The organism is Gluconacetobacter tumulicola, from assembly GCF_014174215.1.
Taxonomy (GTDB): Bacteria; Pseudomonadota; Alphaproteobacteria; order Acetobacterales; family Acetobacteraceae; genus Gluconacetobacter; species Gluconacetobacter tumulicola.
In genome coordinates, this window is the sequence record NZ_JABEQL010000028.1 from 1 (window position 1) to 53,374 (window position 53,374).

49 protein-coding genes, 1 tRNA gene and 1 pseudogene are annotated in these 53,374 nt (G+C 65.4%); 28 read left to right on the plus strand and 23 right to left on the minus strand.

What is annotated here, in order from left to right; all coding sequences use genetic code 11:
• The coding region (locus HLH29_RS19475; protein WP_220791548.1) for a hypothetical protein at nucleotides 1-244 on the plus strand (244 nt) is incomplete at its 5' end.
• A gap of 46 nt (nucleotides 245-290) precedes the next feature.
• Here the strand turns inward: HLH29_RS19475 and HLH29_RS15825 are convergent.
• The gene (locus HLH29_RS15825) at nucleotides 291-503 is read right to left on the minus strand and encodes a hypothetical protein (protein ID WP_182968351.1); all 213 of its coding nucleotides are present in this window, start codon (nucleotides 501-503) and stop codon (nucleotides 291-293) included.
• Between the two features lie 170 nt (nucleotides 504-673).
• Here HLH29_RS15825 and HLH29_RS15830 point away from each other — a divergent pair, with 170 nt between their 5' ends.
• Entirely contained in the window at nucleotides 674-862 is a 189-nt protein-coding gene (locus HLH29_RS15830; RefSeq protein WP_182968352.1) for a hypothetical protein, read from the plus strand.
• On the opposite strand, the gene HLH29_RS15835 is transcribed toward HLH29_RS15830, so the two are convergent.
• Complete coding sequence (locus HLH29_RS15835; RefSeq protein WP_182968353.1) at nucleotides 863-1,804, minus strand: GlxA family transcriptional regulator; 942 nt, start codon at nucleotides 1,802-1,804, stop codon at nucleotides 863-865.
• Nucleotides 1,805-1,935: 131 nt separating this feature from the next.
• Between HLH29_RS15835 and HLH29_RS15840 the strand changes: the two genes are divergently transcribed.
• From HLH29_RS15840 to HLH29_RS15850, 3 genes are read left to right on the plus strand one after another with little or no spacing between them, the layout of a single operon-like run.
• The gene (locus HLH29_RS15840; protein WP_182968354.1) at nucleotides 1,936-2,826 is read left to right on the plus strand and encodes a BKACE family enzyme; all 891 of its coding nucleotides are present in this window, start codon (nucleotides 1,936-1,938) and stop codon (nucleotides 2,824-2,826) included.
• A gap of 4 nt (nucleotides 2,827-2,830) precedes the next feature.
• Nucleotides 2,831-4,330 (plus strand): carnitine 3-dehydrogenase, encoded by a 1,500-nt coding sequence (locus HLH29_RS15845; protein ID WP_182968355.1) that lies wholly within the window; start codon nucleotides 2,831-2,833, stop codon nucleotides 4,328-4,330.
• A complete protein-coding gene (locus HLH29_RS15850) occupies nucleotides 4,327-5,271 on the plus strand; it encodes an alpha/beta fold hydrolase (RefSeq protein WP_182968356.1) in 945 nt (314 codons plus the stop codon). The genes HLH29_RS15845 and HLH29_RS15850 overlap by 4 nt, the downstream gene beginning before the upstream one ends.
• A 56-nt stretch (nucleotides 5,272-5,327) precedes the next feature.
• Here the strand turns inward: HLH29_RS15850 and HLH29_RS15855 are convergent, their stop codons facing one another.
• From HLH29_RS15855 to HLH29_RS15890, 9 genes are all read right to left on the minus strand, one after another.
• On the minus strand, nucleotides 5,328-6,293 hold the full coding sequence (locus tag HLH29_RS15855; RefSeq protein ID WP_182968357.1) for a glycine betaine ABC transporter substrate-binding protein: 966 nt from the start codon (nucleotides 6,291-6,293) through the stop codon (nucleotides 5,328-5,330).
• Nucleotides 6,293-7,798 (minus strand): choline-sulfatase, encoded by a 1,506-nt coding sequence (betC, locus tag HLH29_RS15860; protein ID WP_182968358.1) that lies wholly within the window; start codon nucleotides 7,796-7,798, stop codon nucleotides 6,293-6,295. Before betC ends, HLH29_RS15855 begins: the two co-directional genes overlap by 1 nt.
• A 183-nt stretch (nucleotides 7,799-7,981) precedes the next feature.
• Nucleotides 7,982-10,078 carry a CocE/NonD family hydrolase gene (locus HLH29_RS15865; RefSeq protein WP_182968359.1) on the minus strand — a complete coding sequence of 699 codons (2,097 nt, stop codon included), beginning with the start codon at nucleotides 10,076-10,078 and terminating at the stop codon, nucleotides 7,982-7,984.
• Between the two features lie 60 nt (nucleotides 10,079-10,138).
• Nucleotides 10,139-10,999 (minus strand): TonB-dependent receptor domain-containing protein, encoded by an 861-nt coding sequence (locus HLH29_RS19730; protein WP_338030269.1) that lies wholly within the window; start codon nucleotides 10,997-10,999, stop codon nucleotides 10,139-10,141.
• Between the two features lie 39 nt (nucleotides 11,000-11,038).
• Complete coding sequence (locus HLH29_RS19735) at nucleotides 11,039-12,343, minus strand: TonB-dependent receptor (protein ID WP_338030267.1); 1,305 nt, start codon at nucleotides 12,341-12,343, stop codon at nucleotides 11,039-11,041.
• Between the two features lie 579 nt (nucleotides 12,344-12,922).
• Nucleotides 12,923-14,353: an MFS transporter gene (locus HLH29_RS15875; RefSeq protein WP_182968360.1), complete on the minus strand. Its 1,431-nt coding sequence runs from the start codon at nucleotides 14,351-14,353 to the stop codon at nucleotides 12,923-12,925.
• A 119-nt stretch (nucleotides 14,354-14,472) separates the two neighbouring features.
• Nucleotides 14,473-15,720, minus strand: a complete 1,248-nt coding sequence (locus HLH29_RS15880) for a TauD/TfdA family dioxygenase (RefSeq protein WP_220791549.1) — start codon at nucleotides 15,718-15,720, stop codon at nucleotides 14,473-14,475.
• On the minus strand, nucleotides 15,717-16,283 hold the full coding sequence (locus HLH29_RS15885; RefSeq protein WP_182968361.1) for an HD domain-containing protein: 567 nt from the start codon (nucleotides 16,281-16,283) through the stop codon (nucleotides 15,717-15,719). The genes HLH29_RS15880 and HLH29_RS15885 overlap by 4 nt, the downstream gene beginning before the upstream one ends.
• Before the next feature lie 146 nt (nucleotides 16,284-16,429).
• A complete protein-coding gene (locus HLH29_RS15890) occupies nucleotides 16,430-17,572 on the minus strand; it encodes a TauD/TfdA family dioxygenase (RefSeq protein ID WP_182968362.1) in 1,143 nt (380 codons plus the stop codon).
• 115 nt (nucleotides 17,573-17,687) lie between these two features.
• Here HLH29_RS15890 and HLH29_RS15895 point away from each other — a divergent pair, with 115 nt between their 5' ends.
• From HLH29_RS15895 to HLH29_RS19935, 3 genes and pseudogenes are all read left to right on the plus strand, one after another.
• A complete protein-coding gene (locus HLH29_RS15895) occupies nucleotides 17,688-18,692 on the plus strand; it encodes a GlxA family transcriptional regulator (protein WP_182968363.1) in 1,005 nt (334 codons plus the stop codon).
• Nucleotides 18,693-19,246: 554 nt separating this feature from the next.
• Nucleotides 19,247-20,394 (plus strand): IS3 family transposase gene (locus tag HLH29_RS15900; RefSeq protein WP_182968364.1). Its coding sequence is split into 2 segments (ribosomal slippage): nucleotides 19,247-19,508 and nucleotides 19,508-20,394, totalling 1,149 coding nucleotides; the frame shifts between segments, so codons are not numbered across the junction.
• A 4-nt stretch (nucleotides 20,395-20,398) separates the two neighbouring features.
• Nucleotides 20,399-20,587 (plus strand): annotated as a pseudogene (locus HLH29_RS19935) (tyrosine-type recombinase/integrase); the annotation flags it as partial.
• Nucleotides 20,588-20,719: 132 nt separating this feature from the next.
• Here HLH29_RS19935 and HLH29_RS15910 read toward each other — a convergent pair.
• Together HLH29_RS15910 and HLH29_RS15915 are read right to left on the minus strand one after the other, a co-directional pair.
• Nucleotides 20,720-20,796 (minus strand) — tRNA-Arg (locus tag HLH29_RS15910).
• Between the two features lie 52 nt (nucleotides 20,797-20,848).
• Entirely contained in the window at nucleotides 20,849-21,931 is a 1,083-nt protein-coding gene (locus HLH29_RS15915) for an alpha/beta fold hydrolase (RefSeq protein ID WP_182968365.1), read from the minus strand.
• A 58-nt stretch (nucleotides 21,932-21,989) separates the two neighbouring features.
• Here HLH29_RS15915 and HLH29_RS15920 point away from each other — a divergent pair, with 58 nt between their 5' ends.
• The 9 genes from HLH29_RS15920 to HLH29_RS15960 all read left to right on the plus strand — a co-directional run bounded on the left by HLH29_RS15920 (nucleotide 21,990) and on the right by HLH29_RS15960 (nucleotide 33,536).
• Nucleotides 21,990-22,220, plus strand: coding sequence for a zinc-finger domain-containing protein (locus HLH29_RS15920; protein WP_182968366.1), 231 nt, complete (start codon nucleotides 21,990-21,992; stop codon nucleotides 22,218-22,220).
• Nucleotides 22,221-22,231: 11 nt separating this feature from the next.
• On the plus strand, nucleotides 22,232-25,054 hold the full coding sequence (polA, locus tag HLH29_RS15925; RefSeq protein ID WP_182968367.1) for a DNA polymerase I: 2,823 nt from the start codon (nucleotides 22,232-22,234) through the stop codon (nucleotides 25,052-25,054).
• Nucleotides 25,054-25,665, plus strand: a complete 612-nt coding sequence (locus HLH29_RS15930) for an SCO family protein (RefSeq protein WP_182968368.1) — start codon at nucleotides 25,054-25,056, stop codon at nucleotides 25,663-25,665. Before polA ends, HLH29_RS15930 begins: the two co-directional genes overlap by 1 nt.
• Nucleotides 25,666-25,884: 219 nt before the next feature.
• On the plus strand, nucleotides 25,885-27,564 hold the full coding sequence (locus HLH29_RS15935; protein ID WP_408871984.1) for an ABC transporter substrate-binding protein: 1,680 nt from the start codon (nucleotides 25,885-25,887) through the stop codon (nucleotides 27,562-27,564).
• Nucleotides 27,561-29,255, plus strand: a complete 1,695-nt coding sequence (locus HLH29_RS15940; protein ID WP_182968370.1) for an ABC transporter substrate-binding protein — start codon at nucleotides 27,561-27,563, stop codon at nucleotides 29,253-29,255. Before HLH29_RS15935 ends, HLH29_RS15940 begins: the two co-directional genes overlap by 4 nt.
• Before the next feature lie 289 nt (nucleotides 29,256-29,544).
• Complete coding sequence (locus HLH29_RS15945; RefSeq protein ID WP_182968371.1) at nucleotides 29,545-30,570, plus strand: ABC transporter permease; 1,026 nt, start codon at nucleotides 29,545-29,547, stop codon at nucleotides 30,568-30,570.
• The gene (locus HLH29_RS15950) at nucleotides 30,570-31,544 is read left to right on the plus strand and encodes an ABC transporter permease (protein WP_182968372.1); all 975 of its coding nucleotides are present in this window, start codon (nucleotides 30,570-30,572) and stop codon (nucleotides 31,542-31,544) included. Before HLH29_RS15945 ends, HLH29_RS15950 begins: the two co-directional genes overlap by 1 nt.
• Nucleotides 31,534-32,544, plus strand: a complete 1,011-nt coding sequence (locus HLH29_RS15955; protein ID WP_182968373.1) for an ABC transporter ATP-binding protein — start codon at nucleotides 31,534-31,536, stop codon at nucleotides 32,542-32,544. The genes HLH29_RS15950 and HLH29_RS15955 overlap by 11 nt, the downstream gene beginning before the upstream one ends.
• Nucleotides 32,541-33,536 (plus strand): ABC transporter ATP-binding protein, encoded by a 996-nt coding sequence (locus tag HLH29_RS15960; protein ID WP_182968374.1) that lies wholly within the window; start codon nucleotides 32,541-32,543, stop codon nucleotides 33,534-33,536. Before HLH29_RS15955 ends, HLH29_RS15960 begins: the two co-directional genes overlap by 4 nt.
• 17 nt (nucleotides 33,537-33,553) lie before the next feature.
• Here HLH29_RS15960 and HLH29_RS15965 read toward each other — a convergent pair whose 3' ends face one another.
• The gene (locus HLH29_RS15965) at nucleotides 33,554-34,339 is read right to left on the minus strand and encodes a LytTR family DNA-binding domain-containing protein (RefSeq protein ID WP_182968375.1); all 786 of its coding nucleotides are present in this window, start codon (nucleotides 34,337-34,339) and stop codon (nucleotides 33,554-33,556) included.
• Nucleotides 34,340-34,589: 250 nt separating this feature from the next.
• Between HLH29_RS15965 and HLH29_RS15970 the strand changes: the two genes are divergently transcribed.
• Nucleotides 34,590-35,456 carry an alpha/beta hydrolase family protein gene (locus tag HLH29_RS15970; RefSeq protein WP_220791550.1) on the plus strand — a complete coding sequence of 289 codons (867 nt, stop codon included), beginning with the start codon at nucleotides 34,590-34,592 and terminating at the stop codon, nucleotides 35,454-35,456.
• Nucleotides 35,457-35,484: 28 nt separating this feature from the next.
• On the opposite strand, the gene HLH29_RS15975 is transcribed toward HLH29_RS15970, so the two are convergent.
• A complete protein-coding gene (locus HLH29_RS15975) occupies nucleotides 35,485-35,880 on the minus strand; it encodes a DUF5367 family protein (RefSeq protein WP_246374317.1) in 396 nt (131 codons plus the stop codon).
• Between the two features lie 90 nt (nucleotides 35,881-35,970).
• On the opposite strand from HLH29_RS15975, the gene HLH29_RS15980 reads away from it, so the two are divergent.
• Nucleotides 35,971-36,552: a TetR/AcrR family transcriptional regulator gene (locus tag HLH29_RS15980; protein ID WP_182968377.1), complete on the plus strand. Its 582-nt coding sequence runs from the start codon at nucleotides 35,971-35,973 to the stop codon at nucleotides 36,550-36,552.
• A gap of 19 nt (nucleotides 36,553-36,571) precedes the next feature.
• On the opposite strand, the gene HLH29_RS15985 is transcribed toward HLH29_RS15980, so the two are convergent.
• Nucleotides 36,572-39,484 (minus strand): ligand-binding sensor domain-containing diguanylate cyclase, encoded by a 2,913-nt coding sequence (locus tag HLH29_RS15985; RefSeq protein WP_182968378.1) that lies wholly within the window; start codon nucleotides 39,482-39,484, stop codon nucleotides 36,572-36,574.
• Nucleotides 39,485-39,646: 162 nt separating this feature from the next.
• Here HLH29_RS15985 and HLH29_RS15990 point away from each other — a divergent pair, with 162 nt between their 5' ends.
• From HLH29_RS15990 to HLH29_RS16000, 3 genes are all read left to right on the plus strand, one after another.
• Nucleotides 39,647-40,714: an alpha/beta hydrolase gene (locus HLH29_RS15990; protein ID WP_182968379.1), complete on the plus strand. Its 1,068-nt coding sequence runs from the start codon at nucleotides 39,647-39,649 to the stop codon at nucleotides 40,712-40,714.
• Nucleotides 40,715-41,090: 376 nt separating this feature from the next.
• Nucleotides 41,091-42,197, plus strand: coding sequence for a DNA polymerase IV (gene dinB, locus HLH29_RS15995; protein WP_182968380.1), 1,107 nt, complete (start codon nucleotides 41,091-41,093; stop codon nucleotides 42,195-42,197).
• Between the two features lie 100 nt (nucleotides 42,198-42,297).
• Complete coding sequence (locus HLH29_RS16000; protein WP_182968381.1) at nucleotides 42,298-43,224, plus strand: 2-hydroxyacid dehydrogenase; 927 nt, start codon at nucleotides 42,298-42,300, stop codon at nucleotides 43,222-43,224.
• A 21-nt stretch (nucleotides 43,225-43,245) separates the two neighbouring features.
• Here HLH29_RS16000 and HLH29_RS16005 read toward each other — a convergent pair whose 3' ends face one another.
• Together HLH29_RS16005 and HLH29_RS16010 are read right to left on the minus strand one after the other, a co-directional pair.
• Nucleotides 43,246-43,659, minus strand: coding sequence for a hypothetical protein (locus HLH29_RS16005; RefSeq protein WP_182968382.1), 414 nt, complete (start codon nucleotides 43,657-43,659; stop codon nucleotides 43,246-43,248).
• 224 nt (nucleotides 43,660-43,883) lie between these two features.
• A complete protein-coding gene (locus tag HLH29_RS16010; protein WP_182968383.1) occupies nucleotides 43,884-44,036 on the minus strand; it encodes a hypothetical protein in 153 nt (50 codons plus the stop codon).
• Between the two features lie 323 nt (nucleotides 44,037-44,359).
• Between HLH29_RS16010 and HLH29_RS16015 the strand changes: the two genes are divergently transcribed.
• Nucleotides 44,360-45,286, plus strand: coding sequence for a lysophospholipid acyltransferase family protein (locus HLH29_RS16015; protein ID WP_246374318.1), 927 nt, complete (start codon nucleotides 44,360-44,362; stop codon nucleotides 45,284-45,286).
• A gap of 70 nt (nucleotides 45,287-45,356) precedes the next feature.
• Here the strand turns inward: HLH29_RS16015 and HLH29_RS16020 are convergent, their stop codons facing one another.
• Complete coding sequence (locus HLH29_RS16020; protein WP_182968385.1) at nucleotides 45,357-45,584, minus strand: hypothetical protein; 228 nt, start codon at nucleotides 45,582-45,584, stop codon at nucleotides 45,357-45,359.
• Nucleotides 45,585-45,901: 317 nt separating this feature from the next.
• Here HLH29_RS16020 and HLH29_RS19940 point away from each other — a divergent pair, with 317 nt between their 5' ends.
• Nucleotides 45,902-46,036 carry a hypothetical protein gene (locus HLH29_RS19940; RefSeq protein ID WP_275943759.1) on the plus strand — a complete coding sequence of 45 codons (135 nt, stop codon included), beginning with the start codon at nucleotides 45,902-45,904 and terminating at the stop codon, nucleotides 46,034-46,036.
• 93 nt (nucleotides 46,037-46,129) lie between these two features.
• Entirely contained in the window at nucleotides 46,130-46,555 is a 426-nt protein-coding gene (locus HLH29_RS16025) for a CHRD domain-containing protein (RefSeq protein WP_182968386.1), read from the plus strand.
• Between the two features lie 27 nt (nucleotides 46,556-46,582).
• Here HLH29_RS16025 and HLH29_RS16030 read toward each other — a convergent pair whose 3' ends face one another.
• The 4 genes from HLH29_RS16030 to cobT form a co-directional block, all read right to left on the minus strand.
• Complete coding sequence (locus HLH29_RS16030; protein WP_182968387.1) at nucleotides 46,583-46,915, minus strand: SMR family transporter; 333 nt, start codon at nucleotides 46,913-46,915, stop codon at nucleotides 46,583-46,585.
• 110 nt (nucleotides 46,916-47,025) lie between these two features.
• Entirely contained in the window at nucleotides 47,026-47,175 is a 150-nt protein-coding gene (locus HLH29_RS16035) for a hypothetical protein (protein ID WP_182968388.1), read from the minus strand.
• Nucleotides 47,176-47,369: 194 nt separating this feature from the next.
• Nucleotides 47,370-48,134 carry an adenosylcobinamide-GDP ribazoletransferase gene (gene cobS, locus HLH29_RS16040; protein WP_182968389.1) on the minus strand — a complete coding sequence of 255 codons (765 nt, stop codon included), beginning with the start codon at nucleotides 48,132-48,134 and terminating at the stop codon, nucleotides 47,370-47,372.
• Nucleotides 48,131-49,129, minus strand: a complete 999-nt coding sequence (gene cobT, locus HLH29_RS16045) for a nicotinate-nucleotide--dimethylbenzimidazole phosphoribosyltransferase (protein ID WP_246374319.1) — start codon at nucleotides 49,127-49,129, stop codon at nucleotides 48,131-48,133. The genes cobS and cobT overlap by 4 nt, the downstream gene beginning before the upstream one ends.
• Nucleotides 49,130-49,224: 95 nt before the next feature.
• Here cobT and cobU point away from each other — a divergent pair, with 95 nt between their 5' ends.
• The 3 genes from cobU to fumC all read left to right on the plus strand — a co-directional run bounded on the left by cobU (nucleotide 49,225) and on the right by fumC (nucleotide 53,245).
• Complete coding sequence (gene cobU, locus HLH29_RS16050; RefSeq protein ID WP_246374320.1) at nucleotides 49,225-49,758, plus strand: bifunctional adenosylcobinamide kinase/adenosylcobinamide-phosphate guanylyltransferase; 534 nt, start codon at nucleotides 49,225-49,227, stop codon at nucleotides 49,756-49,758.
• A gap of 765 nt (nucleotides 49,759-50,523) precedes the next feature.
• Nucleotides 50,524-51,465 (plus strand): hypothetical protein, encoded by a 942-nt coding sequence (locus HLH29_RS16055; RefSeq protein ID WP_182968392.1) that lies wholly within the window; start codon nucleotides 50,524-50,526, stop codon nucleotides 51,463-51,465.
• A gap of 331 nt (nucleotides 51,466-51,796) precedes the next feature.
• Nucleotides 51,797-53,245, plus strand: coding sequence for a class II fumarate hydratase (fumC, locus tag HLH29_RS16060; protein ID WP_182968393.1), 1,449 nt, complete (start codon nucleotides 51,797-51,799; stop codon nucleotides 53,243-53,245).
• Nucleotides 53,246-53,374: the final 129 nt, after the last annotated feature.

The following is a 53,374-nucleotide window of genomic DNA, read 5'->3' on the forward strand; positions in this document are numbered from 1 at the left end:
CGACAGAGCTTTCGACATGACCGCCGGCCTCCCATCCGGCCATCATGTTGAATCACAAATACGCCCGCTTGGGTACCCCAAAAAATTCACTCAGGTCGAATTCCGCTCTAAATCGACCTTTGGAACCCGTCACGAATCGGGGCATTTTTGCGACGATTGTCAAACCTTTTGGGCGAGAGAAACGGGCGAAAAAGGGCCTAAGCCGGATTCAGCAGATCTGGCCCATTGTTCGCCGGCCGGTTGACCTCCCGCCCGATAGGCCAGCAGCGCAAGACGCCCTCCGGTGTCGGCTAGAGCCGGGCGTCCAGGCCGGAAAGCGCGTCCTGCCCAGCAATGATCGCGGCTTGCTCGAACGGGTCGCCGCGCTCGGCCGCGTCCATCAGCGGTATGATCTGGTCGCGGGCGTGCTGGAACGCTGTCTTGAGATCGGCCACCACTTTGGGGTGGGCTTCCTGGCTGTGCTTGTCAGCTGCGTATTGCGCGTCGTCGGTGCTCAAAAACACGCGCCAGACGTTCCTCCAGCAGCCGGTGATACGGGCCAGTCGGCTCGAACACCAACCGCGCGACGACCTTCATGTCGCCGATTCAGCGCAGGAGCGCGGTCTGGCCTTTGCGGGTGTTGGCCACGCGCACGGTCTCTCCACCGGGGTAACGGGCCGCGTCGAGATGATCCTTGGAGACGTCGATCCCGTTCGTGATCGACGCGGGCTATGGTTCGGGCTTGGAAGCCGTGGCCGGATGCGTCATCTTTTCCATGCCGCAGCGTATCCGCCTCTTCCTCGATTTTATGGTGTCACGGTTGCAGGCCTTTCTGCAGGACGCGACAGAAGGGTGCCAGACTGCTTCCGGCCTGGCTTCGTAGTCACGGTTCCACCCTGTCTCCCGCAGGCGACACGCCGAAAACCTCGCGATAGGCACGGGAAAAGCTCGACCGGCTTTCGAAGCCGGTCGCGGCGGCGATTTCGGTCACCATCAGATCGGTCTCGCGTAGCATGGTGCGTGCCTTGGCCAGGCGGAGCGTACGGTGATGCGCTGCTATGCCCCAGCCGAAAGCATGGTGGAACATCCGCTCCAGATGCCGTTCGGAACAGCAGGCGATCGCGGCCAGTTCTCCGGCGCCCAGACGGCGATCGGTGGTCCGTTCCATCAATGCCACCACACGCGCCAGTCGCCGATGATGCGCCACCGAGCGTGCGGGAAGCGGGACTTTCTGCGCTGCACCGGGGCTGCGGATCGTCGTATGGATGAATTGTTCCGATACCCGTCGCGCGAAGCCGGCGCCACGCAGGCCGGCAATGCGCGCCAGCATCAGGTCGATCGAGGCCGTGCCGCCCGCGCCGGTGAAAATGGCGCCGTGATCCTCGAACAATTCCTCCGATGCGGTCCAGTCGGGAAAGGCCTCGACAAAGGCGGGGCGGGCTTCCCAATGCATCGTCATCGGCACATCGCGGCCCAGTCCCGCCCGTGCCAGCAGAAAAGCCCCCGTATCAATTCCCCCCATCTGCGCGCCGCGCCGCGCCAGGGCGCGCAGCGTCCGGTCGTGCGTGCACGCCAGTCCCGCCAGCGGGGAGAAACCGGCGCAGATCACAAGCCAGTCCAGCGGCGGCGCGTCGGCCAGCCTTCCGGCCGTTTCCAACCGCATCGCATTGGACGCCTCGACCGGTCCGCCATCCAGCGAGAACACGTCCCAGCGATACAACGCCTGCCCTGCAAGACGGTTGGCCACACGCAGCGGCTCCGCCGCGCAGAGGAAACCTAGGGCTGAAAAGCGGGGTACGAGCAGGAAGCCGATGCGGCATGTCATGGGGCCGACGATATCGTGGCGGAAAATGCAACGCAAAGGGCAGAAATGGTCACGCACGCTCCCTGCGCCCCGCGCGACACTCGGTGCGAGGCAGTAACGAGACCTGTCGGCCGACACGAGGGCGAATCCGCATGAAAACCAGTCTGTTCATTACCTGCGCGGTCACGGGAGCCGGCGATACGGCGGCCAACCATCCCGATCTTCCCATCACGCCCCGGCAGATCGCCGAGGCGGCGATCGACGCGGCCAAGGCCGGCGCTGCTGTGGCGCATATTCATGTGCGCGATCCCGAAACGGGCAAGGCGGCACGCGACGTCGCGCTTTATCGCGAGGTCGTGGAGCGCATCCGCGATGCGGATACCGACGTGATCATCAACCTGACGGCCGGAATGGGCGGGGATCTGGTGCTGGGCAGTGGCGAAACCCCGTTGCCGCCCAACGCCGCGCAGACGGACATGATCGGCCCGACCGAACGCCTGGCCCATGTGGCAGAATTGCTGCCCGAGATCTGCACGCTGGATTGCGGGACGATGAATTTCTCGCTGGGCGACTATATCATGGTCAACACGCCGTCGATCCTGCGTGAGATGGCGCGGCAGGTGCAGGCGCTGGGCGTGCGGCCGGAACTGGAAGTGTTCGATACCGGCCATCTGGTATTCGCGAAACAGATGCTCAAGGAAGGGCTGCTGGACGCGCCGCTGATGATCCAGCTTTGCATGGGCGTGCCCTATGGGGCGCCCAATGATGTCCTGACACTGCAGGCGATGATCAATGCGTTGCCGGATTGCATCTACAGCATGTTCTCGCTCGGCCGCTTCCAGTTGCCCTATGTCGGGCTGGCGCCGATGGTCGGCGCGAACATCCGGGTGGGCCTGGAGGACAATCTCTATCTCTCGCGTGGCAAGCTGGCCAGCAATGCCCAACTGGTCGAACGGGCGGCGACAATCCTGACTGCGATGAATGTCGAAATCATGGGACCGCAGGCGGTGCGTGACATGCTGAAACTGACGAAGCGGGGCTGAGACGATGACCGGAGAGGCTTTTACCCCGAAACGCTGCGGGCTGGTCGGCGGCGGCGTGATCGGTGCCGGCTGGGCCGCGCGCTTCGTGCTGAACGGTCATGACGCCGTGCTGTACGATCCCAGCTCGGATTCCCGCGCCCGTGCCGAGGCCATCCTGACCATGGCGCGCGCGGCCTGGGCCCGGCTGATGCCCGGTGCCCTGCCGCCGGAAGGGCGGCTGCTGATCGCCGCGACGCTGGATGAGGCGTTGGACGACGCAGCATTCGTGCAGGAAAGCCTGCCGGAAATCGAGACGCTGAAATGCGATGTGCTGGGCCGTATCGACGCGCTGCTCCCGGCCTCCGTGCCGATCGCGTCCTCGACCTCTGGCCTGCTGCCCACGCGGCTTCAGGCCGGGCTGCGCCATCCCGAACGCTTCGTGGTGGGCCATCCGTTCAATCCCGTCTATCTATTGCCGCTGGTGGAAATCTGCGGCGGCGCGCAGACATCGGATGAAACGAAGGAAACGGTCGCGGCATTCTATCGTGCTATCGGCATGCAGGTTCTGCATGTGCGCAAGGAAGTGGACGGCTTCATCGCCGACCGCCTGCTGGAGGCCCTGTGGCGCGAAGGATTGTGGCTGATCGAGGAAGGCGTCGCGACGACGGCGGAACTGGACGACGCGATCCGCTACGGTGCCGGTCTGCGCTGGTCCTTCATGGGCACGTTCCTGACCTATCGCTTGGCCGGCGGCGATGCGGGGATGCGGCATTTCCTGGCCCAGTTCGGCCCGGCGCTGAAACTGCCCTGGACCAAGCTGGTCGCCCCGGAACTGACCGACGCGCTGATCGACCGCGTCGCCAGCCAGTCGGACGAACAGGCCGGCGGCGTAACGGTGCGTGCGCTGGAGGGGCTGCGCGATGAGGCGCTGGTCAAGATCATCCGCGCGCTGGCCACGGTCGGCCCAGAGGGCTACGCGGCCGGCGCGACGCTGAACGCCTTCATCGCCCGCAACGCCGGCAAGGCGACGGACGAAGGGACGGTGGCGGCGGACGGTACCCTAACAAGCTGGCATGGCACGGTATCGCCGGACTGGATCGATTATAACGGCCATATGACCGAGCATCGCTATCTTCAGGTTTTCGGCGAGGCGACGGATAATGTCCTGGCGGTCATCGGTGCCGGGCGGGATTATGTGGCGGCCGGGCATAGTTTCTACACGGTCGAAACCCATCTGCGGCATCTGGGCCAGGCGCATGACGGCATGGCGATCACGGTCCGGACGCACATTCTGGATGCCGATGCCAAGCGCCTGCATCTGTTCCATACGCTGACGAAGGCCGGCGACGACGCGCCACTGGCCACGGCGGAACATATGCTGGTCCATGTCGATGCGGTGCAGGGACGCAGCGCGCTGATCCCCGAAAGCGTCGCCACGGCCATCGCCGCGCTGCGCGCGGCGCAAAGCGCGCTGCCGATCCCCGAGGCGGCGGGGCGCGCCGTTGTCATGCCGCGCCGGCCATGATGCCGGTGCGGCTGCTCCGCATCCTGCGTCTGGCGCTCGTCTGGCTGGCCGCCCCCATGGTGGCCGGCGCGACGGTCGCCACGGGGGCCGGTGCCGAAACGCTGGCCCAGTTCGACAATGCCCGGCGGATCGTCTCCCTGCCGGATGGGATCGATCTGGCCGTGATCGAGATGGGGCCACGCACGGGGCGTCCGGTGATCCTGGTGCATGGTTATACCGACAGCGCGCGGGACTGGTTCCCGGCGCTCGGCGCCTTCTCGCCGCGTGACCGGCTGATCCTCGTGGATCTGCGGGGACATGGGCATTCATCCAAACCGGCCTGTTGTTACGCGCTGGTCGATTTCGCCTGGGATCTCCGCCTGCTGATGGATCGCCTGGGCCTGCAGAACGCCGATCTGGTGGGCCATTCGCTGGGCAGCATGATCGTGCAGGTCTTTGCCGAGAACTGGCCCGAACGCGCGAAACATGTCGTGCTGATTTCCTCCACCGGCGGCCCGTCCCCCACGCCGACCTCGCAGGACCTGGCCGACCGCAAGGACGGTTTTGATTTCCGTACCCCAATCAGCCGGCTACACGATCCGATCGATCCGGATTCCGCCTTCATGCGTGCCTGGTGGTCGTCTCCGACACCGGTCGATCCCGCATTCCTGGAGCGTCAGCGCGTGGATTCCGCGTATATTCCCGCCGCCGTCTGGCTGGCCGTGCTCGACCAGGGGCTGACCGGTTTCGATCCACATCCCGGCCTCGCACGACTCAAGGCGCCCTGTCTGCTGATCTGGGGCGAAAAGGACCCGATCATGCTGCCCGAAGTCCGCCGCACCCTGATCGCTGCCCTGCCCGGCGCCCAGGTCACGGTCTATCCTGGCCTGGGCCATAACCCGTTCTGGGAACAGCCGCGCGCCGTGATCGACCGGATCGATCGCTTTCTGGATACGCCCTGAAGACGAAGGGGGTGAAAAGGGGCGATCGCCCCTTTCCCAGCGGTGGGAGACCGGCCTCATGCGCCCCGTTGCAACATTGCCTCCACCGCCGCCCGACCGGATCGCCCGTCGATCGTCACGACATCATCCAGCCATCCCGCCCATGCAGCGGGATGATCGTGCAGCCACTGCCAGGCAACGGTGGACGGCTTGATCCGATCCCGCTGGATCGCCTGCATCATCGTGTTTTCGTCCTGGACGGTGAAGTGAATGCGCGCCAGCAGGCGGGTGGCATTCGGGCAGGTAGCATCGTAGCCAGCCCGGATCACGGTATGGACTGACGCCCCGCCATCCGGCCCGAATACGGCTTCGCCCCCGGTCAGATAGCGGATCGGGAAACGCATGTTCATTGGATGCGGCTCCCATCCCAGGAACACGATCGGCCGATGGCTCTGCACGTCGCGGTCCAGTTGCGACAGCATGCCCTGTTCGCTGCTTTCCACCAGACGGAAACGCCCCAGGTCGAACTGGTTGTCGCGGATCATGGCGAGGACCAGCGCATTGCCGTCATTGCCGGCTTCCAGCCCGAAGATCATGTAGCCCAGCCACCGGCCCCAGGAGGCGATATCCTTGTAATCGTGCAAGCCGGCATTCCAGACGTAATCAGGTACCGCCAGCGTGTAATGCGCGCCGGACAGATTGGTCGCGATGCGCTGGACACTGCCGTCGGCCAGGAAGGGCGCGATCGCCAGATGACCGGACGGCTCCCAATTGCTGAGGAATGCATCGACCCGATGGTCGCGCATGGCGACATAGGTCATCGTCAGCGTCAGCATCGGCTCCTGCGGCCTGTATCCCAGCGCGTCGAACAGTCGCACGGCAACGGCGGTGACGGCCTCGGCATCCGTCCAGCCGACATCGGAAAAGCGGATCGGCGCGCAGGACGGCGCGTCCATGGCCGGCGGCGCGGCGGCGCGGGCGCCTGCCCCCGGCGCTGCGCAGAGGAGCGCCAGACCGGCGAAGAGCGCGCGCACCGGCCGCATCAGATCTGCCCCGGTGCCGGAAACCGCGCGCGGCGTTCGAGAATTTCCAGATCGATGTGACTGCGGATATAGAGCGTGCGCGCATCGCGCGTCGGCTGATGATCCCAGGCGGACGGTGCGCCCTGGCGCATGGCCGCGGCAACCAGCAGGCGACGCTGTTGCGAGGCCAGCACCTCGCGATGCAGTTCCGCCAGATCCCATCGGGTATCGATTTCGGCCAGGAAGGCACGGCACGTCGCATGACAGGCCGGTTCCGTCGCCAGATTGCGGAGTTCCTGCGGATCGGCCCGCAGATCGTACAACTGGTCCGGATCGGCCGCACTGTGCACGAATTTCCAGCGTCCGCGCCGGATCATCACCATCGGTGCGATCGCGCCTTCGGCGGTATATTCTCCCAGTGCCAGCCCGTCATCGTCGTCGCCCAGGCAGTAGGGTAGCAGCGAGCGCCCGTCGCCGGGCAGGAGATCGTCCTGACCGGCCAGATCGCACAATGTGGGCAGCAGGTCGAGCAGCGATACGCATGCGCCTACCCGATGGGGCGCGAAACGGCCCGGCGCACTGATGATCATCGGGATACGGCTGGCATCGTCGAAGAAGTTCATCTTGTACCACTGCCCGCGCTCGCCCAGCATCTCGCCGTGATCGGCGATCACGATCACGATCGTGTCGCGATCCAGCCCCGTTTCGTGCAACGTGCCCAGAATCTGGCCGAACGCATCGTCGACGAACGAGCAGGCCCCGTAATAGGCATGGCGGGCGGCGCGGACCTGCGCTTCGGTCACCGGCTGCAGGTCCATGCCGTTCACGTGGCGCAGACGGGCGGTATGCGGATCGTCCGCCTGCGCCGGAATCGCCGGCATGTCGATCTCTTCATCCGTATAGCGGCTCCACCATGGATCGGAGATGGTGAACGGATCGTGCGGGTGGGTCAGTGAAACCACCATCGCGAAGGGGCGGCGATCCGGATCGCGGGCCAGATCATAGAGTTTCTGCCGCGCGCTGAACGTCACTTCCTCATCGAAGTCGATCTGGTTGGTCCGCACGCAACGCCCGGCCTCGGTCACCGAATTCATGGTGTGGTACCATTCCTGCCGCTCGTCGAACCGCGTCCAGTCGGGGGTCCAGTTGAAATCGGCGGGGTAGATGTCGGTCGTCAGCCGTGTTTCGAACCCGTGCAACTGGTCCGGGCCGCAGAAATGCATCTTGCCGGTCAGGATCGTCTCATAACCGGCCAGACGCAGATGGTGGGCGAAAGTCGGTGTCTGGGAAGGGAATTCGGCGGCGTTGTCATAGGCCCCGATATGCGAGGCCAGCCGGCCGCTCATGAACACCGCGCGAGACGGCGCGCAGATCGGCACGTTGCAATAGGCATTCTCGAACACCACGCCGCGCTCGGCCAATGCGTCCAGATGCGGCGTCTTCGCCACCCGGCCGCCATAGGTGGGCAGGGCGGATGCCTTCAACTGGTCGGCCATCAGGATCAGGATATCGGGACGATCGCGCATGTTCTGACGGGTCCATGAGGTTGGAAATTGCCGCAAGGGTTTCGCCCTGTCCGTCGCCAAAGGACGGTCGCCCTCTGGACATCGTGAACAACGCGAAAGGGGAGGAAAGGGGCTGTTGCCTCTTTCCGGAGCGCGAGGGAGAAACCCGCCACTGCCCATGCAGTGTTCGAAGGTGCATGCGCATCAGACGAAATCGCGTGCCGCGCGTCGTGTCCAGTGGCGGTCGCACACGATTGCGCCATCGTGCGTCGCCAGGAAACGTTCGTCATAGAGAAAATGGCTGGCCGTCGAACGCAGGCGCACTTCGGCGGCGAGCGTCATCTTTTGACCGGCGATGAGGTAGGAGTTGGTATAGCGGGTGCGCATCTCGGCGCTGTTCGGATCGTCCTCGCGCACGGTACGCCGGATCCAGAACGAACTGCCCAGGACCTCACCCGTGGCGGGCACGTCGGTCACATCTTCCTGGCGCGACCCGGCTTCCAGCACAAACAGGCGCTGGCCGGCTGGGCCGCTGACCGTCACGCCATGCAGACGATCGCGGAACGGTGCGGGGGACGCGAAACCCGCATAACGTCCGACCAGCGTCTCGAATGGCGGCGATGTCGTGACCCCGGCCGGGGCAGCGGGCAATTCCACCGAGGAGGCGCCGGTGACCAGGGTCAATGTCACCCGCTCCGGCGACGGCCATGTGACCGGCCACCAGGCCTCGCTGATCGCGATGCGTATCCGGCTGCCGGCAGCGAACCGATGGCAGGCGAACAGACCACGCAGCACCACGTCATAGGCTCGGCCGGGCTCCAGCGGCGTGGGCGCGGCATCGTCCGCGCGATGGGTCAGGTTCAGAACGGCGTTGCTGACCGGGTCGGATGTACCGTCCGGATGCACCATGTTGAGTCGGACGAAGAGTTTTGTCACCGGCCTGTCGCTGCGCACGCGCAGGCGAAAGACGGGCTGGCCGAGCAGATCGAAATCGGCTCCAAGCGGCGCGCTGTCGAAGGTCAGCGACAGCGCGTCGTCTCCCGATTGTTCGCGCCAGCAGGTCGCGGGATCGCCGCTGCTGTAGGTCGCGGGCGTCGCGAAGCCGATCGCCTGGTTGGCGACATGACGTCGTTCGGTCGGCGGGGCGGCGGATGCATCCAGCGTGCCGTCATTCAGCACCAGACGCCGCCATGCCTGATCCGGCGGCGGCCAGGACGGGCTGGCGATCCATGCCCCTGGCGTATCCTGGGGAAATGTCGCGGCCGGTGGGGCATCCTCGCGGAATGCCCATAATACCGGGCCGTCCATTACGCCATTCTGCTCGCCCAACAGCCAGCGACGCCAGAAACGTGCCTCCAGCGGCAGCCAGTCCACCCCCGGTCCCGGCACCCCGTTCGCCACGAAGGCAGGTGTGCCGTGATGACCGGGCGGATCGGGATAGCCCGGCCATTTATGGGTCCAGGGACCGATCAAGGCCTTTTGTGGACAGTGCGGTGCACGCTCCATCATCCGCGAGGCGGCGTTCACGTAACTGTCCAATTGCCCGGCGACGTGAAACATCGCGCAGTTGAGGCGGCTGTAATCGGTGATCGAGCCATAGCGCCATGTCGCGTCGAGGCGCTGATGCGCGCCCCAGACGATGGCGATCGGCATCACGGCCGCCAGACGCTGCCCCCACAGTGCTCGCCAGCGCGGCCCGACCACGCGCGGATCGGGTGGACCGCGCAGGATAACCTGCCACTCCATCCCCCAATCGAGTTGGGCCGCCAGCAGGCATCCGCCGCGATAATGGATATCGTCCAGATAGCGCTGTTCGGTGCCGCAGGCCGAAACGATGGCGCGCAGCGCGGGCGGCGCCTTGGCGGCGGCCTGTAGACCCGAAAACGAGCCATAGGAAATGCCACGCATGCCGACGTGGCCGTTGCACCAGGCCTGCCGCGCCGTCCAGGCGATCACTTCCAGCGCATCGTCCTGTTCCGGCGGCAGATATTCATCAAGGATCACCCCTTCAGAATCGCCGGAGCCCCGGATATCGACGCGCAGCAACCCGATCCCGCTCGCGGCCAGCGCCGGACCGGCTATATCGTCGCGATACCGGTAACCGTCCCGTTTCCGATAGGGAAGATATTCGATCACGACCCCCGTCGGCCGGCTGTCGGCATCGGCGGGCAGGAACAGGCGCGCGGCCAGCCGGACGCCATCCGGCATCGGGATCCAGAGATTTTCCACCACTCTGACCCGAGGGTCGTCCAGGGCGACGGCAGGTTGTCCGGCGGCCATTACCCGGCTGCCGTCGAGCATGGAAGAACCAGTTGCCAGAGCGCCCAGAAATGCACGACGTCGCAGAAAGACCATGCCGGTTCAGAACCCCGCGCGGATCGTGCCGAAATACTGACGTGGTGCGCCGACCAAGAAGGATTGGTAATCACCGGTCATCGGCAATCCGTTCTCGCCCATTGTCGCGATGTATTTCGTATTGGTCAGGTTATAGATATTGAATTCGAACGTCAGATCCTTCACGAACCCGAATCCCCTGCCCAGGCTGCCGAAATGATAGCGCGCACCGAGGGATTCCAGCCAGTAATGGGGAACCTTCATGTCCCCGGTATAGCTGAAATTCCGCGTCCCCATGTAAGTGGTGTCGAAATGCGTGTCGAAATTCTTCCAAGTGTATGACAGGCTGTTCTTGTACATGAACCGGGGATAGGCGACGACCTGCTGCCCCCGGAGGTGATAGGTAACACCCGGTTCGACCAGATTGTCGTCGAAGGTGGCGTGGTTGTAGCTGATGCTGTTATAGATCGACAGGCTGCGGATCGGCGTCAGGGTCAGCCCCGCATCGACGCCGTTCATCGTCACGCCACCGACATTCGCTACGGTGGAAATCGGATTGACGATCGAACCGGACGTGATCTGTTGCAGACGATTCTTGAAATTGGTGTGATAGGCATAGAGCGATGCCTGCACCAGAGAATCCGTGAAGCGGTAGCCCACGGCATAATTCCAGTCGGTTTCAGGTTTCAGGCCGCCCTGTTTCTGCAGCAGATCATATGTGCTCTGGCTGAGCGCAAAGGGCGAGGCACCCTGTTTGTAGGCGGCGATCGGATAGGATTTCACGTTTTCCGTGATATCGAAGAACAGTTCATGATGTTTGATGAAATACCAGTCGGCGCTGATATGCGGCAGGAATGCCTTGGCGATGGTGATTGACCCGGCGGCGATCGCACTGGTGCCGGTATAGGATTCGAGACTCTGCGTGTCTCAGGCCCGTGCCGTCTGCAAGAGCGAGCGGAAAAAAAAATTCAGCGCCAGATTCGGAAGGGGACTGTAGGTATCCTCGGCGAAACCGGTGAAGCTGTTGGAATTGATCTGCTCGCGCCAGAGCTGTGCGAAAGGCGCCGGCAACGACCCCAGGGAGTTGACGGGCGATCCCTCGCCCAACAGCGGCTGCTGGAATGCCCAGCGGCCGATGTCGGTATGGAAGCCTTCGTACCAGATACCGGTGCTGATATGATTATGCGCGATATCGTAATGCAGAGCGGAGGTGATGCCGCCGCGCTGACTATGCTGGAGGGTCATCTGATCGATCAGCGGCGCGCCGTTGGGCGAGGATACGTACGGGCTGGCCCACGTGCCGCGCGAATATAGCCCGTGCCCGTAGGCGACGCTATCCCAGCTGAGCCGATCGGTCAGCATGAAATGGAAATTCATGCCACCGAGATAATCACGTTCGACAGTGCCGCCATCGTAATAGGAGGCATCCCATGGATCGGACATCTTGCTGTAACCGGCTGGCAGTGCGCCGCCCGGCAGGCCGTTCAGCGACAGAGCCGAACGATAGGCTTTTTCATAGGCATTGGGTGTGCCGATGAAATTGTCTATATTGTATCCGCCATTCTTCAGCATGTCGAATGACATATCCTGGTAATTGTACAGATCGAAATCCGACCAGTCAAAATAGGCAGAGATCGAACTGGATTCACGAATCGGCTGAACGAACTTGGCATTGACCTGCTGCGAAAACTGGTTGCCGCCGCCTTTCCATTTGTCGGTATTGTTGCGCATGTAGGAAATATAGAAACGCGAGCCCTGGGCATTCAGATCGCCGGAATCGCCCCGGAGATAAGTATGGAACATATCGTTGCTGCCGAACGTCTGTACGATCTTCGCACCCATCTTGTGACTGGGATCGGACGAGTGGAATGCCACCGCACCGCCCAGATTGCTGGTCGAGGCGGTATCTTCCGCGCCGGCGCTCATCGTTGCATCCATACGCGAAACATTTTCGGAACTGATGGCGGCCACCGAATTCAGGCCGTTCATGCTGTGGAATTCCTGGTCGCCCAATGGAATGCCATCCAGCGTCATGCCGATCTGGTTCTGGGAAAACCCATGCATGTAAAACTGGTTCGACCAGGTATCCGATCCCTGGGGATCGTCGGACTGGAACATCACGCCGGGCATCTGGGCCAGGACCTTCAGCGGATTGGTGCCCGGCACGGATTTCGCGATCAGATCCTGCCCCACCACGACGGATGTGGCACGTGCTTTGCGCAGACCGACCACGCTAAATGTTTCGGCTTTCGGTGCGGCATGCGCTGCGTGCGACCGGCTGGCGGGCGGTCCTGCTGCCGGCAGGACGGGGTTTGCCTTTGGTGCCGGACCGGCCGGCGATTTCTTCGCCGCCATGGCGCCATGGCGCCATGCGACGAAGTGGCAAGGAGAAAACCGTAGAACGCGGGCACAAGGCGGAGTTTCTTCATTTCGGTGGTCTCTCCTGGCATGAGCCGCACCTGATTGATGCCCATGCGAAATCGGATCGAACTGGTCCTCATTATTGGAGGAATATGTCAGGGATTGTAGAAGGTTTCAGACAGCCGCTTGCATAGTTATGACATCGAATCAATAAGTTTGGAAAACGTATTGATTCGATTCAGGATGATCATGAGGTGTTCGAATCGGAGCAGTCCATTGAAGATGGATGGAATTCACTGCTGAAAAGGCGACAGAAAATGTCGGGAAACCGCGCATCCGAAATGTGCGATGCCTGCATCGCTCTCCGGTCCTCGCAGCCAGAGAAAAATCGTTCGGAAAACTCTGATCAAAAACGATCCGGTTTTCCGGAAACAGGTCAGAGAGGATATCCTACGCTCCTGACGCAACCGTGACTCCTTCAACACCCCCCCCCTTCTGGCGAAAACGCCAGATCCGGGCGGAAAACAGAAGCAGCAGCAGCATGTAGGCGGCGGAGCCCAGCCCGACATTGAGCGAGACGGCCTGTGCCAATGCATCGTCCGGGGCGACAAAGCGGGCGGTTTCGGCGATCAGGGTCGGTGCGAACGCACCCGGCAGCGCCAGGCAGAGGAATTGCAGGGCGAAGACACGTCCCATGAAGCGGGCTGGCGTGATGGCGGCGACCGCGACGTAATAGGAGGCGTTGATCGTGCCCTGAAGTGTGTATATCGCGCCGATCAGGGTAAAGACCATCTGATGGCTGGACACGTGCAGGATCAGCGTCTGGATCAGGGCCATGAGTGCGCTGGCAACGATGGTGACGTGCAGGGCCGCGTCCGGCCCGGTGCGGCGGGTGACGACGTCTACCAGCAGGCCGCCGCCCAGTGTCCCCGCCAGACTGAGCGACATGCCCAGCAGCCCGATCATGCGGCCAATCTCGGCCTCGCTGATGCCCCAGCTTTCATGCAGTACGGCGGGCGTCCACAGAAAGCCGGCATTGGGGATGGACCAGACGATGCTGTAGGCGAGGGAAGGCCAGTAGAGCCACCAGGTGCGGCGCAGGAAGGCCACGGTCTCGCGCAGGCTGGCGGTGGCGGTAGGGTCGGCGGTCGACCGGTCGCGCTTCGGTTCGGCGATCAGCAGCACCAGTGCGGTCAGCGGCAATGTGCTCAGGCCAGGCAAGGCCAGCACGATCTGCCAGGGGCGGAAGGTGCCGATAATCGGCCAATGGGCGAACACGCCCGCATCGGCGGCGCGGATCAGGCGACCGCTGACATAGAAGCTGACGCCGCTTCCCAGGGAATAGAAGCCCCAATAAAGGCTGAAGGGCAGGCCCCGGCGTTCCGGCGGGAACAGGTCACGCAGGATCGATTGCGAGGCGGGTTTCAGCACGCCGTCCGCCACCGCACCGCCCGCGCGTGCGCCGAACAGCGGCCAGAACCCGCGCGCCAGACCGGTCAGCATCGACATCGTGGCCCAGATGCAGCCGGTGCCGAACAGCAGGCGTTTGCGGCTGAAGCGATCGACGAGAATGCCGGCGGGAATCAGGATGCAACTCGACACCGCCATGTTGGCGAAGCCGAGCAGGAAACTGACTTCCACCCGCGTCAGCGCCAGATCGCGTCGGATGCGTTCGATGACCAGACTCAATCCGCCCTGATCGACGGAATCCAGCGCCGCGAACAGGCATAATACCGCCAGGGTGGTGGCCGGACGATCCGCGATGCGGCGCCAGAGCGGGGGCGCGCGGGTCGCGGAGGACGGCGCGGTGTCCGTCAGGATCTTGAGCCCGACGTCAAGGCGTGCCTGCCTGCGCGACCAGGATCGGGGCGTGTCGTGCACCCAGGGGCAGGCAGGTCGCCACGCAGATCCCGCTGATCATCAGCAGCACGGCGGCCAGTTCCCACGGACGTAGCGCCGTGCGTGACAGGAGGGCACGGTGGGGGCGATCCGTGATGGTGCTATCCTGTCTGGCGTGAGAGGATGCGGATGCGCGAGCGGACCTCGTCGCGATCGACATACACGCCCTGCAGATGGCGTGCGCCGCTGCGCGGATCGAAGGCACGTCGTGCATGCATCATCCGGCGATTGTCGAACACCCACATGTCGCCCGGTGTCAGCCGTCGTTCGATACGGAAGCGTGCATCGCGCGTCATGGCCTGGAATTGGCGCAGGGCGGCATAGAGGGCGGGCATCTGCTCGGTGGGTGCGTCGATCGGTCCGCGCAGGAAATTGGCGAAGCGAATCTCGCTCACCGCGCCTTCGGTATCCAGCGCGATCAGTGGCGCGGACCAGCGGTAATCGGTGCGGTCGTCGCGGTTCCAACTGGGCAGCGGCATCGTGGTGAGCATCGCGAAATGTGCCGGATAATCCGCACGCATCGCCTGGGCGATGGCGAAGCCATCGACGAAGATGCTCTCGCCGCCGGTGGCGTCGTTCACCAGGCAATGCAGGAATTGATAGCCCGGCTGCAATTCGCGGGTCGGCAGGTCGGTATGCGGCGGCAGGTTGACGGCGGTATAGGCCGCACTGTCAGGCGTGGGTTTCGAGCGGACATCGAAGACACGGCCGAAATTGGTCTCCCGTACATGGGAAATGCGCTCGGCGGGACCGAGCAGAGCGTTCGGTTCGGTTGGAACATCGCGGACCAGCGTCAGCCCGGAATCGCGCAACGCGACGAGCCAGTCCAGCAGCCCGGCCGGATCGGTCATGATCTGGTCATGGGTGAAAACTCCCAGCCCATCGGCATGCTCCGCGCCCCAGATGAAGAGCTTGGGTGTCTGCGCCCGACGCTCGGCGCGGGAGGCGGGGTCCGTGGCGTGGGCGCGCAGCCAGCCGGCGGGATAGGCGCTCGCATGGCCGTCCGACCACTCGACCTGCAGGGTCTGGCCTTCCGCCGGATCGCTGACGACGCTGTGGGCCGGCATGTCGGAGATGCGTACGGCGGCGGCGGCCAGCGTGTCAGGCGCATCAACGATCTCGAAAACCTGTTCTCGGGTCAGGGGAAGAACGCATTCGTTGCATGGACAATTGTCACGCAGGAAAAACGGGTTGAACTGCGTCCGGCGGCGGTCATCCCAGACCAGCGTGACCGCCCCATCCGTCGTTTCAGCGTCGGTCAGGGTGCGTTCGGTGCGGAATGGACGCCAATCGACGACGATGGGAACAGAATCCGTCATGGTGGGGGACAATGTGAGGGTGATCGTCATGGGCGGAGTCTCGTCTTGGTCTGTGGCCCCCAGGCGGGACGGGTGAAGATGGCGTCAAGGGCGGGCATGAAGGCGTCGATCGGCATCGTGTCGTAATCGGGATCGAACGCTTTCTGATCCCAGTGATCGGTGAACAGCGCGGTACGCGCGAAGGCCGGATGCCCGCGATAGGCGTCGCGGGCATGGCGGTCGCCCCCGAAATATTGTGCGTAGAAATAGCCCTGGAATTCTTCGTGATGATGCACCAACCACGCGTTTTCGGGCGAGACATAAGGCGCGATCATGGTGGCGGCGAATGGGCCGTGATTGGTTGGTGCCAGCACGTCGCCGATATCGTGGATCAGCGCGCAGACCACGGTTTCCTCGTCGGCCTGGGCACGAAAGGCGCGGGTTGCGGTTTGCAGGCTATGTTCATATCGATCGACTGGATAGCCCAGGTCCAGATGCTTCAGGGCCTGTAGCGCGGCGACGATTTCGCCGACCAGTCCTTGCTGGAAACGTTCAAATTTTTCGCCGATCGGTTTCCAGTCCTCGGCGGTGGCCTCGTCGAAACTGCGGAACATCCTTGTCTCCTGGCTTGGAGTTTTCTCTTCTTTTTCTGAAGAAAAGGCAGAGAAACGATTTTCGTTTGTTTATATATCGGAATGATATGGTGCAAAGGCTCCTGAACGGATAAAAGTTTCCTGGTGCTTTTTAAAAAGAGTGCCGTCTATTCATTCAATCCGGCCCGCCGGCTGAACACGATGTCACGATCCATGTAGCATTGCCGCATATGCCGGCTGCCGGTTTCCAGGCGATATCCGGCCCGACCGTGCAGCAGGCGGTAATTGTCCATCATCAGCAATTCGCCGGGTGCCAGCTTGAAGCGCAGGGTCAGCGGCGATTCCGGACGGATCAGCGTCCAGAGAGCGCGGCGTGCCCGGTAGTACCGGTCCAGCCGGACGGCGGGCAGGGCGTAGATCATTTCCGTGCGGTTCGAATAACGCACTTGGCGGACCCGGCCCGACCGGTCGCAGGCGATCAGCGGCGCGTGATGCTCCAATAGCGTGTTGTCGTCTCGGTAGCGGAACAGGATGTCCGTTGTCGCCAGCGTTTCGAAGGCGTCGGGATCGGTGACCCGCAGATGTTCGGCAGCCTGGAACCCGTCGACCAGCGTCGATTCCCCGCCAGTCGCATCGTTCGTCAGACAATGCAGGAGGATATAGCCGGGCGTCGGATTGCGATAGGGATTGTCGCTATGGGGCTCCAGATGCCGGGGGGTCATCGTCAGATCGTAGGCATTGGCGATGGCGCGCACATCGGCCAGGCCGCCCCAATTGGTGGTGCGGATTGGACCGATCAGGCGAGCGAAGTCCAGCGCCCCGTCCATGGTTGCCGGCACGTTGCGCACGATGGCGAAACCGTGACGTGCCAGATGCGTCAGGAACAGGGCCAGAGGTGGATTGGCCCGCATTCCTGTGACGTTGCAGGCCTGCATGGCTTGGAAGTCGACCGGTTCCGGCGGGACGAAACCGCCGTCCCACAAGACGGGTGTAATGTCCGGACTGGGCGGGAAGAGCGCATCTTGGCAGCGATCCGGCAGACGGGTTTCGAACCCGTCGGAAAAGCGCAATATGCCATCCGGCGTGGCCGACAACAGGGCAAGGTCTGTGGGCAGATCGGCGGCCTCGATCAGGCGCTGTCCGGTCACGGGATCGAGGACGCGCGGATCGGGCAGCCGCTCGCGCAGCCAGAGCGGATGGAGCAGCCGCGATCGACCGTCGGACAGCGTAACCCGCAGCCCGCCGGCATCGGCGCGGAAGCACGTACCAGCATCGGAGACGGGAAAAGCGATGGCGCTGTCGGCGGACATGGCGTTGAGCCCCAGATCATTATGGAATCAGACTATATTGACGCACACCGAGTATGGTGCCTGAATTCGACATTCTGATGATCATTTTCGCCATGTTCGGGGTGAAGGAGGGGCGATGCGGGCCGAGGAAGATGCCTTCTGGCGGCAGCGCTGGAAACATGCCGGCGCACATGTGGGGTTTTTGCTGCTGCCGCATTTTTCGATGCTGGAACTGTCCTGCGCGATCGATCTGTTGCGTATTGCCCGGCGTCTGGGCAGCCGGGATTATCGCTGGACGCTGCTGTCGGCCGATGGCGCGCGGGTGACGGCATCGAATGGAATCGCACTCGATGTCGCGGCTGGACTGCGCGACGGGGTGGTGCCGGATATCCTGTTCGCCATGGCGAGCTACGAACCGCTCCAGGCCGTGACGCCGGCGATTGAACACGGGCTGCGGCGCATGGCGCGACATGGCGTGCTGCTGGGGGCGGTGGATACCGGGGTGTTCGTGCTTGCCCGTGCAGGCCTGCTGGCCGGACGCAGCGTGACGCTGCATTGGGAATCCCAGGCGGCCTTCATCGAGTCTTTCCCCGATATTTCCGTCACCTCGGGATTATATGTCTTCGATCGCGACCGGCTGACTGGGGCGGGAGGGGCTGCGGTGATCGACATGATGCTGTTCTTCATCGCGTTGCAGCATGACGACGATCTGGCCCGGGCAGTGGCCGAGCAGATCGTGCATCCGCCGATGCGTGCTGGCGAGGCGGCGCAGCGCCTTTCGGTTGCCGGCCGCTATGCCCTGCGCGACCAGCGGATCGCACGGGCGGTGACGCTGATGGAGGTGCATGTCGAGCATCCGCTGACGATGGAGGGACTCGCCAGGGCGGTCGGCCTCTCGCAACGGCAGTTCGAACGTCTATGTCACATGCATCTTGGCCGTTCGGGCAAGAGCTTCTATCTGACGTTACGCTTGGAACGCGCGCGCCAGATGCTGACGGATAGCGGGCTGGACGTGGCTGGCGCCGCGCTGGCCACGGGCTTTGAAAATGCCGCACATTTCTCGCGCCTGTTTCGACGGGTGTTCGGTGTTACGCCCACACAGCTTCGCGCCACGGGGATGCGAATCGACCCAAAATGGTAACGCTAAAGCACGTTTTGGATCGTGGTTGATGACATCAGGACAATGTAGCGGGACAGGGCCCGGCGGGCCGGCCCGGTCGTTCACGCGGCATCCGGTAAGGCATTGCCGCGTGCGGCGGACTGGGCGGTGAACCAAGCGGGCGGAGGGGATCTGGCGGTGCAAAGGACTCAAGGTTCGTCAGGGATAGCGTAGACACGGTCGGATCTGGCTTATCTATGAAAATTTGGTCGCTTCGTGCGACGAAGGAGCGTTGAGCCGGGGTAGCCACCTCGGATCAACGAGAAGGGGACGGGTCGGGATATGACAGGCCATGATGGGCCGTGTCATACCAACTTGGGAAGAGATTGACTCTGTTTTGGATTCCATTGGGAACCGAACTCTGATTCGATAGAGGTGGTTTTGGCTCGGATTGGAGCGATGGGATAGGTAGGGCGGTCAGGATCACGCGAGTGGATCATACGGCGTCGGACCTCAGGGCGTCGTCGTCGAGATGGCCTGCTGCTGGTTTCGTGGACACGAAGATAAGATCGTGACGAAGGAACTGGAGAGTGGGTATGACGAGACGGAAGTTCAGCCGTGAGTTCAAGATCGAGGCTGTAAGACTGGTGACGGATCGGGGTGTAGCGGTGGCGCAGGCTGGGCGGGACCTCGACGTTGCGGAGAGCGTGTTGCGGCGGTGGATACGGGAACTGACCGCCACCCCAACTGCAGCGTTTCCCGGGAATGGGCAGATGCGGGCCGATCTGGCCGAGATTGCAGCCCTGAAGAAAGAGGTCGCCCGGCTCCGGGCGGAGCGTGACATCCTGAAGAAAGCGGCAGCTTTTTTCGCGCGCGAGGCAATGTGAAGTTCGCTTTCATTGCCAGACACCGCCACATCTGGCCAGTCAGTTGGCTTTGCGAGGTGCTGGAGGTCTCGCGTTCTGGCTTCCACGCCTGGCTCAACCGCCCGATCAGTATCCCCGCGATCCACGACGCCAAGCTTGTTACGGCGATCGAGACGAGTTTCAGGACCAGCGACCGAACCTATGGCGCGCGCCGCGTCTGGCGCGATGTTCTTGAGGAAGGACTTGCCTGCGGGCTTCACCGGATCGAACGGCTGATGCGGCTCAATGCCTTGAGGGCGCGGCCCAGACGCCGTGGAAAACCCAAGGACGATGGTGAACGATCGATCATTGCTGACAATATCCTGGATCGGGATTTTCAGGCCGATCGGCCAAATCAGAAATGGCTGGCCGACTTCACCTACATCTGGACTGCCGAAGGATGGCTCTACGTTGCCGTCGTGCTGGACTTGTTTTCACGGTGTGCGGTCGGTTGGTCCATGAAGGCCGACCGCGATGCATCATTGGTGATGGATGCGCTGATGATGGCGATCTGGCGAAGGGGAAAGACCGACGCGTTGCTCCACCATTCGGACCAGGGATCGCAATATACGAGTGAACAGTTCCAGCAGCTCCTGGCTGACAACGGGATCACCTGCTCGATGAGCCGGGCGGGGAATGTCTGGGACAATTCGGCGATGGAGAGCTTCTTCTCATCGCTGAAAACCGAACGGACCGCCCGTAAAGTCTATCGCACCCGAGATGAAGCACGGGCCGACGTCTTCGACTACATCGAACGCTTCTACAACCCGCGCAGACGGCATTCAAAATTGGGATACATGAGCCCCATGGAGTTCGAAGCCCGCGCTATGCTAGCTTAACCTGCTGTCCACGAAACCAGCAGCAGGCCATTGTAATGTTTTCGTTGCTTGGTGCGCTCAGGCGGGACTGCCGAAAGCGTGCAGCCCCCACGGACTGCGCAAAGCGGCAGCGCGCCGCTTGGCCGAAGCCGGATGCACTACCCATCAGATCGCCGCCATCACAGGGCATCGGACACTGGCTGAAATCGACCGCTACACGCGGGCCGTCGAGCAGGTGCGCCTGGCAAAAACTGCAATGTCAATGCTGGGCGAAAGTGTCAAACCTTCTGGGAAAAGTGTCAAACCTGATAATACAGGATTGAAAGACAACGATTTTCCCAAGGAATGGCGGACTCGAAAGGATTCGAACCTTCGACCTTCGCCTTCGGAGGGCGACGCTCTATCCAGCTGAGCTACGAGTCCAGTGACGCCTCCATACCTCGAACCGTTTCGGGGCGCCAGCCCTGTCGGGCAATTATTTGCCGGGCAGGTTGTCCAATGGGGCCAGGATGGGGGGTGGGGTGTCGCTGCCATCCGGGGAGAGGGCTTGCCACACGGCGGCGGTGACATCGCCGCCCGAGGGCAGGGGGCGGTTGGGGTCGGTGATCCATTGCGCGATGTCGGCGATCGTGGCCTGCCGGCTGCGGCCGCGCAGCAGCAGGTGATAGCCCGGCGGGATGTAGTCGCGCCGCACGTCGGCGGGCAGGTGGCGCCACAGGGTGGCCATGGCGGACGGGGGGACGAGCTGGTCGTGGCCGCCATAGATCACCAGGGCGGGGCCCCGCAGATGGGGGGCGGCGTCGGCGGCCTGGCGCATCAGGGCGGCCAGGCCGGCGACGGCTTGCATGCGGGTGGCATGCAGGGTCAGCGGGTCGAAATAGAGGCGGCGCATTGCCGTCATGTCGTCGCCAGCCACGACATGGACTGGCAGTTCGTGGCCTGTCAGGCGCCAGTCGGGCGCTGTGGCGGCCAGCAGGCGCAGCACGGTTTCGGGGCCGACGCCCAGTTTCCAGACCGCGGGGGCCAGCAGGATGGTGCCGGCGACCGGCGGCGCGTCGGGGCGGGCCATCAGGCAGGTGACGACCGCGCCGCCCATGCTCTCGCCCAGCAGATAGAGCGGCACGCCGGGGTGGCGGCGGGCGATCAGCAGCGCTTCATCGCGCGCATCGGTGACCATGCGGTCCGTGCCGGCCCACAAGCCGCGATCTTTCATGCCGCCGAAGCCGCGCAGGTCGGGGGCGTAGAGGGTGATGCCCTGGGCGGCGAGCGTGGGGGCGGCGAATTCCCACGCGTCGCGGCTGTCGTCGAATCCATGCAGTGCCAGCATGACGGCCCGGACCTGCCCGCGTGCGGGCCAGATTCGGGTGGGGACCCCGGTGCCGTCGGGCAGGCGCAGGATCGTGTCGGGTGGCACCAGACGGCCATCCGCCGCCCAGGCGGCGGGCGGATGGGGTGGTGGCGGGTCCTGCATCGTGCATCCGGCCAGCAGCAGGAGCGGGGCCAGATAGCGCAGGCGTGACAGGCGGAGGTTTGAAAGCACGGTGATCCTGCGTATCATCCCCCATCCATCCTGACCACCGGCCGACAGGGCCATCATCACGAGGCGGAGCGAACATATGCAGGTCCAGACCCTTCCGGCCCAATCCGGCGATCCGGTCCCCCATCCGCGCCTCGGCCATGTCGAGACGGTGATCGTGCAGTCGCGGGTCCTGTCCTGCGATGGCGGGCTGGGGGCGCTGGGCCATCCGCGCGTATGGCTGCGCATCGCAGGCCACCAGACCTTCTGCCCCTATTGCTCGCGCCTGTTCGTGCTGAGCCCCGATGCCGGGGAAGACACCGCGCACTGATCAGACCTCCCATGTCCAGCGACGCCCCGATTCACCTGATCCTCGTTGACGGATCGGGGTTCATCTTCCGTGCCTTCCATGCCCTGCCGCCGATGACTGCGCCCGACGGGACGCCGGTCAACGCCGTCTTCGGCTTTACCAACATGCTGGCGCGCCTGTTGCGCGACCATGTGGGCACGCATCTGGCGGTCATTTTCGATGCGGGGCGGCTGACCTTCCGCAACGAACTCTATGACCAGTACAAGGCCCACCGGCCCGAGCCGCCCGAGGATCTGCGCCCGCAATTCGCCCTGGTGCGCGACGCCACCTCGGCCTTCGGGGTGCCGGGGATCGAGGAAGCGGGATGGGAGGCCGACGATCTGATTGCGGCCTATGCCCGCCGCGTGACCGATGCGGGTGGGCGCTGCACCATCGTCTCGTCCGACAAGGACCTGATGCAGCTGATCCGCCCGGGCGTGGAGATGCAGGACCCGATCCGCCAGAAGCCCATCGGGCCGGCCGAGGTCGAGGCGAAATTCGGCGTCACGCCCGACAAGGTGATCGACGTGCAGGCGCTGATCGGCGATTCGGTGGACAATGTGCCGGGCGTGCCGGGGATCGGGCCCAAGACGGCATCGGCGCTGATCGCGGAATACGGGTCGCTGGATGCGATCCTGGAGGCCGCCCCGGCGATGAAGGCGTCGAAGCGGCGCGACAATCTGATCGAGCATGCGGAACGCGCGCGGCTGTCGCGCGAACTGGTGACGCTGCGCGAGGACGCGCCGTGCCCCCTGCCGCTGGAGGAGCTGGTCTGCCGCGCGCCGGATGAGGCGCAGTTGGGCGCCTGGCTGACGCGGATGGGCTTCCGCTCGCTGGTGCATCGGATGGGGCTGAAGGAAACGGCGGCGGCGGTCGGTGTGGCCAGCCATGCCCCGTCTCCGGCCGTTGCCCGTGCGGACGCGGCGCCGGCCGAGGCGCCGGTGGCGCCTGATCGCGCGGCTTTCGGCCCCTATGAGACCGTGCGCACCGCCGAGGCGCTGGAGGCATGGGTTGCGGAGGCGCGGCGTGTCGGATTCTGCGCCGTCGATACCGAGACTGACGGGCTGGACCCGCTGCATGCCGGGCTGGTCGGGATTTCGCTGGCGGTGGCGCCGGGGCGGTCCTGCTATATTCCGCTGGCCCATGAGGGCGCGCCGGCACAGGCGCAGCTTCTGCCCGAGGAGGGGGTGGAAGAGGACCCCGTTGGCCTCCAGATGCCGGTGGCCGCCGTGCTGGAGATCCTGGGGCCGCTGTTTATCGACCCGTCGGTGCTGAAGATTTTCCAGAACGCCAAATTCGACCTGCTGGTACTGACCCGTGCCGGGGCGCCGCAGCCGACGCCGATCGACGACACCATGTTGATTTCCTATGCCCAGTATGCCGGGCGGCATGGGCAGGGCATGGACGAATTGTCGCGGCTGTATCTGGGCCATACGCCGATTTCCTATGACGAGGTGACGGGCACCGGGCGCAACCGCATTCCGTTCGCGCGGGTCGATGTGGCGCGGGCCACGGCCTATGCGGCCGAGGATACGGACGTGACGCTGCGGCTGTGGCTGGTGCTGCATCCGACCCTGCGGTCCAACCGGGCGCTGGCGCTGTATGAGGAGCTGGAGCGGCCGCTGGTGGCCGTGCTGGCCGACATGGAGCGGGCCGGAATCGCGGTCGATGTCACCGAATTGCGGCGCCTGTCGGCCGATTTCGCGGCGCGCATGGGCGAGATGGAGGTGGAGATCCACCGTCTGGCCGGGCGGTCGTTCAATGTCGGCTCGCCCAAGCAATTGGGCGAGATCCTGTTCGACGAAATGGGGCTGGCCGGCGGCAAGCGGATGAAATCGGGCGCCTGGGGCACTGATTCCTCCGTATTGCAGGATCTGGCGGACCAGGGGCATGAGCTGCCGGGGCGCATTCTCGCCTGGCGGCAGCTGGCCAAGCTGAAATCGACCTATGCCGACGCGCTGGTGGGCCAGGCCGATCCGGGGACGGAACGGGTGCATACCTCGTTCCAGATGGCCATCACCTCGACCGGCCGCCTGTCGTCCAACGAGCCGAATCTGCAGAATATCCCCATCCGTACCGAGGAAGGGGGGCGCATCCGCCGCGCCTTTGTCGCGGCGCCGGGCTATGTGCTGCTGTCGGCGGATTATTCGCAGATCGAATTGCGGCTGCTGGCCCATGTGGCGAACATTCCCGCCCTGCGCGAGGCCTTTGCGCTGGGGCAGGATATTCATGCCCGCACGGCGTCCGAAGTGTTCGGCCTGCCGATCGAGGGCATGGACCCGCTGACGCGCCGGCGGGCCAAGGCGATCAATTTCGGCATCATCTACGGTATCAGCGCCTTCGGGCTGGGGCGGCAGCTTGGCATCCCGCCGGGCGAGGCGCGGTCGTATATCGATGCCTATTTCGCCCGCTATCCGGAAATCCGCGACTATATGGACCGGATGAAGGAAGAGGCGAAGGCGAACGGTTACGTCACCACCCCGTTCGGCCGGCGCTGCTGGGTGCCGGGCATCGGCGACCGCAATGCGGCCCGGCGGTCCTATGCCGAGCGGCAGGCGATCAACGCGCCGTTGCAGGGCGGGGCGGCCGACATCATCAAGCGCGCGATGGTACGCCTGCCGCATGCGCTGGCCGATGCCGGGCTTGACGGACGGCTGCTGCTTCAGGTCCATGACGAACTTGTGTTCGAGGTACGGCAGGGCCAGGAGGGCGACCTGTCGGCACTCGTGAAACAGGTGATGGAATCCGCCGCCGATCTGTCGGTGAAGCTGGTGGTGGAGACCGGGACCGGAACGAACTGGGCGGACGCACATTGATGCAGGAACGGGACAAGCGCCGGTTGGCGATCGGGGCGGTCATCGCCGTGCTTTCGGCCGCGGGGGGCTATGCGGGCTATTGGGCGATGGATCGCGCGGGGCCGCTGCTGTCTACCCACGGCAACGAGATCGGCGGGTCGTTCCGGCTGGTCAGCGCGGCCGAGGGCGAGGTGTCGGACAGTAATTTCCGGGGCCGCTGGATGCTGGTCTATTTCGGCTACACGCACTGCCCCGATGAGCAATGCGGCGCGACGCTGCGGGCGATGGCGGGCGCGATGGACCTGCTGGGGCCGCGCCACCGGTTTGTGGCGCCGCTGTTCATCTCGCTGGACCCGATGCGTGACACCGCCGAGGCGATGCGGGCCTATACGCTGCGGTTCGGGCCGCGCATCTTCGCCATGACCGGTGCGCCGACCATGCTCAAGGCCGTCACGGCCGAATATCATACGCCCTATGTGCGCCATGAGGGCAAGGATGGCGATTACAGCATGGAGCCGTCGCCGCGCATCGTCATCATGTCGCCCGAAGGGCGTTATGCCGGGACGATCCAGTCCGATGCTTCGGCCCAGGAGATGGCCGATCGTCTGAACGGTCTCATGGCGGCGCAATAGGTGGGGGGGCGCCGGCTCAGAGCCTGTCTGGAAAGCCGCGCTGGCGGCGATCCGACGCGCGTTTCCTGTGCTTCGGTGCTCACGGCCCACAAGGCCGCTCCGCTCCGATGCTCGGAAACACACGCCGGGCGCGCCCCTGCGGGCCGCTCTCGCTCCCCAGCGCGGCTTTCCAGACAGGCTCTGAGCCGGCCTCTTCTGCTTGCCGGAGTATTGGCGGCGCTGGCGGCTGTGCCCGGCTACGCTGCCCGCGCGCAGGATTCCGCGCCGCCGGGGAGTGCCCGGCCGGTGGGGGACGGGCAGACGCTGGGCAGCCCGCATCGCGGGGGCACGCTGCGGCTGACGGCATCGTCCTCGGGCGGGACGCTGGACCCGCAGATCAATTATACTTCGGAATATGCCCAGCTTTTCACGGTCCTGTATGACGGGCTGCTGAATTTCCGCAAGGCGGACGACCGCACCAGCGACGAGGTGGTGCCCGACCTGGCCGAAACCGTGCCGCAGCCCGAGGATGGCGGGCGGACCTGGCGCTTCACCCTGCGGCAGGGGGTGCGGTTCTCGACCGGGCAGGAGGTCACGGTGGCGGATGTCGCGGCCTCGATCCGGCGGCTGTTCCGGGTCGGCAGCCCCACGGCGGGGTCGTTCTACGGTGCCATTGTCGGCGCGGATATCTGCCTGCGCGATCCGGCGCACTGCACGCTGGCGGGCGGGCTGAAGGTCGATCCGGCGACGCGGGAAGTGGTCTTCCATCTGAGCCAGCCGGATGCCGAATTCCCGCAGAAACTGGCCTTTCCGCATGCCTCGATCCTGCCGGCGAACATGCCGGATCATGATCTGGGCAATGTGCCGGCGCCGACCACGGGGCCGTACCGGTTCATCAGCTACGATCCGGACCGGGGGGCGGTGCTGGAGCGCAATCCGTTCTTCCATGTCTGGAGCGCCGATGCGCAGCCCGACGGCTATGCCGATCATATCCGCTACGATTTCGGCCTGCCGGACGAGGCGGCGGTGACGGCGGTGGAAAACGGGCAGTATGACTGGATGTTCGACATGAAGCCGCTGGACCGGCTGGGCGAACTGGGCGCGCGCCATACCAGACAGGTCCATCTCCGGTCGCTCTACGGCTTCTATTACGTGCCGATGAACGTGAATATTCCGCCTTTCAACAACCGCATGGCGCGGCAGGCGGTGAACCGGGCGCTGGATCGGCGCGCGATGACCATTCTGTATGGCGGGGCCGCCGTGGCGGGGCCGCTCTGCACCATGGTGCCGCCGGGCATTTCCGGCGCGCTGGACGAATGTGCCCATACGGTCGGGGCGGACCCGGACCACCCGGCGCCGTCATGGCGAGAGGCGGATCTGGAGGGCGCGCGCCGGCTGGTGACCGCCAGTGGTACCGCCGGGCAGAAGGTGACGGTGGTGGTGCAGAACACCGCCGTCGAGATGAGCATGGGGGTATGGCTGCGCAACATGCTGCAGGCCATCGGTTATGACGCCAGCGTCAAGCCATTGGCCCATTCGGTGCAGCTTGGATACATCCAGAACACGTCGAACCATGTGCAGATCAGCCTGAGTGACTGGTTTGCGGATTACCCGTCGGCCTCCAACTTTCTGGACGATCTGTTCGGGTGCGAGAATTTTCATCCCGGTACCGACAATTCGATCAACATCGCCGGCTATTGCAACAAGGAAGCCCAGGCGGCGATGGATGCGGCCAAGCAGGAGACCGATCCGGCGCGGGCGGCGGAACTCTGGGCGCAGGCGGGGCGGATCATCACCCGCGACTCTCCGGCGGCGCCGGCCATTCGCATCAATTATATCGATCTGGTATCGTCACGGCTGGGGAATTATTTCTATACGGACCTGTATCACATGATCTTCTCGCAGGTTTGGATTCAGTGAGGGGAGTTGCGGCGCGCCTGCTGGGTGTTCTGCCTGTTCTCTTGCTGGGCATGGCCGGTGGCGCGGCGCATGGCATGGATGACGGAGCGCTGATGGCGGCGCATCGCGGTGGCACGCTGCGGCTGACGGCGGCGTCCTCCGGCGGGTCGGTCGATCCGCAGATTGCGTATGAGCAGCAGAATCTGCAGATCGGGGCCCCGGTCTATGACGGGCTGATGGCGTTTCCCAAGAGCGGGCGCGGCGATGCGGTGCGGCCGGTGCCCGACCTGGCCGACGGCATGCCCGAGATCCGCGATGGCGGCCGTACCTATGTCTTTCGCCTGCGGCAGGGCATCCGCTTTTCCGACGGGCACGTACTGGGTGTCGAGGATGTCGTGGCGACCATGCGCCGGATCTTTCGCGTCAACAGTCCCGCGGCGGGGCCGTATTTCAGCAATCTGGTCGGGGCGGCTCCGTGTCTTGCCGGGCAGGGGCGGTGCGACCTGTCGAATGGCGTGGTGACCGATGCGGCCGCGGGGACGGTGACCTTTCACCTGGCGCGGCCGGATACGGATTTCCTGTACAAGCTCGCCTTTCCGCAGGCCGCGATCGTGCCGGCGGGGACGCCCGACCATGACACGGGCAATGTCGCCCCGCCGGGGACCGGTCCCTATCGCATCACCTTCTACGATCCGGACCGGGTGATGCGGTTGGAACGTAATCCGTATTTCCGGGTGTGGGATGGGCTGGCGCAGCCCGATGGCTTCCCCGACCGGATCGTCTACAGTTTCGGCCTGGACGAGGAAGCCGAAGTGACGGCGGTGGAAAACGGCCAGTATGACTGGATGCTCGACATGCCGCCGCGCGACCGGCTGGGCGAGTTGGGCGACCGGTATGTGCCGCGCGTCCATCTGTCGGACATGCTCGTGGTCTGGTACATGGAGATGAATGTGCGCCTGGCGCCGTTCGATGTGCCCGAGGTGCGGCGGGCACTGAATGATGCGGTGGATCGTCATGCCATGGTCCTGCATGAAGGCGGTCCGGCGCTGGCCTATCCGGCGTGCGACATGATTCCGCGCGGCATCCCGAGCCATGATCCGGAATGTGCCTATGGGCGTGGGGCGTCGGTGGCGCATCCGGCGCCGTCCTGGCAGGGGGTGGACATGGCGCGGGCCCGCGCGCTGGTGGCCGCCAGCGGAACGGCGGGGCAGGATGTGACGATCGTGACCATGAACACGTCCATGGGGCGAGTACTGGGCCAGGCGGTGCGCGAGACGCTGGCGGAACTGGGCTACCACGCCATCGTGCGGCCGATCACGCCGGTGGTCGAGTTTTCCTATTTGCAGAATACGTCGAACGCGGTGCAGATCGGCTTTACCGGGTGGCAGGCCGATTACCCGGCGCCGGGGGCGTTTCTGCACACGTTGTTCGCCTGCGACAGTTTTCATCCTTCGTCCGATAATTCGCTGAACATGTCGGGCTTCTGCGATCCGGCGATCGACCGGCTGATGGACGATGCCGCGGCGGCGCAGCAGGGCGACCCGGTGCGGGCCGATGCCATGTGGCAGCAGGCCGATGCCGCCATCATGGCGCAGGCGCCGGTGGTGCCGCTGGTGCAGACCCGCCGGCTGGATCTGGTCTCGGCGCGGGTGGGGCATGTGCTGTCCAGCGCCTATTACATGGTGCTGCTCGCGCAGCTCTGGGTCCATTGAGCGCCTGTCCGGGAATGTGCGCTGGTGGCGGTCCGACGGGCGTTCCCTGTGCTCCGGTGCTCACGGCCATCAAGGCCGCTCCGCTCCGGTGCTCGAAAACACACGCCGGGCGTAGCCCTGTCGGGCTACTCCCGCTCACCAGCCCCCATTCCCGGACAGGCTTTCAGAGTTTTTCGGGAATGGGCGCTGGTGGCGGTCCGACGGGCGTTTTCTGTGCTCCGGTGCTCGCGGCCATCCGCTCTCGCTCACCAGCGCGCATTTCCAAACAGGCTGTGAGAAGGCTTTCCCCATGACAGCGCCGACCGCATCGTCGTCCCTCTCCGCGCCCCGGCCTGCCGGGCCGTGGCGCCGCGCCGGGCGGCGGCTGGCGCGCGACCGTGCGGCGATGGTGGCGCTGGCGGTGCTGCTGGCGGTGACGGCGGCATGTCTGCTGGCGCCGGTCTATGCGCGCGATGTGGCGCATACCGATCCGTTCACTTCCAACGTCGCGGGGTCGGTGACGATCGACGGGCGCAGTGTCGACATCATGCAGCCCAATGACAATCCGCTGCATCTGGGCCTGTCGCCCATCGGCCCGACCTGGCATGCCTCGGCCGACCTGCTGGGAGCGGACAGCCAGGGGCGCGACCTGGCGGCGCGGCTGCTATATGGCGGGCGGACGTCGCTGTTGATTTCCTTCTGTGCCGCCGCGCTGTGCATCGTGCTTGCGGCCATCGTGGGCATCGTCGCGGGTTATGCCGGGGGGATCGTCGATGCGGTGCTGTCGCGCATCATGGACATCATGTGGGCGGTGCCGGTCTATCTGTTCGCGATCTCGCTTTCCATCGTCACCGTCAGCCAGGGATTGAAGCTGGGGCCGGTTGCCATCGCCAGCGACAATCTGCTGATCCCCATCTGCATCATCGCGCTGGTCTATGTGCCCTATGCGGCGCGGCCGGTGCGCGGGCGGGTGATGTCGCTGCGGCGGGCGGAATTTGTCACCGCCGCGCGGGCGCTGGGGGTGCCGGGCTATCGCATCGTGCTGCGCGATATCCTGCCCAATGTCACCGGGACGCTGGTGGTGCTGGCGCCGCTGATGATGGCGCTGGCGATGATGGCGGAATCCGCCCTGTCGTTCCTCTCGATCGGCGTGCAGGCGCCGGGGGCGTCGTGGGGCACGATCATCGAGGATGGCGAGGGGCTGATCTATACGCGCCCGATGGTGGCCATCGCGCCGGGGCTTGCGATCGTCATCGTGGTGCTGGCGCTGAATGTGCTGGGGGACGGCATGCGCGACGCGCTGGATGTGCGCGACAGCGGACGGGAGCGCGCGTGATGGTGATGGCGGTTCTGCGGCGTCTGGGGCAGACGCTGTTCGTGCTGGTCGGGATTTCGGTCCTGGTGTTCCTGGTCTTCTTCGCCACGCCGGGCGCAGACCCGACGGCGCGCATCGCCGGGCGCAATGCCTCGTCTGAGACGATGGCGCGGGTGCGTGTGGAATATGGGTTCGACCGGCCCTTGCCGGTGCAATATGCGCGGATGATGGAAAAGCTGTTCGTCACGCGGGATCTGACATCCTACGTCAATCGCGGGCAGAAAGTGGTGCCGGAGATCCTGGAGGCTGCGCCGGTCACGGTGTCGCTGGTCTCGGGCGCTGCCGTGATCTGGGTTGTGCTGTCGGTGGCCATGGGCGTGATCGCGGCGGCGCTGCGCGGCAGTTGGGTGGATCGCGGCCTGATGATGCTGGGGCTGGTGGGGATTTCGATCCCGGTCTTCTGGCTGGGGCAGGTGGTGAATCTGGTGACGCAGAGCCGCTATCACGAGAGCTGGCTGTTTTCCTGGGTGCCGGGGCTGGGCTACGTGCCGCTGACCGAGGACCCGCTGGGCTGGTTCCGCGCGCTCGCGCTGCCGTGGCTGACGCTGGCGGTGCTGTTCGTGGGCATCTACAGCCGCGTATTACGCGCCGATCTGGTGGCGGTGCAGAGCGAGGATTTCATGCGCACCGCGCGTGCCAAGGGCCTGTCGCCGGCGCGGGTGCTGCTGGTGCATGGGCTGCGCACGTCGATGATCACCTTTGTCTCATTGTTCGGGCTGGATTTTGCGCAACTGGTCGGCGGCGGTGCGCTGCTGACCGAGGTCGTGTTCGGTTTGCAGGGGGTGGGGCGGTTGACCTATCAGGCGCTGTCGAACCTGGACCTGCCGCTGATCATGGCCACGGTGATGTATTCGGCGGTGTTCGTCGTGATCGCCAATGCCGTGGTCGATATGCTGTATCTCCTCTTGGACCCCCGGGTGCGCGATGGACGCTGACATGCTGCTGGTGGTGCGCGACCTGACGGTGGCGCTGCCGATCGGCGGGCGGCTGGTGCCGATCGTCGAATCCGTATCCTTTACGCTGGGGGCACGGGAAATCCTGGGCATTGTGGGCGAGTCGGGGTCGGGCAAGAGCATGACCTCGCTGGCGATCATGGGGCTGATCGACGTGCCGGGCGCGCGCGTCAGCGGGTCGGTGCGTTTTCGCGGGCGTGAACTGGTGGGGCTGGCGCCACGGGCCTATCGCGCGCTGCGCGGGCGTGAGATCGCGATGATCTTCCAGGACCCGATGACCGCCTTTACCCCGGTCTATACGGTCGGGCGGCAGATCGACGAGCAGATCCGCGTGCATCAGAAGATATCGCGGGCCGATGCCCGGTCGCGCACCGTGCGCCTGCTGGGTGACATGGGCGTGCCGGACCCGGAACGGGTGGCGGGGCGCTATCCGCACCAACTTTCCGGCGGCCTGCGTCAGCGGGCGATGATCGCGATGGCGCTGTCCTGCAATCCGGCCCTGCTGATCGCCGACGAGCCGACGACTGCGCTGGATGTGACGGTGCAGGCGCAGATCCTGGATCTGTTGCGCGGGTTGCGCCGGGAATACGGGTCCTCGGTGCTGCTGATTACCCATGACATGGGCGTGGTAGCCGAGACCTGTGACCGGACGCTGGTGCTGTATAGCGGGCTGGTTGCCGAGCGCGGGCCGACCGGGGCGCTGTTCGCGCAGCCGGGACACCCGTACACGGCGGCGCTGCTGGATTCGATCCCGCCGCTGCATGGCCCGCGCCCGGCGCGTCTGCCGTCCATTCCCGGCAGCCCGCCGGTTCCCGCCGAGCGCCCGGCCGGCTGCCCCTTCGCGCCACGCTGTGCCTATGCCCATGAGGCCTGCGCCGTGCGGCCGGCGTTGGTCGCCAGTGGGGTGCAGGATATTGCCTGTGTGCTGCCGGCGGAGGGGCGCCCGCTGCCGCCGCGTTTCGTTGCGGAGATGAGCGCATGACCCGTCTGCCGGTCGATTCTCCCGCTCCGCTGATTGCGGCGCAGGATTTACGCATGACCTATCGGGTCGGGCGCGGGCAGGTGCTGCGGGCGCTGGACGGCGTGTCGCTTTCCGTACAGCGCGGCGAGGTGCTGGGGCTGGTGGGCGAGTCCGGCTGCGGCAAATCGACGCTCGGCCGCTGCCTGCTGCGGCTGGTCCAGCCGAGTGGAGGGCGTGTCGTCTTCGACGGTACCGACATCACCACCCTGCCGGAAAGACGCCTGCGCCCGCTGCGGCAGGAGATGCAGATGGTGTTTCAGGATTCCTACGCCGCGTTGAACCCGCGCCGGCGGGTCGGCGACCTGGTGGCCGAGCCGTTGCGCGTGCATCCCGCCCCCGGTGGCGGCTGGCGCAGCCGGGCGGATATCGCGGCCCGGCTGGCGGAACTGATGGATCTGGTGGGCCTGCCGCAGGCGGCGCTGGCGCGCTATCCGCACGAATTTTCCGGTGGTCAGCGGCAGCGCATCAACATTGCCCGCGCGCTGGCACTGTCACCCCGGCTGGTGGTGGCCGATGAGCCCGTGGCGGCGCTGGACGTGTCGATCCAGGCGCAGATCGTGAACCTGTTCATGGATCTGCGTGACCGGCTGGGGCTGACCTATGTGTTCGTCGCGCATGATCTGGCGGTGGTGCGGCAGATTTCGACCCGGGTTGCGGTGATGTATCTGGGCGCGATCGTCGAACTGGGCGAGGCCGACGCTGTGCTGCATCGCCCGGCCCACCCCTACACCGCCGCCCTGATCGCCGCCGTGCCGGAGCCGGTGGTGCGTACCGAAGGGCTGCCGCCGCCGTTGCGCGGCGACGTGCCCAGCCCGATTGCACCGCCGCCCGGCTGCCGGTTTCATACGAGATGCCCGGTGGCGCGCGACCGTTGCCGGGTCGATCCGCCGACGTTGCGGGGACTGCCGGATGGGCGTGAGGTGGCGTGTCATTATCCGTTGGTGGAAACGTAGCCGGGGCGAATGCTGGCTCAGTTCGGCTTGTCGGGGGCGGCCAGCCATTCTGCCGCCCGCAGGACCGAAACATTGGCCCGCGAGACTGGTGCCGTGACGCCGTTTGCCAATGTCAGCCGCATCGCGCGGGCTGGTCCATCGATCTGCCGGACGGCGTGCCGTGCCACCCACCAGGAGCGATGCACGCGCAGGCCAGTCAGGGGCGCGATAGCGTCGATCGCGCGGGTCATCGACATGAGATGCAGGGTCGATCCGGCATGCGTATGAACGCGCACATAGTGATCTTCCATCTGCAAGGCCAGGATTCCCGTGCCCAGGCTGGTTGTGCTGTCCTTGGAGGCCGGCGGTGGTTCGGTGTCGAGGCCGACGATCATTGGCCGGCGCAGGCGCGTGAATATGACGGCACCGCCCAGGGTTGATGGCAGACCGATTGCCAGTACCTGCGCGTACCATGCCGTCCAGCCGGGCAGGACGTGCCCGAGTGCCGGCCACAGCAGCAGCGCGCCGCCGCGGGTCAGAAAAGCCTGCGGCACGCTGGCGATGAGGACGAATCCCGCCAGTACGCACCAGAAGGCGCGGCCGCCCGGTGGCGCGATCCGGCGGGTGGCGATAATGGCGGCGGCATAGAGCGCGAGGCCCAGCCAGGTTGCCGCGACCCAGTAGACGATCCGGGACACGGTTCCATGATTGAGGTAACTGCCGAACGGGCCGAGTAGGCCGAGAAAGCCGCCCAGGGCACAGACCGCACACGCTGCCTGCGCGAGATGCGCTTTGGAAAGCGCCTTGGCCGTGATCGCGGTCATCTATGGATTTTCCTTCCTTTTTAATGGGAGCGAGCCCGTTTGCCCGGTCACGCAGCCCGTTCGCCCATTGACGAATGTCGGATGGCCCGGACGGCGGCAACCCGCTTTTCTGCCGCTCGTCTCCATTATTTCAATCGGATCGGCTATGATGTTCAACAGGTTCCTGATCGTTGCTTGTGCTGCCTTGTGCCTCCCGCTTCTGACATCTGCACGTGCCAGTTCACCCTCCGTCGGGTTTCAGTATGCGCGAATGGCGAACGGTACCGAAATCGGCATCTGGTATCCCGCCGTGGGGAAACCGGAACATCAGATACTTGGATTATATGTCCAGGATTGTGTTGTCGGGGCGCTGCCTGACGGGTCGGAGTATCCCCTGGTCGTGATGTCGCATGGTCATGGAGGGTCGTTCGCCGGCCATCTCGATACTGCGCAGGCTCTGGCGCGTGCCGGCTTCATCGTCGCGGCGCTGACGCATCCAGGGGACAATTGGCGGGACCAGGGTGCGGCGACCCGCATCGAGCAGCGTCCGGCGGCGTTGAGTGCGTTGATCACCTACATGCTGGAGACCTGGCCCTCGCGGCGCCGGATCGATGCGACGCGTATTGGCGCGTTCGGCTTTTCTTCCGGTGGATTCACGGTTCTTGCGGCGGCTGGGGGACGTCCCGACCTCGGCACGGTCGCGCCGCATTGCCGTGAGCATCCCGATTTCTTCGACTGCGGCCTGCTGCGTGCCCATCCGAGAGAACGGGTTGAGCATGCGTGGACCGGTCGTCAGGACGATCGGATCAAGGCGATTGTAGTGGCGGCCCCTGCGCTGGGTTTTGCGTTCGATCGGGCAGGGCTGGCACCCGTCACGATACCGGTGCAGCTTTGGAAGGCTGGCCGGGATGCGATTCTTCCCGCGCCTTATTACGCGGATGTCGTGCGGGACAATCTGCCGCAGGCGCCGGATTTCCATCTCGTGCCCGATGCCGGGCATTTCGATTTCCTCGCACCCTGCATTGCGGCGGCGATGTCCAACCCGATCTGTGCCAGTCTGGCCGGCTTCGACCGGGGCGCCTTTCATGCCCGGTTCAATGATGCGGTCGTCCGGTTCTTTCAAACCCGTCTTCGCTGAGAGGCCGGACGCCGCGTCGTGCGACGGGTCAGGCGCGCGCAGCGACCCGTTCGCGCCACAAGCCCAGCAGCAGGGCGCCCCAGGCGCTGATGCCGTAGCCCCAGAGCAGCCAGGCCGAGGCCAGGCGGCAGGTCTGGTCGTCGGCCGCGTAAAGCGTGGGGAACCAGCGCAGGGCGATGGCATCGTAGAGCATGGCGTCGGCCATGACGAACAGACAGCCGGAGAGGATCTGGTTGCCTTCCAGCCGTGCCAGGCGGCAAACAAGCCAGACGCTGAGCAGCGCGACCGGGATGCTGGTCACGAAGCCGATATTGCCGCGCATGCCATACAGGCTGCCGGGCAGGGTATGGACGAACAGGGTGGCCAGAGCCCAGAAGAGGAACGCCACGACGGAGCAGATGATGATCTGATTCAAGCGGAGCATTGCTATCTCACCTTCCATGAAGCGAGTGCTACACTAGCGCTGTGTAGCGGACGCTTCAATGCGAAATCGTATTCTTTCCGAGAGAATTTCATGAGTGATGATTCCGCGACCCCCGACCGGGCCGGGCGGCGCGACGTCCTGGCGGAGGCGGCGGCCGAACTGGTGCTGCGCGAGGGGCTGGGCACGATGGGCCTGCGCGGCCTGGCGCGGCGGCTGGGCACCAGCGACCGGATGCTGATCTATTATTTCGGCAGCAAGGATACGCTGGTGACTGGCGTGCTGGCGCGCATCGGCGAGAAACTGTCCGTGCTGCTTCAGGCCTACAGCGTGGGGCCGCCGGTTTCGCCGGGTGCATTCCTGGGCCAGGTGTTAGCGTTGGGGCGGGACCCGGTGGTGATGCCGTTCATGCGGGTGTGGACCGATGTGATCGCGCGGGCCGCCGCCGGTGAGGCGCCGTACGACATGGTTGCGAAGAAGGTGGTCGCCGACTGGACGGCCTGGATCGGCACCCGGCTGATCCCCGACCCGGATCGCCCCTGTCCGCCCGCCGCCCTGCTGTCGATCGTCGAAGGGGTGACCCTGCTGGAAATGGCCTGCCCGGGCAGCACAACAGAGGCGGGGCCTTGGCTGGCGGAGGCCCTGATGCGGGCGGACGGCCGGGCGGCGGGCTGAAAGACGGCGCGGACGCGCGTCAGGGGGCCTGGATCACCCGATTGCGTCCCTCGGCCTTGGCGCGATAGAGCGCCTTGTCGGCCCGTTCGATCAGGCTCTGCCAGGTCTCGTTCGCGCAGGCCAGGGCGATGCCGGCGCTGACCGTGACCACTAGGTCGGGCATGCCGACGGTGGCGGGCATCGCGCCCAGGGTGCGGCAAAGCGCCTGCATGTGCGGCAATGTCGCGCTCTTGCCCGTCAGCACGACCAGGAACTCCTCGCCGCCATAGCGGCCGGCCGCATCGCCCCCGCTCAGTCCCTGGCGCAGGCGGCTGCCGATTTCGGTCAGGACGTCGTCGCCGGTCAGGTGTCCCCATCGGTCATTGATCTGCTTGAAATGATCGACGTCGATCAGTCCCGCCATCAGCGGCGTGGTGGCCGGCAGATCGGCGAGGCTGGATTGCAGCAGGGACTGGATCGCCCCCCGGTTCAGCAATCCCGTCAGGCTGTCGAGGCGCGCCTGTTCGATCAGCGCCTGGTGGGCGGCCCGGATTTCCCGGGTCTGGCGGTCGACGATCGATTGCAGCTTCCGGCGCTGCTTGATCAGCAGCCCGACGCGGATGCGCCACGCCATGTAGCCGGCCAGCAGCAGGCAAACGGCCGCGAGGCCGCGGACGGCCCAGCCATCCCACCAGGGATGGGCCATGGTGATGCGGGCGGTCACGATCGCGGATTGCTGATGGCGGTCCGGATCGAAGGCCATCAGCATGAAGCGATGGGAGCCGGGCGGCACCGATGGATAGCGTACCGATCCGTCGGCGGTCTCGTTCCAGCTTTCGTCCGCGCCTTCCAGCCGGTAGCGGAACCGCAGGCGCGGCGCGTCGCGATAGTCCAGCGTGCCGAAGGTCACGCGCAGGGGCGCGCGGCTGAAGGCAGCCCCTTCGCCATAATAGGGATGCTGGCCGAGGGCCATGGCGGTGATGACCGGTTGCGGGGAGATATCGGTCAGCACCGTCTCCGGCCGGAGGAGATGCGACAGGCCCCGGCTGGTGCCGATCCAGATCGATCCGTCCGTGTCCTCCAGCAGGCTGTCCTGGTCCAGATCGTTGGAGACCAGTCCATCTGCCTCCGTGATCGTGATCCAGTGCTTTCCGTCGAAGACGTTCACGCCCCGATCCGAACCGGCCCAGACGCGGCCATGCCGGTCGATCAGGAGACTGTACAGCATGCTGTTGCCGATTGCGGCCGGGTCGTAGAACGTCAGATCCTCGACCCGGTCGCCATCATGCGTCAGCCGATAGAGGCCGCCCTGGCCGCCGATCCACAGGCGATGGTCGTCCTGCATGGCGATCACGTAGGGGGCGAAAGTCGCCAGCTTCCATTTGGGCAGCATGATTGTCGTGCTGCCGTCGGGATGCCGGACCACCAGCCGCCCCCTTTCGACCAGCCATGCCGTGCCGGCCGCGTCGATCAGCCCCGTGACATAGGAGCCATCCAGGCCGGGAACGGGCAGGGGCTCCTGATCGCGTCGGGCGGCGTCGGCCAGCCATGCCCCGTGATCCGACAGCAGCCATATGTCGTCGCCATGGCCGATCAGGATCTGGTTGACCCGCTTGATCGCATGGTCGCGCCGCCAGTCCGTCTGCGTGGCGTGGTGGGTCACGCCTTCCGGCCCGGCCTGCCAGATGCCGCCATGACGGTCGGCGGCAATGTGGAATCCGGCCTGGCTGATGGTGCGGACGACCGTATTGGTGCGGGTATCCAGTGCGCTGATGCCGGTGTCGGAAGCGATCCAGAGCGGGCCGCCGGGCTGACGGGCCATCTGCCACATGACGTCGCTCGCCAGGCCGTCGCGCCGGCTGAAGGTCTCGAAGGTCCCAAATCCGCCCGCGCGGGCCAGGCCGTATCCCATCCTGCCCATCCACAGGGCCCCCTGCTGGTCGAACAGCAAGGCTGTCAGCGGCGAATTGGAGAGTTCGCCATCCAGGGTGACGGTCTTCCAGGTTCCGCCGGTGCGGATAGCCAGTTCGTCGTTGTCGGCCTGTGTGATCAGCGCGCCCTGGGGGGACCAGGACATGGTCAGCAGATGCTGGTAGTTTTCGTATTGGCGGCCCGCGTGAGGGATCGTTTCGACATGCGGGGCCGCCGGGCCGTGTGGAACGACGACGAGTTCATGCAGGGTCCGCGCAAGCAATGTGCCGTCGCGGTCCTGGGTGATTGCTCCCAGCCCGCGAGGCTCCGCCAGGGACGGCAGGGATGGACAGTGCAGGTCGGGCCCGGATACGGCGCACAGGCGCCCGTCGCTGGTGCCGATCCACAGCGTGTCGCCATCTTCATGCAGGGCTGTCACATCGGTCAGCGGATCGCCCTGCATGCCCAGCGTGCTGGCCAGCAGGCTGATGCGTTCGTGGGCGCCCTCCTTGTGAATGAACAGCAGGTGGTCACGGTCGGTGACGACCAGGCCGCCACGCCACGGCATGATCCGGCGGTGGCTGTCATGCCCCAGCGGGCGCCCGCTGTCGACGGGCTGGAAGCGCAGCCGGTCGGGCGATGCGGCGGCGGCCAGATTGTGCGCGACATAGATCATGTCGGCATAGGTCAGGATCAGGTCTCCGTCGCCGGTCTGTGCGGCGGCGACCCCGACGCCGGCGGCCGGCAGGCCCTGTTCCGGGCCGAAGGGAACGAAACGCCTGCCGTCGAAAAAGAAAAATCCATGCTGGGTCGCCGCAACGATCTGGCCCGTCGGCAACTGCATCGCCGACATGACGGAAATATTCGTCAGGCCGCTTGCGGCATCGTACAGCGTGGTGGGGATCGTCTGACCGTGCGCGGATGGGGGCGCCCCCGCCAGAAATGCTGCGGTACAGGGCAGGAAGATCAGCCATGCGAGGATTTTTCGGCGGCGAAATAATGAATGGCGCGTCTTTCCCGGAGGCTCATGCGTGGTAAACAAATATTGCGATCCTGGGGGTAACGGTTCCGTATTGCCGCCGGAGAGTATGCAGGAAAAAAGGAGAGCAGGGCAATATTCGTAATTACAAAAACAACACTCTATTTTATCAGGCAAATTTCGGTATAGGGCTCATATGTCGGGATACGGCGCGGGATGCGGGCGATGATGGGGTGGCGGGCCGTTCTGCTGGTGGGGATGCTGGGATTGGCGATCGGGCTGGGGCCGCGCGTGCGGCCGTGGACCGGTGCGGTCAGTTTGCCGTCAATGCCCTCCGATCCTGCCACGCTCGAGGCTGAGATCGCGGCCGGCGAAGCGGCGGCCGGCCCGTTGCGACCCGGCACCGGGGCGCGGATCGTATGGGCCGATCCGGCGCACCCCGCGCGCACCGCCTGCGCCATCGTCTATCTGCATGGTTTCACCGCCAGCCAGGGGGAGGGGGCGCCGGTCCATACGGATCTCGCGCGCCTGTTCGGCTGCAACCTCTATCTGGCGCGGCTGCCGGGCCATGGGTTGCAGGCGCCGGACGCGATGCGTGGCCTGACGGGGGAGCGTCTGGCGCACGGGGCGGCGCGGGCGCTGGCGATCGGCGGCGCGATCGGCGAGAGGGTGGTGGTGATCGGCGCCTCCACCGGTGGCGCCCTGGCGCTGGATCTGGCGGCGCGCTTTCCGCATGCGCTGGCCGGCCTGGTCCTGTGGTCGCCGCTGGTGCGCGAGCGGGGGAACCAGCTGGACCCGCTGTTCTGGCCGTGGGGATTGCAGCTGATGTGGCTGTTCCACAATCACGGTCATGACGTGACGCATGCCGCCGCGCTGGGGCCGGTCTGGACGGGGGACGTGCATGTCGACGGTTATGTCGCGCTGGCCCAGCTGACGCGCGGGCGGATGGTCGAGTCGGTGTTTCGCCAGGTCACGGCGCCGGTCTTTCTGGGTTATTACGACCACGATCCGACGCATACCGACCTGACGGTCGAGGTGCCGGCGATGATGCGGATGTTCGGGCAATTCGGCACGCCGGTCGCCCTGCGGCGGCAGGTGGATTTTCCGCAGGCCGACAGCCATGTCATCGCCTCGCCGCTGCGCTCGCGCACTCCGGATGCCGTCTGCCGCGCCACGCGCGATTACCTGCATGATGTGCTGGGCCTGCCCTACGCGCCGGACGGCGATCCGACGGTGTGCGACAGGGTCCATCCGCTTGCGGGCTCATGGTCTGCCTCTGCATTGCAGGGGTGAATTCTGGGGCGGGGCAGTTCGCTAAAATATTGATTTGTCTAATGTTAAGAATCTGAAATCTGGAAAATTCCGGATTGTTGGCACTAGTCAGGAAGAAGACGAGGCGGATAAAATGCGGCAGGCACCGGGGCATGTGCGCCTCGGCTGTCGCATTCAAGGAAGTGAGACCGATGGCTGAATGTCCGACGAAATGTAAGATCAAGTCCCCCTGCGTGAAGGGAATCCTGGCCGTGGGTCTGGTTGCGGCGCTGGCCTTCGTGGTCAAGAAAGTGTTTTGCAACAAGAACTGAGCCTGACGCTTCCGCTCCGGCCGCGTGCCGGGGCGGCCCCCAGGGCAGCCCCCAGGGTAGCTTCCGGCCCGCACGGCTGAACGGACATGGTGCGGCAGGAAGTGGGGGAGGCTGTCATCCGGCGGATCATCCATGTCGACATGGATGCCTTCTATGCGTCGGTCGAGCAGCGGGACGACCCGGCCTTGCGGGGCCGGCCGGTGGCCGTTGGGGGCAGCCGGCAGCGTGGGGTGGTCGCCGCCGCCAGTTACGAGGCGCGGCAATATGGTGTGCGCTCGGCCATGCCCTCGGTCACCGCGCGGCGCAAATGCCCCGAACTGCTCTTCGTGCCGCCGCGTTTTGATGTCTATCGGGCGGTTTCGGCCCAGATCCATGCCATTTTCGTCCGCTATACGAAGCTGATCCAGCCGCTTTCGCTCGACGAAGCCTATCTGGATGTCACCGTGCCGCTGGTCGCGCAGTCCTCCGCCACCGCGATCGCTGAGGAAATCCGGGCTGCGATCCGGGCGGAGACCGGGCTGACGGCATCGGCCGGCGTGTCCTACAACAAGTTTCTCGCCAAGCTGGCATCGGACCACCGCAAGCCCGACGGGCTGTATGTCATCACGCCGCGCATGGGGCCGCGCTTTGTCGAGAGCCTGCCGGTCGAACGCTTTCACGGCATCGGCCCGGCCACGGCGGCGCGCATGCATGCGCTGGGCATTCGCACCGGCCTGGACCTGCGGGAGTGGGACATGGAGCGTCTGGCGCGCCATTTCGGCCGTGCCGCCGCGTTCTACCACGGCATTGCGCGCGGGCTGGACGAGCGGCCGGTCGAACCCGACCGCAAGCGCAAATCTATCGGCGCCGAACGCACGATGGAGCAGGATATCCATCATTGGGACCAGGCGTTGGCGGTGTTGGACGCGCTGGTCGACCGGGTGTGGGAAGTCAGCGGCAGGCGCGGGCTGAGCGGGCGCACGGTGACGGTGAAGATCCGCTATGCCGATTTCCGCCATACCGGCCGGGCCCGTTCGCTTCCCTCTCCGATATCCTCCCGTGCCGACCTGCGGGAGATTGCGACGGGGCTGATGCGTCCGTTCTTTCCACCTGAAAGGGGAGTGCGTCTGCTGGGGGTGACGCTGTCCAGCCTCGACAGTCAGGAGGCCGCCGCGTCCGGCACGCAATTCGCCCTGGAACTGGAGACGCCGTGACCATAGCGGAGACGCTTGCCGGGAAAGGGGAAGGGAGCCCATAACATCATGGGCTTCCGGCGCTGATGTCCCGGCCGGGCTCATCGCGGGATGGAATGAAATGGCGTTGCTTGTCAGAACTTCACCCGACCGGGCGGCGGCCTGGCGTACGGCGCTGCATCAGGCGGCCCCCGATCTGGATGTGCGGCTGTGGCCCGAATGCGGCGACCCGGCGGAGATCACCGCGCTGCTGACCTGGAAGGCTCCGCCCGATCTGGTACAGCGTTTTCCGAATCTGCGGGTCGTCTTCTCGGAAGGTGCCGGGGTGGACCAGTTCCTGTCGCTGGATCTGCCGGAGCCTGTCAGTCTGGTGCGGATCGTCGATCCGGCGCTGACCGGGATGATGGTGGAATACGGCACCTGGGCGACGCTGGCCCTGCATCGGCAGATCCCGGCCTATCGCCGCCAGCAATCTGCGCATGAATGGACGCGCCTGCCGCATACGCTGGCCCGCGACCGGCGGGTCGGGGTGTTGGGGCTGGGCGTGCTGGGGCGCGCTTTGCTGGAACGCCTGCAACTATTCGCATTCGATTGCGCCGGATGGAGCCGGGGGGCACATGCGCTCGACGGTGTCACATGCTTTGCCGGCGCCGAGGGGCTTCAGCCCTTCCTGGCGCGGACCGATATCCTGATCTGCCTGCTGCCGTTGACCGAGGAGACCAGGGATATTCTCTGCTCCGCCCATTTCAACGCCATGCCGCGCGGGGCGGCGCTGGTGAATTGCGGGCGTGGCGGCCATCTGGTGGAGCAGGATCTGCTCGATGTCCTGGCGAGCGGTCAATTGTCCCACGCGATCCTGGACGTTACGGCGCGGGAGCCGCTGCCCGTGGATCATCCGTTCTGGGACCATCCCGGCGTCACCATCACACCGCATGTGGCCAGCGATACGACCCCGGCCAGCGCCGCTGCACAGGTCATCGAGAACCTGCAGCGGCTGCAACGGGGCGAAGTGCCGGTGGGGCTCGTCGATCGCCGACGCGGCTACTGAGACCCTGTTTGAAACAGCCTCTTATCGGCGCACCGGGTCTTCGCCATGGCAGCCGGTGTGGCCGAAGCGGTTGAAACGCTGTCGGGTACTGTGCCGCCGGACCGCGAGGGGCAGTTCGGTGGTCAGGACCGCCAGGGTCTCATCCTCGCTCCAGGCCGTCTCGCGGGTGATGGCGACCAGCATCTCCGCAGGGAGCAGGAGGCGGGTCGTCATCTTGTCGATCGGCATCGGGGTGTCGGTCATGCCCCAGGAGCGGACCACGTCGTATAACCCTATATCGGCTGCCCGATGCAGCAGGGCCTCGTAGCCATTGCGCGGTTCGCCGCCGGTCAGGAGGGCCTCAAGATAGGCCGCCCATTCCGGTGGCCCTGCTGGCGGGGAGGGGGCGGATGCTCGCTCGGAGCCACCGGCCACGCCTGAATATGCTGTCGTCATGGACAATCTCCCTTCTTCCCATCTTCCTCTCCGGGAGGGGTCGACCGCCGGCTTCGCGAAATGACGGCAATGCGAGAGGGGGCGGTGACCCAGTCTCTGACATGGGGATCGACGGGAGCCCCGCGCAGGGGGCAGGACATCACGAACGTGGGATGTTCGGCATGCGTCGGGCGCAGGGAGCGATATTTCCGCGGGCCCGCTCCCTGGTCCCCAGCCGGTCGCGTTCAGTGCGAATTCGTGTGACCGGAAGATGGCGGGTCACTCGCGGGGAAACTGTCTTTCAGTTCCTCGTCCAGATTGGCTTCCTCCTGCTCGGTGGGGGGATGCGGTTTCTTTTTTTCCGGGTTGGGCGGCGTCGGTTTCGTGTCGTTCGACATGATGACCCTCCGTATTGCGTGTGCCCCTATTGGCGCGTCCACGTCGTTTCAACGCGGGATCGCCGGGGTTGTTTGCAGATCTGTCGGCCATGTGATGAAGGGCGGGCTGGCGGCCCTTCATTGACATGGCGGCCGATTGGTGATGCATGACCGCTGTCAGGCGGCCCCGAGTGGGGCTTTTTTGATGCAGGCTCCCAACCCGGTTATGATCGGTTCATGAAGTTCGTTCCTCGCCGTATCCTGTATCACCCTGTTTCCGATCGGGCCCCCTGTCCATGAGCGCGCGCCGGCCAGCACCGACCCGGGGTCTTGCGAGGCCCGACATGTCCTGCACCGACGTCCAGAGCCCCCCGGTCCCGACGGGCAGCCGCCTGTCGGCGCGTCTGCGGGCGACCGCACGCCTGCTGGCGATCGCGGTCTGGGTCCCGACATCGGTCTCGTTCGAGGCCCTGCTGCTGCTGGTGCCCGGCACGGCGAAGATCCGCTGGACGCGCGTGATCTGGGGCGTGCTGTGCCGGCTGCTCTCGATGGATATTCGCGTGATCGGCACCCGGGCCGGCACGGTAGGCGGCGCGCGCGCGCGCGCGCGCGGCGAACGTCCGGTGATCTATGTGTCAAACCATTGCTCCTGGCTGGACGTGCCGGTTCTGGGCACGGTCCTGCCATCGGTGTTCGTGGCCAAGGGCGATATCGGCGCCTGGCCGATCATGGGCACCGTCTCGCGCATTGGACGGACGATCTTTGTCAGCCGGCAGCGCAGCACGACCGGCCGCGAGCGTGACGAAATGGTCAGCCGCCTGATCGGGGGCGACAATCTGGTCCTGTTCCCCGAAGGGACGTCGTCGGACGGGATGCGTGTGCTGCCCTTCATGTCGGCCTTCTTCGCCATCGCCAAGATGCCGCCGCGGCGCAAGGGAGCCGAGACCGACCTGCCGCTGCTGACCTACGCGCCCGGCATGGCGCCGCTGATCCAGCCCGTATCGCTGGTCTATGACCGGCTGGACGGGCTGAACGTCAATCGTCATCGCCGGCCCGTCTTTTCCTGGTATGGCGACATGGATCTGGCACCGCATGTCTGGCAGCTGGCGCAGTGGCGCTCGATGCGTGCCAGCGTGATCCTGCACCCGCCGCTCGATCCCGATGCCTTCCCCAGCCGCAAGGCGCTGGCCCAGGCGGCCTGGAACGCGGTGGCGGAAGGGGCGGCGATGCTGCGCCGCAATGCCGAGGACGCCGGCCCACATACGCCTTAAGAGGCTGGAAGGCGCGTTGGCGGCGATCCGACGCGCGTTTCCTGTATCCGGACCTTGCGGTCGAACGGCATCAGCGGCGCGCGTGTCGTCTGGCACGGGGATGGTCGGGCCATTCCATCAGGACATTTTCCACGGCCTGCGGGTCGGTGCGGTCGGCTTCGGCGAACAGATCGTCGGCGCGGGCCTGATCGCCTTCGTCCTCGGCCTTCAGGGCGGCTTCGGCCAGGCGGCGTGCCTGTTCGTGCTTGCCGGCGTCGGCGTCGGTCGGGCGGTCGTCATAATCGGCAAAGCGGGACATGGCTGGGATTTCCTTGTGCTGCCACCGCCATGATGTGTGGTGGCGGCAGGAGGCTGTCCAGCCCTTCGGCAAAGGGACAGGAGGCAGCATGGCGGCGCAACCTTATGCCGTTATCGGACGTTGGGGCGTTGTTACCCGCGCGTCTTATTAAGTTAACGGGAATATCTGTTCGCGCGCGTATAGTAACGCGGATGGACCCGGTTCGCCCCGTGTGGACGGCGACCCATGCTGAAAAAAAGCCTGCCTCTTGCCATGATTCGAGCACAGGAGGCGGTCATTGCAGACACGATCGGATTGGTTTTCATCAGGAGGGCATAATGGTCTATCTGGGAATGATGAGCCTGGCGTCGGTTCTGCTCGTTGCCTGTGGCATTCAGCTCGCGCGATTTGTCGATACGCGGATTGATCCGGATCTGTCGGCCCTGAACCGATCGGCTGGTCTGGATATCTGACTGTCGGCATGATGCCCCGGACCGGACGCGCGGACCAGCGCCGCGTCCGGCGGGTTCGTGTTCAACCTGTCTGTTTCAATGGAGATCGGGATCATGCGTTGTTCCCTGCTGTTCGGCGGCCTGCTGTTGGCCGCGCCGATCGCGTCATCCATCGCCGTGGCCGAGGGGCGAACCCTTCAGGTGACGGGCGCGTTCGTACCGGTGGCCGGCGCGAACGATCACCCGACGGGAATCGTGACGGGCACCTTGAACGAAAAACGGAATATGGTGACCTATCGCATCACATGGCGCGGACTGAGCGGCGCCGTCGTTGCGGCCCATTTCCATGGTCCGGCCGATCCGGGCCAGGATGCCGGCGTGCTGGCGCCGATTCAGGGACCCTATACCAGCCCGCTCAGTGGCGCGGTGGTCCTGACGCCGGAGCAGGTCAAGGAGCTGCGGGTGGGCCGTGTCTATGTCAACCTGCATACCGCCGCCCGCCCGGATGGCGAGGCGCGGGCCCAGTTGCAGGTTCATTGACGGTCACCTGCCGGCCAGCTGGACCGGTTAGTGCCCGGTGGTGCGGGAGAACAGGTTGATGACGGCGACCCCCAGTATGATCAGCGCCATGCCGGCCAATGCCGGGGCGTCGAGGCGCTGTTTCAGCCAGATCCAGTTGATGGTGGATATCAGCACGATGCCTGCGCCCGACCAGATGGCGTAGGCGACGCCTGTCGGCATCACCCGCAAGGTCAGCGACAGGAAGAAGAACGCCACCCCGTACCCGCCGAAGGTCAGCAGCGTGGGCAATGGCCGGGTAAACTGGGCCGTATATTTCAGGAACGATGTCGCAAAGACCTCGGCGATGATGGCCGTGGCGAGATACAGATAGGCCGTCACGTGTCACACGGGTCCTCGGTCGGGTTCCGGCGGGTTCCGGTGTGCGGATCATGCCTGAACCGGAACCCGTTTGGAAAGCTGTGCCGTCGCCCTGGCCCTTCCCCGTTATTTCAGTGGGGAGGGATAATCGTCGGGGAGACCAGGATGCTGACGATGATCGCGGCGACCAGCACGGCCACCACGATAACGCCGCCGATGACCTGCCGGGTCTTGCTCGCGGCATCTTCGCCGGGGATTCCGGCCAGGCGTTTATTGTCCATGACCTGTTTTCCTTCCAACAGAATCCTGGCGCGCGGATTGCGTGCGCCGTGCAGCCTGTCTGGAAATACAAGCCGGATCGTCACCGGCGCGCATCTGGCAATCAGGCTCTGAGAAGGATCTGGTGCGGCCGGATACCGGCACAAGCAGGGGGAAGGGCGATCATGCGTATGTGATGGGCCCGTCTGGTTGCCGGTCAGGCCGGCGCGGCGGCGATGCTCAGCAGGGTCAGGATGCAGCATTCGACGCCGATGGCGGTGGCACCCAGGACGTCGCCCGTCAGGCCGCCGATCTGCTGTCGCGCCAGGCGCCCGAGCAGGATGGCTGCCAGCGCCGCGGCGCCGCAGGATTGAAGTGCCCTGCCGACCGGCAGCAGCGCCAGCGTGGCCGCCAGGGGGATCAGCAGGCAGGCTGCCAGTGCCGGGCGCGGGATGCCGGGCAGCGTGGCGGCCAGCCCGTCCTGCCGGGCCGGCTTCATGGTCGCGGACAGGCCGGCCATCGCGGCCCGCCCCAGCCCGCCGGCGAGGGCCATCGCGATGGCAGGGTGGGGGGCGGCGGCGGCCGCGGTCACCCGGATCAGCAGGGCCATGCCCAAGGCCAGGGCACCGTAACTGCCGATCCGGCTGTCGCGCATGATCGCCAGCTTCCGTTCCCGGTCCCGGCCGCCGCCGAAACCGTCGGCCGTGTCTGCCAGTCCGTCCTCATGCAGGCCGCCGGTCAGCAGGATCTGCAGTGCCACCGCCCATGCGGCGGCCAGGTGGCGGTCCAGCCCCACCGACGCCAGACCGCCCAGCACCAGGCCGCCCATGGCCCCCAACACCAGGCCCACCAGCGGCCATGTCCATACCGAACGGCCCAGATCCATCCCGGCAGCATCCGTGGACAGCCAGCCCACGGGCAGCCGCGTCAGCAGGCCGATACCGGCCGCCAGATCGGCACGGCACCGAGCCGGCCAGATCATGTCCGCTCGCTGACGCCCGCGTCGGCGAAGCTGGCCATGCCGGTGTGGCAGGCCAGCGCCGCCCGCAGCAGCGGCACGGCAAGCGCGGCACCCGAGGCTTCGCCCAGCCGCAGGCCGAGATCCAGCAGCGGGTCCAGGCCCATAAAACCTGCCAGCGCGTGATGGGCGGCCTCGGCCGAGCGGTGCGACAGGCTGGTGTGGGTCAATCCCATCGGGTTCAGCCGCCGGAGCGGTGCCGCGGCGGCGCTGCAGACGAAACCATCGAGCAGGACCGGAATGCGCCGATGTCGCGCCGCCAGCACCGCGCCCATGATGCCCGCCATCTCATAGCCACCCAGGGTTTGCGCGGCCACCAGCGGGTCGTCGCAGCATGTGGCGTGACGCGCCAGGGCGATGTCGATGATCGCGGCCTTGTGCGCCACCCCGTCCGCATCCAGTCCGGCGCCACGGCCCGCCCAGTCGCGGCCAGTGCCGCCGAACAGCGCCGCCGCCAGCGCGGCGGCGGCCGTCGTGTTGCCGATTCCCATTTCGCCCAGGCACAGCAGGTCGGTATTGGCATCGACCGCCGCGTAACCGGCCGTGACAGCATCCAGAAAGGCCGGAATGGTCATGGCAGGGGCGAGGGTGAAATCCTCGGTCGGTGCCAGATCCGCCATCGGTATGACGGTCAGGGTGGCGTCCGCGATGCGGGCAAGCTGGTTGATCGCGGCCCCGCCGGCGGAAAAATTGCCGACCATCTGGGCGGTGACGCTGGCGGGCCAGGGGGAGACACCCTGCCGAACGACCCCGTGATTCCCGGCGAAGATCACGATCCGCACGCGTTCCAGGCTCGGCGTTGCGCGCCCCTGCCACGCTCCCAGCCATGCAACGAGCTCTTCCAGACGGCCAAGGCTGCCGGCCGGCTTCGTCAATATGGCCTCGCGCGCCGCGATGGCCTGCGAAGCCGCGTGGTCGGGTGGCGGCAGATCGACGCATGCGGCGTGCAGGTCGGCCATGCTTGAAAAAATCGTGGTGGCTTGGGGATGGACTTGCATGGTGGTTCTTGTGTGGCGTTATGCGCCTGGGTGCAAGACATAAGGAGATGAACAGGATGACATCGGTGGAAACGGAGGCGCGCACGGAGTGTACGCTGGTGCTGGGTGGTGTTCGCTCGGGAAAGAGCCGGCATGCCGAGCAACTGGTCATGGCCGCGCCGGCACCCTGGATCTATATCGCCACCGCCCGCGCATGGGACGAGGAAATGCAAGCGCGGATCGAGCGGCATCGGGAGGAGCGTGCCGTCGGCTGGCAGACGGTCGAAGAGCCTCTGGGCCTCGCGGGCGCGCTCGAGGAAGCCGGACCGGCGCCGGTGCTGGTGGATTGCCTGACCCTGTGGTTGACCAATCTGCTGCTGGCGGAACGCGATATCGCGTCCGAGACGGGTGCTGTGTTGCGGGTGTTGGCACGACGGTCGGCTCCGACCGTTCTGGTAAGCAATGAGGTGGGGCTGGGTATTGTGCCGGAGACGCCGCTGGGCAGGCGCTTTCGGGATGAAGCCGGATGGCTGAACCAGGCCGTGGCGTGCGCGGCGCGGCGGGTCGTCTTCATGGTGGCCGGACTGCCGATGATCGTGAAAGCCGGGTGAACGGGAAAGATGGAGCACGACATGCCGTCTTCGAACGGGTCACGATCGTGCATTCGACAGCCGCATGGCGGGCATGTCCCGATACGTGCCTTCCTGCTGACCGTTTTTTATCTGGCAGCCCATGGTGCGATTCTCCCGGAATCAGGGGGGCGATATGATCGCTTTCGCTTCGGGGAAGGGGACATCGCGCGATAGCCGGACCCATGACTCCAGCGATGGTACTCATGCCTGTTCGTTCGACGAATTTCGAAATCTCGCGGCTTGCGGGTTCTTCGGGGATCGGGCGGTCGGTCGGAGGGCCCGGGAAATCGCCAGACGGCATGGACGATTTCCCGTCTCACCCATCCCCGGTCGGTGCGACGCGGGAATCCGGTCTCCCTTCGCGGCCTCGGAGGCTGGCATATCGACTGTTGCGACGAACATGACGGAAGAACCGCGAAATTTTTCTACTTTTGCAAAATCGTTTAAATAATAAAGAAAAAATTGATTTCAATAGGTTGCATGTTCTGCTTCGGCGTGGCGCGTTTCGGCGTCCCGCAAGAAAAAACGAGGCTCGGTTAATGCTTTGACTTGACAGAGGCGGCCACAACGCCGAGATGATGCCGAAGAAGAAAGATATTTTTTACCCGACACCCAGGCAGGCCATCGACGATGGCGGGGAACGAAAACGGTCTTTCAGAATTCCGGTTTCCGATCACGCCGTCATGGCGCATCGGCTCCGGACGGACTGTCGGTCATCAAGACAAACGAAAGGTTGCACCCATAATGAGTGATGAGACGAAACCCACCCGGCGCCGGACGCCCCGCAAGGATGTCGAGACCGTGGTGACCGCGCCGCCGACGCCCGAGGCGACGCCTGCGAAGCGCGGCCGCGGGAAGACCAAGGTCGCCGCACCCAAGATTGAAACGGCCCCTGTCGCGCCGGCCCCCGTCGCGGCCAAGGCCGAGGAAAAGCCGGCACGTCGCGCGCGCGTTGCCAAGGCGGCCAAGGTGGCGGTCGAGCCCGTTGCTGCGCCGGTTCCGCCCGCGCCCGCGCGGCGTCGAGGAACGCCGCGCACGGCGCTGAAGGTCGGCCCCGTTTCGGAAGAAGCGGTGACGTCGCCCCGCAAACCCGCCAAGTCGGTTGCCGCGACGGCCAAGAAGCCGGCTGCCAAGGCCCGCACGACGCGCAAGGCGGCTGTCGTGGTGGCACCGGTGGTGCCTGCCAAGGCTCCGGCCCGTCGGAAGGAAGCGGTTGCCGTTGCGCCGGTCGAGCCCCCGAAGCGGGGTGCGAAGGCCCGTGCCGCCGTGGTCGTGGAAACGAAGCCGGCTTCGGTAAAAGCGCGCAAGACCACGACGAAGTCGGTCAAGGAAGCGCCGAAGCCCGAAGTGAAGGCGACCGCCGTGAAGGCCAAGGCGTCCGCTGGCCGGAAGGCCGCGCCGGAGGACGTCGCCAAGCCGGTGGCCAAGGCCCCCGCGAAGGTCGCCGTGAAGAAGGCCACGCCGAAGCCCGCCGCGAAGACCGTTGCCAAGGCCGGGAAGGTTCCGGCCAAGGCGCCGGCACCGGCCAAGAAGGCGGTTGCCGCCAAGGCCGCGCCGACGCCGCAGCGTGGAACCGGCCGCCGCATGGCGAAAGGGGATCGAACGGCGGTCGACGCATGGCGTGAAGCGCGCGAAGCGCGCAAGCAGGTGCGTCTGGCCCGTCTGGCAGCCGCACGCGGCCAGTAACGTCCGGCGCATCGCGCCGCAGGCGAACGAGCGTTGATTGGAAAGGGGGCGGCACGTCATGGACGTGCCGCCCTTTTTCTTTCTGGTGGTTTCGGGGGGGGGGGGGGCGTTCGGAGAGGGCGGGTTGGCGGGCCTTGCCCAGTGCAAACGACGCGCACTGACCCATGGGTTCCAAGACAGTCTCCGACAGGCGGGATGCTTGCGATTCATGCCGAATTGGTGATGGGGGATTCGGTGGACGGTGAGTCGGTCGGGGTGGCACCGTGCTGCGGACGGCTGGCCGGATATGCCGGTCGTGGCGACGTGATCTGACGTGACGGAGGATGACGACATGTCCGAATACCGACTGCATTCCGATCTGCCGATCGGCCTGAATGCGCAGGGCGAGCGGCAGGAGCATGACGCGCTGGGCGCGCTGCCGGTGCCGGCCGACCGCTATTGGGGGGCGCAGACGCAGCGCAGCCTGATTCATTTTTCGATCGGCACCGACCGCATGCCGCTGGAACTCTGCCGGGCTTATGGTCTGGTGAAGAAGGCGGCGGCGCTGGTGAACCAGGAGGCCGGGCGCCTGCCCGACTGGAAGGCTGCTGCCATCATGCAGGCGGCGGACGAGGTCGCGGACGGGCGGCTGGACGCGCATTTTCCATTGTTCGTCTGGCAGACCGGGTCAGGTACGCAGACCAACATGAACGTCAACGAGGTGATCGCCAATCGTGCGATCCAGTTGCTGGGTGGCGAGCCGGGAAGCCAGAAGCCGATTCACCCCAATGATGATGTCAATATGGGGCAGTCCAGCAACGACACTTTTCCCACTGCCATGCATGTGGCGACGGTGCGCGGGATCGATGCGGGCCTGCTGCCGGAACTGGACGCGCTGGCCGGGTTGATCGAGGCCCGGTCGCGCGAATGGCAGGATGTCGTGAAAATCGGCCGCACCCATTTGCAGGATGCGGTGCCGCTGACGGTCGGTCAGGAATGGTCGGGCTGGGCGCATCAGATTCGCGATGCCATGCGTGCCGTGCAGGCCGCGCGTGAAAGCGCGCTGGAGTTGGCGGCCGGCGGTACGGCGGTGGGAACCGGGCTGAACGCGCCGGCGGGTTTCGGGAAGGCGATCGCGGCCCGGCTGGCGGAACTGACCGGTGCTACGTTCGTGACCGCGCCCAATAAATTCGCAGCCCTCGCCGGGCTGGATGCGATGGTGCGCGTGTCGTCCGCCATTCGCGGATGCGCCGTGGTGCTGATGAAGATCGCCAACGACATGCGCTGGCTGGGCTCCGGCCCGCGATGCGGATTGGCGGAACTGTCCCTGCCGGCGAACGAGCCAGGATCGTCGATCATGCCGGGCAAGGTCAATCCGACCCAGTGCGAGGCCATGGTCATGATCTGTACCCAGATCCTGGGCAATGATGCCGCTGTTGCCTTTGCGGGCAGCCAGGGGCAATTCGAACTGAACGTGATGCGTCCGGTCGTGATCGCGAACGTGCTGCACTCCCTGCGTATACTGGCCGATGGCTGCCGGTCGTTCCGGACCTTCTCGGTGGAGGGGACGCAACTGAATCTCGAGCGGATTCGCCGCTATGTCGAAGGATCGGTGATGCTGGTGACGGCGCTGACGCCCGCCATCGGTTATGACCGGGCCTCGGCGATCGCGCATGACGCGATGGAGCATGATCTGTCGCTGCGCGAGGCGGCCTTGCGATCGGGGCTGGTGAATGCGGAAACGTTCGACCGCCTGGTGCGGCCGATCGATATGGTAGGCCACGGAGTAGCCGGCGCCTGAAAGCCTGACTGGAAATGGGCGCTGGTGGCGATCCGACGCGCGTTTCCTGTGCTCCGATGCTCATGTGTGGACGGCCCTGGGAAAGCAAGAGGGATCTGACTGATATGTGAGGATCGGAGCGATTGCGGT

Bases quoted from the DNA above. Each gene is read 5' to 3' on its own strand.
- HLH29_RS15920 (WP_182968366.1), top strand. From the start codon at position 21,990: ATGCAGGTCCAGACCCTTCCGGCCCAATCCGGCGATCCGGTCCCCCAT.
- HLH29_RS16035 (WP_182968388.1), bottom strand. From the start codon at position 47,175: ATGGACAATAAACGCCTGGCCGGAATCCCCGGCGAAGATGCCGCGAGC.
- HLH29_RS15970 (WP_220791550.1), top strand. From the start codon at position 34,590: ATGGCGAACGGTACCGAAATCGGCATCTGGTATCCCGCCGTGGGGAAA.
- HLH29_RS15950 (WP_182968372.1), top strand. From the start codon at position 30,570: ATGGTGATGGCGGTTCTGCGGCGTCTGGGGCAGACGCTGTTCGTGCTG.
- HLH29_RS16000 (WP_182968381.1), top strand. From the start codon at position 42,298: ATGGCGTTGCTTGTCAGAACTTCACCCGACCGGGCGGCGGCCTGGCGT.
- HLH29_RS16020 (WP_182968385.1), bottom strand. From the start codon at position 45,584: ATGTCCCGCTTTGCCGATTATGACGACCGCCCGACCGACGCCGACGCC.
- HLH29_RS15845 (WP_182968355.1), top strand. From the start codon at position 2,831: ATGACCGGAGAGGCTTTTACCCCGAAACGCTGCGGGCTGGTCGGCGGC.
- HLH29_RS15895 (WP_182968363.1), top strand. From the start codon at position 17,688: ATGCGGGCCGAGGAAGATGCCTTCTGGCGGCAGCGCTGGAAACATGCC.
- HLH29_RS15865 (WP_182968359.1), bottom strand. From the start codon at position 10,078: ATGCTCGACGGCAGCCGGGTAATGGCCGCCGGACAACCTGCCGTCGCC.
- HLH29_RS16015 (WP_246374318.1), top strand. From the start codon at position 44,360: ATGTCCTGCACCGACGTCCAGAGCCCCCCGGTCCCGACGGGCAGCCGC.
- HLH29_RS15855 (WP_182968357.1), bottom strand. From the start codon at position 6,293: ATGCGGCCGGTGCGCGCGCTCTTCGCCGGTCTGGCGCTCCTCTGCGCA.
- HLH29_RS15835 (WP_182968353.1), bottom strand. From the start codon at position 1,804: ATGACATGCCGCATCGGCTTCCTGCTCGTACCCCGCTTTTCAGCCCTA.
- HLH29_RS15975 (WP_246374317.1), bottom strand. From the start codon at position 35,880: ATGCTCCGCTTGAATCAGATCATCATCTGCTCCGTCGTGGCGTTCCTC.
- HLH29_RS15915 (WP_182968365.1), bottom strand. From the start codon at position 21,931: ATGATACGCAGGATCACCGTGCTTTCAAACCTCCGCCTGTCACGCCTG.
- fumC (WP_182968393.1), top strand. From the start codon at position 51,797: ATGTCCGAATACCGACTGCATTCCGATCTGCCGATCGGCCTGAATGCG.
- HLH29_RS16005 (WP_182968382.1), bottom strand. From the start codon at position 43,659: ATGACGACAGCATATTCAGGCGTGGCCGGTGGCTCCGAGCGAGCATCC.
- HLH29_RS15945 (WP_182968371.1), top strand. From the start codon at position 29,545: ATGACAGCGCCGACCGCATCGTCGTCCCTCTCCGCGCCCCGGCCTGCC.
- cobT (WP_246374319.1), bottom strand. From the start codon at position 49,129: ATGGCCGACCTGCACGCCGCATGCGTCGATCTGCCGCCACCCGACCAC.
- HLH29_RS16055 (WP_182968392.1), top strand. From the start codon at position 50,524: ATGAGTGATGAGACGAAACCCACCCGGCGCCGGACGCCCCGCAAGGAT.
- HLH29_RS19940 (WP_275943759.1), top strand. From the start codon at position 45,902: ATGGTCTATCTGGGAATGATGAGCCTGGCGTCGGTTCTGCTCGTTGCC.
- HLH29_RS16025 (WP_182968386.1), top strand. From the start codon at position 46,130: ATGCGTTGTTCCCTGCTGTTCGGCGGCCTGCTGTTGGCCGCGCCGATC.
- HLH29_RS15930 (WP_182968368.1), top strand. From the start codon at position 25,054: ATGCAGGAACGGGACAAGCGCCGGTTGGCGATCGGGGCGGTCATCGCC.
- HLH29_RS15955 (WP_182968373.1), top strand. From the start codon at position 31,534: ATGGACGCTGACATGCTGCTGGTGGTGCGCGACCTGACGGTGGCGCTG.
- betC (WP_182968358.1), bottom strand. From the start codon at position 7,798: ATGCGCGATCGTCCCGATATCCTGATCCTGATGGCCGACCAGTTGAAG.
- dinB (WP_182968380.1), top strand. From the start codon at position 41,091: ATGGTGCGGCAGGAAGTGGGGGAGGCTGTCATCCGGCGGATCATCCAT.
- HLH29_RS15850 (WP_182968356.1), top strand. From the start codon at position 4,327: ATGATGCCGGTGCGGCTGCTCCGCATCCTGCGTCTGGCGCTCGTCTGG.
- cobU (WP_246374320.1), top strand. From the start codon at position 49,225: ATGACATCGGTGGAAACGGAGGCGCGCACGGAGTGTACGCTGGTGCTG.
- HLH29_RS15990 (WP_182968379.1), top strand. From the start codon at position 39,647: ATGATGGGGTGGCGGGCCGTTCTGCTGGTGGGGATGCTGGGATTGGCG.
- cobS (WP_182968389.1), bottom strand. From the start codon at position 48,134: ATGATCTGGCCGGCTCGGTGCCGTGCCGATCTGGCGGCCGGTATCGGC.
- HLH29_RS15840 (WP_182968354.1), top strand. From the start codon at position 1,936: ATGAAAACCAGTCTGTTCATTACCTGCGCGGTCACGGGAGCCGGCGAT.
- HLH29_RS15890 (WP_182968362.1), bottom strand. From the start codon at position 17,572: ATGTCCGCCGACAGCGCCATCGCTTTTCCCGTCTCCGATGCTGGTACG.
- HLH29_RS15965 (WP_182968375.1), bottom strand. From the start codon at position 34,339: ATGACCGCGATCACGGCCAAGGCGCTTTCCAAAGCGCATCTCGCGCAG.
- polA (WP_182968367.1), top strand. From the start codon at position 22,232: ATGTCCAGCGACGCCCCGATTCACCTGATCCTCGTTGACGGATCGGGG.
- HLH29_RS15885 (WP_182968361.1), bottom strand. From the start codon at position 16,283: ATGTTCCGCAGTTTCGACGAGGCCACCGCCGAGGACTGGAAACCGATC.
- HLH29_RS15980 (WP_182968377.1), top strand. From the start codon at position 35,971: ATGAGTGATGATTCCGCGACCCCCGACCGGGCCGGGCGGCGCGACGTC.
- HLH29_RS16010 (WP_182968383.1), bottom strand. From the start codon at position 44,036: ATGTCGAACGACACGAAACCGACGCCGCCCAACCCGGAAAAAAAGAAA.
- HLH29_RS15880 (WP_220791549.1), bottom strand. From the start codon at position 15,720: ATGACGATCACCCTCACATTGTCCCCCACCATGACGGATTCTGTTCCC.
- HLH29_RS15960 (WP_182968374.1), top strand. From the start codon at position 32,541: ATGACCCGTCTGCCGGTCGATTCTCCCGCTCCGCTGATTGCGGCGCAG.